The following is a 52,206-nucleotide window of genomic DNA, read 5'->3' on the forward strand; positions in this document are numbered from 1 at the left end:
CCGGCTCCGTCCCCCGGTCACGACTGTGTCCTCGCCCGCTTTCGCGGCTCCTATGCCTCGCTTAACGCGCAGCTCAGACGGACCGGATCAGGACGGCTGTGCGGGCTGAGGGCCGGTGCCCGGGTCGTCGTCCGGGTCGTGGGCCATGGCGCCTCGATAGCCGAAGAAGAACACGATCCAGCCGATCGCGACCACCAGGAAGTAGCTGACCAAGCGGTAGATGACGGTCGCGGAGATCGCTGCGCTGCCGGGCATACCCGCCCAGACCAGCGCGGGTACGAGGGCGGCCTCGACGAGCCCGACGCCGCCGGGGATCGGGCTGATGGTGTTGACGGCCTTCGATGCGGCGTACGCGACGCACAGCGCGGCCAAGCCTGGGTGACTGCCGACTGCGTAGCAGGCGAACGCGAGGCACGCGACGTCGGCGACCCAGTTGAACATGGACCAAGCGAAGGCCTCGGCGCCGTAGCGGCGGCTGAGCTTGACCGCGCCCAGCTCGTCGAGGGTGTCGCGCCAGCGCTGCAGCCCGAAGTCCTCGGGCTTGCTCCGCAGGTCGTTGGTCCAGCGGATGAGGCGCGCGCCGACCGTGTAGATGCCGTCCGGATGCGACGCCACGTACTGGAACATGACGACCACGGCGACGAAGAGGGCCACCGAGAAGAAGACCGAGTAGGGGCTGGTCTTGGCGCCCGCAGCGAGGGCGCCGGCGAGTCCGAGTACGGCGAGGCCGGCCGACATGAGCAGGCCGCCCATCACGATCTGCCACGCGGCGACGACTCGCGACGCCCCCCACATACGCGTGCGCCGGTAGACCATCGTCGGCGCGATCACCTGGCCGCCTGGTAGCGACTGCGAGACCGCGTTCGACGCGAACTGCAGCCCGAGAGCCTGCCGTTGCGTGCACTTGACGCCGGCGGAGTGCATCAGTGTGCGGATCACCTGCGCGTACGAGTCGAAGGAGAAGAAGACCGCGACGATGCACGCGACGAGCCACTCCCAGCGGACGTTGCCCAGTTGGTCCCACGCCTGGTGCAGACGAGGCCAGGCGGCCACGATCTCGACGGCGAGCACCACGACCAGCAGCGCGATACCCGCCCTGCGGGCCCACCAGAAGCGTCGGCGGGTGGCTTTGGGCGGCGCGGCGGGTGCATCCGCCGCGCCCTCCCTGCTGCCGTCGTCGCTCATCGATCCCCTCGTCCTGCGGTGCGGTATGCGCCGATGCTACCCACCGGTCGCGACGGCTCTTTCGCGTGTGCTGTTTGTCGGTGGGTACGTCTACCGTGGGGATCGACGAGGCGGGTGGCGGGGAACGCGGGCCGCAGGCAGGTGGGAGGACGACGGTGACCGGACAGGACCGTACCGCGCGGAACGCCGCGGCGGAGAGTGGCGAGCTCGCTGCGCCGGCGCGCCGTGACGATTCGCTGAGCGTCCCACCGTTGGTGCGTGCCACGGCCGAGTGGGCGTGGCGTCTCGTGGCGATCGCGGTGGCCGGGGTGATCCTGTGGAAGTTGATGACGGTGCTCGAGACGGTCGTCATCCCGCTGGCGCTCGCGGTGCTCGGCGCCGCGCTACTCGGACCGCTGGTGAACTGGCTGCACGACCACCACGTGCCGCGGTCGTTGTCGGTGCTGCTCTCGCTGCTCCTGGCGATCGGCGCGGTAGCGGGGATCCTCACGTTCGTGGTGCAGCGGGCCATCACCGGCGTGCCCGAACTGTCGGCACAGGTCACGGTCTCCATCCAGAAGACGCAGACCTGGCTCGCCGACGGGCCCATGCACATCCGGCAGGAGCAGATCACCAAGATAGGAGACTCGCTGGTCGGAGCGATCCAGCGCAACCAGGACGCGCTGACGTCGGGCGCTCTGACCACGGCGGCGACCTTCGGGGAGATCGCCACAGGCCTCCTGCTGATGCTGTTCAGCCTCATCTTCTTCCTGTCCGGCGGTGCATCCATCTGGGAGTTCGTGACCCGGGCCGTGCCGGTCGGCACGCGAACCAGGGTGCGGCGCGCCGGCGCGCGGGGCTTCCACTCGCTCGTCGGGTATGTACGCGCGACGGTGGTGGTCGCGGCCGTCGACGGCATCTTCATCGGTATCGGGCTCGCGATCCTCGGTGTGCCGCTCGCGCTGCCGTTGGGCACGCTGGTGTTCATCGGCGCGTTCATCCCCATCATCGGCGCGTTCGTCACGGGCTTCGTGGCGGTGCTGGTGGCATTGGTCGCCAAGGGGCCGATCTTCGCGCTCATCGCATTGGCGATCGTGGTCGGCGTCATGCAGATCGAGGGGCATGTGCTGCAACCGCTGCTGCTGGGCCGCGCCGTGCGGCTGCATCCGCTCGCGGTGGTGCTAGCGATCGCCGCCGGCGCCGTTCTCGGCGGCATCGTGGGCGCGTTGCTTGCTGTTCCGACGGTCGCGGTGCTCAATACGGCTGTGCGGTCGCTGCTCGATCCAGACGATCCCGAGCTACCCGAGCCCGGGCTGCCCGGCGCCCCTTACCCACCGAAGGACGACGGTGACCCGCCCGGTGACGGCACGGATCAGCCTGGCGACGGTACGGATCAGCCTGGTGACGGTACGGATCCGTCCGCTCCGGAGCGCGGCGGTGAGCCGGGTGCTGCCGCGACCTCCTGAGCCGTTCGCGAACGAGGACGAGGCGCGGGCGCCGCTGTGGCGCGGCGCGCAGATGTTCCGCGCCCTGTCGGTCCTGTACGCGGTGGGGGTCCACGTGGCGCACGCGGATCGTTTCGAGCACATCGGGTGGAGCTGGGTGCTGCTCGCCGGCGTCGTGCTGGAGAGCGCCTTCGCGGCCTTCGCATACATCCGGGGTTTCGGGCGGAACCTCGAGTTCGTGGCGGTCGAGGCGGTGGCCACCGGCGGGCTGGTGCTTGCGACGTGGCTGGTGGCGCCCTCCGGCTTCGCCCAAGGCAACCAGTCGCTGCCGACCACGCTGTGGATGACCAATGTGGTCGTGTCCGTGGCCATCCTGTGCGGCCCCGTCGGTGGCGTGGTGGCGGGAATCGCGATGGCCGCGCTCAACGCGGTGTACCGGGGCACGGCGTTCGGTGGGACGCTCACCGATGCGAACTACCCCGTCATGATCGCGCTCGGGCTGGGGCTCGGTGTGTCCGCACGGGTCGCGGTGCGCTCCGTCGAGGCGGTCAGGGAGGCGGAGCGCGTCGCTGGCGAGGCGCGGGCCCGCGAGCGGCTCGCCCGCCAGGTGCACGACGGTGTGCTACAGACCCTGGCACTGGTGGCGCGGCGCGGCGGCGAGTGGGGTGTCGACGGAGCTGCGCTCGCCCGGGCCGCTGCGGAGCAGGAGCAGGCGTTGCGCCGCCTGATCGCCGAGACGCCGAGTACCGGGCCGGTGCAGGTAGCGGCTCCGGCCGCGGGTGGATCCCCCGTCGCCGGTGGAGCGCCCGTCGATGTGCGGCTGGCGCTGCGTCCCTTGGCCGGCCCCGGCGTGACTCTGTCGGAGCCCGGCGGACCGGTGCTGCTGGGAGCGGACGCCGCGGCGGAACTGGCCGCGGCGGTACGCAACGCGCTGGACAACACGGCCCGCCATGCGGGACCCGGCGCACAGTCGTTCGTATTGGTGGAGGACCTCGGCGATGAGATCGTCGTGACGGTGCGGGACGACGGCCGCGGTATCCGGGACGGGCGCCTCGCGGCTGCCCGGGCCGAGGGAAGGCTCGGCGTGAGCGAATCCATCGTCGGGCGCATGCGTGCCCTCGGCGGCCGGGCGGATCTGGTCACCGGCCCCGGCCAGGGTGTGGAATGGGAGCTGACGGTGCCGCGCGGGACGCCAGGGGAGGACGCATGACCGACCAGATCAGCGTGATGGTGGTGGACGACCACCCGATGTGGCGCGACGGCGTGGCCCGCGACCTCGAGGGGCGCGGCTTCGCGGTGGTGGGCACCGCGGACTCGGTGGCGGCCGCGGGGCGGATCGCCGCCGCGGTGCGACCCGATGTGGTTCTCATGGACATGAACCTGCCCGATGGGGACGGTGCGGCCGGTACGGCGCTCGTGCTGGAGAAGGCTCCGCAGGCCGCGGTGCTGATCCTGTCCGCGTCCGACGAGCGGGACGACGTGGTCGAGGCCGTCAAGGCGGGGGCTCAGGGGTACCTGGTGAAGAGTGCCTCGGCAACCGAGCTGGAGGAGGCGGTGCGCGCGACGGCCGCGGGCCAGGCGGTATTCACCCCCGGGCTCGCCGGCCTGGTACTGGGGGAGTTCCGGCGGATGGCGTCGGCGCCCGAGCCCAAGGGGCCGTCCCTGACGCCGCGGGAGACGGAGGTGTTGCGGCTCGTCGCGAAGGGGTTGAGCGCCAAGCAGATCGCGAACCGGCTCACGCTGAGCCATCGCACCGTAGAGAACCACGTGCAGTCGACGCTGCGGAAGTTGCAGCTGGGCAACCGGGTCGAGCTCGCGCGGTATGCGATCGAGAACGGGCTGTAGTCGGGCGTCAGTCGCGTGGCCGATAGGCCGCCAGGCCCATGGTGATGACGAGCATCTGTCGCTCGGTGCGGTCGACGAGCTCGTCCTCCTCACGCGTGTTCCGCGGATCGACTCGGACCAACTCGGCGACGAACCGCAGCATGACTGTGACGAACAGGTCTGCGGCAAGGTCGAGATCCTCGACCCCCCAGTCCCGCAGCGCGGGGATACGCGCGAGGTCGTGCGTGAGCTCCTTGGCGAACAGGCGCAGCTCGACGTCGATCGCGCGACGGATCTCGGGGGATCCGCCGTGCTGCTCGCGTACGAGGAAGGCGAACTCCGCGTCGTTGTTGCGGACCTGACGGCTGAGGATGGCGACCGCGTCGGCGCCGCTCGGGGTGCCGCCGTCGCGGCGGGCGTCGCGGAGCATGCGCCGCAACACCCGCATCGAGTCCTCGACCAGGGTGACACCCAGGTCGTCCATCGACGCGAAATGGCGATAGAAGGCCGTCGGGACCACGCCCGCGGCCTTCGCGACCTCGCGCAGGGACAGGCTCGCGAACGAGCGCTCCTGCGCTAGGGCGAGAGCCTCGTCGAGCAGGTTCTGCCGGGTGCGCTCCTTGGCCTCCGCGCGCGAGGAGCCGCTGCGCTCGGGCGCGGACCGCTCCCGAGCCGACACCTCCCGCGACGACCTGCGCTCTCGGGGCGCCGTGCGGGTGCGCGGGGACACGCGTTCGCGCGGCTCGTCGTCGGTGCGGGTGCGGCGGGAGGTCACGCTGATCAGTGTATAGCCGTTCACCGGTGCGTCAGTGTCCGAGGTCACAAAGCGCGGGGTTGACGGGATGGTAGGTGTCTCGTGCACACTGTCAGTGTACAAGCGTGCACTTAAATGGAGGAACACACCATGAGTCGCCTTAAGACCTTCGCCGGATCGGTGATCCAGGCCGCGCTCGCGCCTCACGCCGTCGACCGCTACCTCGAGCTGGTCGACCCCATGGTCACCTGGACCGAGATCCGTGGCCGCGTCACGTCGGTCGTGCGCCGCACCGACCGCACGGTCACCTTCGTCGTCGATCCCACCCGCCAGTTCGACGGCTTCAAAGCCGGACAGTTCATCCAGCTCAGCGTGGTTATCGACGGTGTCAGGCAGTCGCGTTGCTTCTCACCTGCCACGTCCGAGCACGACCGCCGACTGGAGTTCACCGTCACCGCTCACGACGACGGTTTCGTGTCCGCGTACCTGCGGGACAACCTGAAGGCCGGTGACGTCGTCGGACTCACGCAGGCCGCCGGAACCTTCGCGCTGCCCGCGCGCCGCCCCCGCGACATCCGCCTCATCAGCGGCGGCAGCGGCATAACACCTGTGCTCTCGATGCTGCGTACGCTCGTGGACGAGGGGCACCGCGGCACCGTCGAACTGCTGCACTTCTGCCGCGACGAGGCCGATAATCCGTACCGGGCCGAACTGAGCCTGATGGCCGAACAGCGCGGCGTGAACGTGCGGTACGTGTACACCCGTGCCGGGGGCGGCTATTTCACGGCCGACCACCTGCCCGAGCTCGGCGACGCCGCGTTCGCGTGCGGTCCCGCGCCGCTCCTCGCCGCGGTCTCGCAGCACTACGCCGACCGCGGCGCAGCGGACCTGCTCGCCATCGAGGAGTTCACGCCGCCCGCGACCGTTGCCGCCGACGCGGATGCGACCGGCACGCTGACGTTCACCGAATCCTCCGCGACCGCCGAGAACGACGGCCGCTCCATTCTCGACCAGGCCGAGTCCGCGGGCCTGTTCCCCGAGAGCGGCTGCCGCATGGGCATCTGCTTCTCGTGCACCGCCGTCCGCAAGGCCGGCTGCACGAAGAATCTGCTCACCGGCGAGACCGACTCGGAACCCGACCAACATATCCAGCTCTGCGTCAGCGCCCCTGTCGGCGACGTCGCAGTCGAGATCTGATCTGACCAGCCACCGAAAGACTTTGGGAGACATCATGAGCGAAGAGATCACCCTCACCCGCGACCAGGTCGACGAGATCGGCGCCCGCCTCGAGGCCGTCCGTGCCCGCGTCGTCGCCGACCTCGGCGAGAAGGACCGCGACTACATCTACTCCATCGTCAAGGCGCAGCGCGGGCTGGAGATCGCCGGCCGGGCGCTGATGTACCTGAGCCCGTTCCCGCCGGCATGGTTCGCGGCGGTCGGGGCGCTCAGTGTGTCCAAGATCCTGGACAACATGGAGATCGGTCACAACGTCATGCACGGCCAGTACGACTGGATGCGTGAGCCGGGCCTGAACTCGCGCGAGTTCGAGTGGGACAACGTGTGCCCCGGTGACCAGTGGAAGCACAGCCACAACTACATGCACCACACGTTCACCAACATCGTCGACATGGACCGCGACATCGGCTACGGCATCCTGCGCATGGCGCCCGAGCAGAAGTGGAACCCTTACTACCTGGGCAACCTCGGCTACGCGACCGCGTTGATGGTGCTGTTCCAGTGGGGTGTCATGCTGCACGACCTCGAGGTCGAGGAGATCGTCGCGCGCCGCCGGGGTTGGAAGGACGTCAAGGGCCTCGTCCAGGGGATGTGGCGCAAGGCGGGCAAGCAGGTCCTCAAGGACTACGTCGTGTTCCCGATCCTGTCCGGCCCTCTGTTCCCGCTCACGTTCGCGGGCAATGCCGCCGCGAACCTGGTGCGTAACGTGTGGAGCTACTCGATCATCTTCTGCGGCCACTTCCCCTCCGGAGTCCAGACCTTCTCGGTCGAGGAGACGGCCAACGAGACGAAGGGCGATTGGTACATCCGGCAGATGCTGGGGTCGGCCAACATCGACGGCAACCGACTGTTCCACATCATGTCCGGCAACCTCACCTTCCAGATCGAGCACCACCTGTTTCCTGACCTGCCGGCCAACCGCTACCCGGAGGTCGCCGACGAGGTCCGCCAGATCTGCGAGGACTACGGCCTGCCCTACAACACCGGGCCGTTCCACAAGCAGCTTCTGTCCACCTGGAAGAAGATCGCGAAGCTGTCGCTTCCCAACTGGATGGTGAGTCAGGAGCCGGAGCTCAAGGTGACGATCGAGCGCCTGAGCGCCGAGCAGGCCGCGCGGGACGCCCTGGCGGTAACGAAGCGCCCTGCCGAGGTTCGTGAGACCGTTTCGGTATAACCGACAGCAGGACTCATCCACTTCAGGAGGCACCCCATGGTGGGGAAGATCGAACGGAACAAGGACGCCGCGCAGGAGGTGGTCGAGTCGACCGCTGTCCACGTGGGGCGTATCGCCACGATCATCTCGCACGCCGTCGCCGACGTGACGCGTGAGATCGGCGAGATCCTCACGGATGGTTTCGAGATGCGCGAGGCCTCCCGCCGCGCGCGCCGTGACGGCGACGGCCCCGCCGACGTCGTCGTCCCGCTCGAGCGAGACGACGACGGCGTCCCGCCCAAGCGGGATCCCGAGCCCGAGCCTGGGTCCGACGAGGCGGCCCTGCCGAAGCCGGACTCGGATCCCGACGAGCACTGACCGTTCGCTCCATTCGGTGGTTGCAGCAGTATCCCGTTGAGCCCGCCCCTGATGGGGCGGGCTCAACGGCATGAGAGGGGTAGACGTGAACGGCTCACCCCGGGGAACCGCGGCGCGCCGGCGAGCACACCCGTGCGCACCATCGCGCGGATTCCGCGAGGCCGCCGATACACGTAGTGCCCGCTCCGATCGGAGCGGGCACTACGTGATTCAGAGGACGATGCCGATCATCGCTGCGGGGGTTGCGGCGGGCGAGGCGGCTGGGGCGGTCGCCCACCCGGTCCCTGCTGCGGGCCGCGCGGCGGGTACGGCGGGCGTCCACCGGGACCCTGCTGTCCACCGGGGCGCTGCTGCCCACCCGGACCCTGCGGTCCCGGTCGTCCCGGCATCGGCGGCTGATAGCTGCGCGGATCCTGCGGTGGTCGGCGCGTCGGCATCGACGGCCGTGGTCCACCCGGATACGGCGGTCGGGGTCCGCCCGGACCCTGCTGACCGCCCGGACCCTGCTGACCACCCGGCCCCTGCGGTCCGATCGGTCCACTGGGCCGGGGGCCCTGCGGCGGGATGCCCTGTCCGGGACCACTCTGGGGGCGCCTCTGGATCGGGCCGCTGGGCCGCGGGGCCGGGCCGGATGGGCTCGACGGGGCCGGGCCCACAGGTGTGGCGCCGACCGGCGGCAGCGAACCGACGCCCGCTCCGACGAGCTGCGGCGCAGCGCGGCCGGGGGCCGCGGACGCGGCGCGCGCGCGCGTAAGCGGCTTGCCGTCCTTGGTCTCGACTGGCAGTGACACCTCGCCGAGGCCGATACGGTGCTGGACCCTGCGCATCCATTGCGGCGCCCACCAGCAGTCGTCGCCCAGCATCTTCATGACGGCGGGCACGAGCACCATGCGGACGACGGTCGCGTCGATGATGAGCGCGAAGATGAGGCCGAAGGCCACGTACTTCATCATCACGAGTTCGGATGTGGCGAAGGCCGCCGTCACCACGATGAGGATCAGTGCCGCGGCCGTGATGATGCGTCCCGTGTTCGCGGTGCCGGCGCGGATGCACTGCGGTGTGCTCGCACCGGCCTCGCGTTCCTCGATCATGCGGGATATCAGGAACACCTCGTAGTCGGTACTGAGGCCGAACACCACCGCGATGATCAGCACCAGGACCGGCGCCATGAGTGGTCCGCCCGTGAAGTTGAATATGTCGCCGCCGTGGCCCTCCACGAACATCCACGTGAGGAAGCCGAGTGTCGACGCCAGCGACAGCACGGACATCAACACGGCCTTGATCGGCAGCACCAGCGATCCGAACGCCAGGAACATCAGCACCGTCGTGACCACGACGAGCATGAGCATCAGCCACGGCAGGATGTCGAGCATCGACTGGATGGAGTCGTACTGCAGCGTCGGGGTACCGCCCACCAGGAAGTACCGCTCACCCGGCTTGGCATCCGGCACCTTGATACCGCGCAGCCACTTGACGGCCTGCCCGACGGCCGCGGAGTCGTTCGGATCCTGCAGCGTCGCGCTGTACTGCGTGATCGTGACGTCGACTCCCTTGTACGAGAGCTTGTCCTTAGAGTCGAGCACGGTCGAGGCGGGCTTCTGGCCGGCGCTGAACTTCCCGGTGAAGCCGGGGATCTTGTTCGCCTCGTCGATGACCGCGTCGATCTGCTTCTGCGTCGCGTTGGTGAACACGATCTTGATCGGCTGGCCGGTCAGCGTCGGGAACAGGTCTTGGAACTTGTCCTGCGCCTGTCGTGTCGTGTTGGTGGGCGGCAGGTAGGCCTGCGAGATGCCGCCGAACGCGAGTTTGGTGATCGGGGTGACCAGCGCCAGGAGCAGGACGACGACTATCGCCGCGGCCGCGACGGGCTTCTTCATCACGATGTCCGTGACCCGACCCCAGAAGCCGCGTTCGACCTCCTCCTTGGTCTTGGTCTTGGTGGCCGAGTGGGCCCAGCGCTGCACGCGGGCGCCGCCGATACCCCGCTTGGAGAGCTCGCCGAGGAACCAGCCCAGCGACAGCGCGTCGACACGGGGCCCGAGGACCGCGAGCATCGCGGGCAGCATCGTGAGCGACAACAGCGCGGACATCAGGACGCCCAGCAGCGCGCCCGTCGCCATCGACGTGAGCAGCCCGAGCGGCGCGATGTACAGGCAGAGCAGCGCCCCCACGATGAGCATCGACGACATGATGACGGTGCGCCCGGCCGTCATCACCGTGCGTCTGACCGCCGTTGGTGTGTCGTACCCCTCCGCGAGTTCCTCTCGGAATCTGGACACGATGAACAGGCCGTAGTCGATCGCGATGCCGAGGCCGATCAGGGAGATGATCGGCCCGACGAAGAAGTTGACGTCGGTGAAGAAGGTCAGCGCGTACACGATCGCCGATGACGCGCCGATAGACATCACGCCGATGATCACCGGCAGCGCGGCCGCGATCACGCCACCGAACACGAAGAACAGCACGATCGCGACCAGCGGCAGCGCGATGAGCTCCGCTCGGTGCGAGTCGCGGTCGACGCCCTCTGTCACGGCGCTCGTGACCGGTGTGAGGCCGGCGAACTCGGCAGTGAAGTCGGGTGACTTGAACCCGTCCGCGAGGCCGTCGCGGATCTCCTGCCAGTCCTTGCCGCGCTGCGTATCGTCGGTCGACGTCATCGGCAGGGAGGCGAAGCCCCACGACGTCCCGTCGGCCTCCGTCTTCGTCAGGCCCTCGCCGACGCTGACGTAGGAGAGCATCGACGACTCGTCGAGTTTCTTCGTCCCTTTCGAGCCGTACTTCTCCCCGATCTTCTCGAGGTCGGCCTTGACCGCGTCACTGATGTCCGGATCCGTGACCTTCTTGCCCTTGTCGGCCTTGATCAGCACCAGGATGTCGGAGGCCGACTCGCGGCCGTACGCCTTGTCGGTCAGGTTCGATGCCGCCACAGACTGGCTGGCGTCGTCGTAGAGGCCGGTCATCTTGGTGGCGCTGCCGAGGCTGAAGTAGCCCCAGATCCCCGACACCGCGACGATCGCGACCAGCACCCCGATCAACGTGAACCGGAACGCGTAGGTGAACCGCCCTATCGCTGCGAACAAACGAACATTCCTTTCGACGAGCCGACGGGCCCTATTGTGTCCGACCCGTGAGGAGCGAGGAGAGTGGCCGGAACGGCTGCAGCCACGCACCCTCGTCGGGCAGGGAGTCCAGGGAGACCCGCGGGAGGGGTTCCCGGAACACGCCCGGGATGTCCTCCAGATCGGTGAATTCGAGCAGGGTGGACGACACGGCCCACGCGGCGTGCTCGCGGAAGCCGATGACGTGCACCGGCACGCCCTCGGTGGCGATCTCCTCGAGCGGTTCGCGGAAGGCCTGGCCGTCGGCCGACGCCACGTAGACGCCGGCGAGGCCGGGGGAGAAGCGCCGGACCTGGATATGGTCCAGCATGTCCTGATCGACGTCGCTGTCCTCGTCGATCTTGGGCTTGGCGAAGACGGCGTAACCGACGTTGCGCAGGGCCTCCACCCACGGGCGGACGACCTCGGCGCTGCCGGGCGCGATGTTGGTGAACACGGTGGCCTCGGGCTCGACCTCGTGCCCGGTGGTGGATGCGAGGTGCGCGGACTCGCCGAGCAGCCACCGGCCGAGCGCGTCGAACCGCGGACGGTACGCCGCCGTCGGGCGTCCGCCGAGGATGGCTCCGAGCCCCATGTCGAGGTTCGGGGCGTCCCAGACGAGCAGGACGGTCCGACGCTCGTCGGCGTCGACGTCCAGAACGTCCGGCTGATGCCCCGGGCTCTCCGTCACAGCCACTATCGCAACCTCTCCCATACGAACTCGTGGATCTCGCGGCCCACCTGCTCGGCCTTGCCCTGGAACTTCGTGACCGGCCTGTCGACGCTGATCGGCAGGCGCGCGTTCGCGAGGTCCGGCGGCAGTGGCACACGGCGCAGGGACGGCTCACCGTCGCCCACCTGGCCGATCCACTCCGCATAGTCTGCATGATCCGTCGCCACATGCACTATCCCGCCAGGTCGGACGCGGCTCGCAAGCAGTGAGAACGTGCGCGGCTGCAGCAGCCGACGCTTGTGGTGGCGGGCCTTGGGCCAGGGGTCCGGGAAGAAGACGCGGGCGCCCTCGAGCACCCCTGGCGCGATCATGTCTTCGAGTACGGCCACCCCGTCGCCGCGCACCACCCGGACGTTCTCGAGTCTCCTATCCTGCAGTCCGCGCAGCAGCTGGGCGATGCCCGGCACGTAGACCTCGACGGCGAGCACGTTCACATCGGGCTCGGCGGCGGCCATGGCGACGGTCGAGGTCCCGGTTCCGCACCCGATCTCCACCACCAGTGGAGCGACACGCCCGAACCAGCCCGGGGCGTCGAGCGGCTCGGGCGGCGCGGGAAAGCGGTCCGCAGGTGCGTACTCTTCGGGACCGACCGCCGCCGGGGCGTTCGGATCGAGGGGTGCGGCGGGCGGGATGTCGCGGGCGTAGCCAGGCCACATCTCCTCGCAGACCCGCTGCTGGGCGGGGGTCAGCGCGCCGCGCCGGGACCGGAAGCTGGTGACGCGCGGATAGAGGCGACGGTGCTCCGCGCCGGGATCGAGAGGCTGTGACACGCCGACCATCGTTCCCTATCGATTCACGATGTGACAATTGTGACTGATGTTGTTACCGCAAAGTGATGGAGGGCACGCTCCCTCGCTAGCATGGCGGCCATGAAGCGAACTTCACGGGCGGCCGCGGTCGTCGTCGCCCTCGCCGCTCTGTTGGCCCTCGTCGCCGGCTGCGGAGGCCAGGGCGGCTCCGGCCCGGCGGGGGAGGCCGCGCCGACGGGTCCGCTGCCGGACGCCGCGACCTTGCAGAAGGCCGTGACCACTGCGACCAAGAACCTGCACGACGTGCAGCTCAACCTCGCGGTCGACGGCGACATCCCCAACCTGCCGGTCAAGGCGGTCAACGGGTACCTCACCAACGCGCCCGCGGTCGCCGCACAGGGCGATGCCGATGTGATCGCGTTCGGCAGCGAGGTACAGGCGAAGTTCGTGGTCCTGGACGGGATCCTGTGGGCGCAGCTCTCGGGCGACAAGTACACGAGCATGGGTAAGGCTGCGGACACCTACGACCCGTCCGTGATCCTCGACCCGAACAGGGGGCTCGGGAAGATCGTCGAGTCGGTACGCGACCTCGAGGTCGAGGGTCGGGAGGACCTCAACGACCAGCACACCATCCGGGTGTCCGGGATCGTGCCCGGTTCGGTCATCGGTGTCCTCGCCCCGAAGTCGCACCTCGGTGACCTGCCCTGCACCTTCTGGGTGCAGGAGAAGGCGCCGAACAACCTGGTCCAGGCGCACGTCCAGGTGGGCTCCGCGCTGATCAGTATGAAGCTCTCGCACTGGGGCGAGAAGCTCCCCGTCACCAAGCCGAATGGCTGAGGTTCGAGGGGCGCGCCGGTCCGTGGCACTCGGGGCCGGCGGGCTCGCGGTGCTGCTGGGTGCGCTCGACACATACGTCGTGGTGTCGGTGATGAACGACATCATGACCAGCGTCGACATCCCCATCAACCAACTCCAGCGCGCGACCCCCATCGTCACCTGCTACCTGCTCGGCTATATCGCCGCGATGCCGTTGCTGGGCCGTCTATCGGATCGACTCGGCCGCCGCCTCGTGCTGCAGGGCAGCCTCCTGCTGTTCGCCGCCGGATCGGTGGTGACGGCTCTGTCGAACGACGTCCCCACCATCGTCGCCGGCCGCATCGTGCAGGGCGTCGCGAGCGGCGCTCTACTGCCGGTGACGCTCGCGCTCGCCGCCGACCTGTGGTCCCAGCGCCGCCGCGCCGCCGTGCTGGGCTGGGTGGGCGCTGCGCAGGAGCTCGGTAGCGTGCTCGGGCCCGTCGTCGGCGTCGGGATCGTGGCGCTCGTGCAGCACCATATGTCGTCGGTCCCGCCCGAGGACGCATGGCGCGCGGTCTTCTGGATGAACGTGCCGTTCGCCGTCATAGCGATGCTGCTGATCCAGTTCTCGGTGCCCCGGCGGGCGGACCTCGAGCCGCAGCGGGTCGACATCGTCGGGGGTGTGCTCCTCGCCGGCGCGCTCGCGCTGTCCGTCGTCGGTCTCTACAACCCGGAACCCGACGGTAAGAAGATCCTCCCCGAGCACGGCGGCTGGATCCTGCTGGGCGCGGCCGCCGCGTTCCTGGCCTTCGTCGCCTGGGAGCGCAGGGCGCGGACGCGCCTACTGGACCCCGACGGCGTGCGGATGGTTCCGTTCCTCGCGTCCTGCGCCGCCTCCGTGGCCGCCGGCGCCGCGCTCATGGTGACGCTCGTCGACGTCGAGCTGCTCGCGCAGGGCGTGCTCGGCAAGGACCCCCGCGAGGCGGTCTTCCTGTTGGTGCGGTTCCTCATCGCGCTGCCGATCGGCGCGGTGATCGGCGGCGCGATCGCGGCGCGCACGGGCGACCGGCCGGTCGCGGTGGTCGGTCTGCTGATCGCGGCGGCCGGTTACGTGCTGATCTCGGACTGGCCGACCGATGTGCTGGCGGCCCGCCACACGATCGGTCCGCTGCACCTGCCGGTGCTCGACACCGATCTCGCGATCGCGGGGTTCGGCCTGGGCTTGGTCATCGGCCCGCTGTCCGCGGCGGCGCTGCGCGCCGTCCCCGCCGCCCAGGCGGGCATCGCATCGGCGCTGCTGGTGGTGGCGCGCATGACCGGGATGCTCGTGGGGGTCGCCTCGCTCACCGCGTTCGGGCTGTACCGGTTCGACAAGATCATGAACGGGATGCCGTCCGCGCCCGACGGTTCGTCGTTCTCCGAGCGCATCGAGCTGGTCGCCAAGCAGACGAAGCAGGCGTTCACCATGATGTACAGCGACATCTTCCTGATCACCGCCGTCGTGTGCCTCGCGGGCGCGGTGTTCGCGCTCTTCGTGGGCGGCAGGAAGCAGCATTCGCCGGACAGTGACCCGGAGGAACTCCTACCGTCTGAGGACGGGACCGGCGTCTCGCGGTAGGTCGGGGGACCTACCCGCCGGTCCGACGGGGGTTCGTCATGGGGGATCTGCCTGCTCTGCGCCGGGGTTCGCCGCGCGTGCGTGTGTCGGGACGCGACGGTGTGGGGCGCGCGACGCTCGCCCGCGCCCTGGCCGCGTCCGGGGTCGACATCGCAGGGGCCGAGGGCCCTGCGGACGTCGACCTCTACGCCTTCTCGGGCGCGCCGCGTGCGGCGGACCGCGCAGCGGCGGCGCCGGGTCGTGTCGTGGTGTGGACCAAGGCGGACGCTGCGGGCTCGTGGCAGGCCGCCGATGCGCGCGCGGCCGAGTACGCCGCACTGCTCGGGACGCCCGTGGTCCCCGTGATCGCGCTGCTGGCCACCATCGAACTCGGTGCGCGCGAGTACGCCGCGCTCGCCGCCGTGGCCGCCGCGCCACGTGCCCTGCCCGCGCCCGTTTCCGACATGCGCGCCGTCCTCGCTCCACTCGGCACGGATCACCTGCTCGACCGGCTCGGCGGATACGGGTTGGCGTGCGCGGTCGGAGCCCTGCGCGAGCGGCCCGATCTCACCGCCGCCGCCCTGTCCCGCAGGTTGCGCGGCCTCAGTGGCCTGGACGGTCTGCGCGAGCCGGTTCGTCTGGCCGTCCGTGGCATGGGCGTGCGGCGCGCGGCCGAACGCCTCGATGCCCTGCGCGAACTCGCCGTCGCCGACCCCGCCTGCCGAGATGCGTGTGAGCGGGAGCTGTTGGACGCGGCGGCCGTGCGGTGACGACCGTGCTGCTGTGCGGTCAGGACCCCGAGGCGGTGACCGCATGCCGGGACCTGCTGGGCGGGATCGAGGATGTCGAGCTGCGCACCGCCGAGGTCGCCCTGGGCGGCGACGTACCGGTACCGCCCGGCACCCGCGCCGCGGTGTACGTGCTGGACTCCGCGGCGCCGGCCGACGGCGTCGACGCGATCGCGGTCGCGCGGCTGAGGGCTGCGACCGGGCCGGTGGTGGTCGTCGCGACCGGCGCGGACCGCTACCAGGACGCCGCCGTCGCGCGCGCGAGGTCGCGGGCACTGCTGGACGCCGACGTGCACCGCCTCGACCTCGGGCACGGCGCCGAGCGTTTGCGTGCCGCGCTGCGGGATCTGCCGCCCGCGTCCTCGCACGGCCTCCAGGTCGGCGCGGAGCCCGTAGGCGACGCGGCGTCGCCGGTCCGCGCGGCGGCACTGGAGAAGGCGGACCGAGCGGCCTACCTGCGCTCGTCGGTGGCTCGGAGCCGCGCGGCCCTGCTCGTGGAGTCGGCCGAGGCCTTCCGGACGCGTGCGGACGAGGCGCGGCAGGCGCCGTGCGGGCCGGAGCCGGACGAACTGGCCGAGTTGATCGCGGCGACGGTGTCCACGCTCTCGGCGCGTCTGGCCGGGCACCTGCGTGCGCTGTATCGCGGCACGTTCGCGGGCTGGGACGCGCAACCGGCCGCACCCGTCCCCGATGTCCGTGTGCCCGCGCCCGCGCCACCCCGGCAGGATAGGCGCCGCGCGGAGGATGCCGCGCTGCTCCTGGTGGGCGCGTCCGCCGGGCTAGGCCTGGGCCGGGCTCTGACGGTGCCTCTGGACCTCGTCGGGTCGCTCCGGGTCGCCGCGCTGCCGGTGAGTCTCGTGCTGGGGTTGGTATGTGCGGTGTGGCTGCTGCGAGTGCGCCGACGGGCCGCGGCTCGGTCGGCGCGGAGAGCGTGGGCCGTCGACGCGGTGGCCGCCGCCCGGCAGCGGACGGAACACGAGATCGTGGCGGCGCTGGTGGCCGCCGAATCGGCTGCCTCGCTTGCGCTCGCCCGCGGGATGGTGGGAACCGGGCGGCGCGCTCATGCGTCCAATTGATGTGGACGACCTCTTCTCGGATCCCTTCGCGCCCGATCTGTTCGACGCTGCGGCCGCGGGTGACGGCCCCACGCAGGAGGGGTTGTGGGTCAGCGTGGGGGACGGGTGGTTCGACGTGTCGATGGACGGCGCGGTCGATACCGACGGGGACGGTCGCGACGACACGGCGACGGTGCACGCCGCGGACCGTCTCGCGGTGTTCGCAGACCTGGACGCGGACGGGGTCGCCGACGTGTATCACAGCGTCGCGGCGGACGGCACGTTCCAGACGTGGACCTACTCGGCGGAACGTGGGTGGGCTCTGCTCGATCGAGGCGACCTGGAGTGAGGACTGGGTGACGTGGGATTTCCCACCCTAGGTGCCCCCACGTGCGGCGATGTGCCAGACTGGGGGCCACCGAGATCGGCATGAAGACACGTATCCGGGCTCACCGTGGAGACCGGGCGGCGGGAGTTCGGCTCCCGCCGACGGCCACACGGTGAGCCGGGACCGGCAGGGAGACATTTCTATGACCTCAGCGACCATTCCCGGGCTGGATGGGGACTCGATCCCCACGAAGCACGCGAAGCTCATCGAGTGGGTGCGGGAGGTGGCTGAGCTGACGCAGCCCGATCGAGTCGTCTGGGCCGACGGGTCCGACGCCGAGTGGGACCGGCTCTCCGAGGAGCTCGTCGAGGCCGGCACCTTCACGCGTCTCAACCCCAAGAAGAAGCCGAACTCGTTCCTCGCGCTGTCGGATCCGGCCGATGTCGCACGCGTCGAGTCCCGGACCTTCATCTGTTCGGAGACGAAGGAGGCGGCGGGCCCGACCAACAACTGGATGCGCCCCGCCGAGATGCGCGCCACGATGACCGACCTCTACCGCGGATCGATGCGCGGGCGCACCCTCTACGTCGTCCCGTTCTGTATGGGTCCGCTCGGCGCCGACGACCCGAAGCTGGGGGTCGAGCTCACCGACAGCGCCTACGTCGTGCTGTCCATGAAGATCATGACCCGCATGGGTTCCGCCGTGCTGGACAAGCTCGGCGAGGACGGCTTCTTCGTGAAGGGCCTGCACTCCGTGGGCGCCCCGCTCGAGCCCGGGCAAGAGGACGTCCCGTGGCCGTGCAGCGAGACGAAGTACATCACGCACTTTCCCGAAACGCGCGAGATCTGGTCGTACGGCAGCGGTTACGGCGGCAACGCCCTGCTCGGCAAGAAGTGCTACGCGCTCCGGATCGCGTCCGCGATGGCGCACGACGAGGGCTGGCTCGCCGAGCACATGCTGATCCTCAAGCTCATCAGCCCGGAGGACAAGGTCTACTACGTCGCCGCAGCGTTCCCGTCGGCGTGCGGTAAGACCAACCTCGCGATGATCCAGCCGACCCTGCCGGGCTGGCGTGCCGAGACCGTGGGCGACGACATCGCGTGGATGCGATTCGGTAAGGACGGCCGCCTGTACGCCGTCAACCCGGAGTTCGGGTTCTTCGGCGTCGCGCCGGGAACGTCGGACGATTCGAACCCGAACGCGATGAAGACCATCGAGGCGGGCAACGCGATCTTCACCAACGTCGCCAAGACCGACGACGGAGACGTCTGGTGGGAGGGCATGTCCGCCGCGCCGCAGCACCTGACCGACTGGCGCGGCAACGACTGGGAGTCCTCCGCCGCCGAGGGGGAGGACGGCGTGATCACCGTTGCGGCGCACCCGAACTCGCGTTACACGGTCCCGATGTCGCAATGCCCGTCGATCGCACCCGAGTGGGACGATCCGCAGGGCGTGCCGATCTCCGCGATCCTCTTCGGCGGGCGCCGTAAGACGACCGTTCCGCTGGTCACCGAGGCTCGCGACTGGAAGCACGGCGTCTTCATGGGCGCCACCGTCGGCTCCGAGCAGACCGCGGCTGCCGAGGGCAAGGTGGGCACCGTCCGCCGCGACCCGATGGCGATGCTCCCGTTCCTCGGCTACAACGTGGGCGACTACTTCGAGCACTGGCTCGAGCTCGGTAAGCACTCGGACGAGTCGAAGCTGCCGAAGGTGTTCTATGTCAACTGGTTCCGGCGCGGTACCGATAAGCGCTTCCTGTGGCCCGGATTCGGCGAGAACAGCCGCGTGCTGAAGTGGATCGTCGACCGCGTCGAGGGCAAGGCCGGCGGTGTCGAGACCCCCGTCGGCATCGTCGCCACCCCGGAGGCGCTGGACCTCGACGGCCTGGACACCCCGGCGGAAGACGTCGCGGAGGCCCTCTCCGTGAACGCCGACGAGTGGCGCGACGAGCTCCCGTCGATCCAGGAGTGGTTCGATTTCGTGGGCGACAAGCTGCCCACCGGCCTGAAAGACGAGTTCGAGGCGCTGAAGCAGCGCCTGGGCTGACCTCCGGTCGACCGTGGCCCCGTCCCGAGGAAGGGGCGGGGCAACAGTCGTCTGTGTGGCGAGCGGTAACCGATGCGTGCGGTTCATCCCCGCGTCACCTCGTCCGGCTACATTTCGCCGCATGCGGATCCGGGTGGTGGTGGCGACGGTGACGGTGCTCGCATGGGTGGGTGTGGCACCCGTGGCGCAGGCGGCGCCGTTGAAGATGGAGTACGTGAAGACGACGCAGCTGGCTCCGGGCACGACGGTGTCGGGCCACCGGGTGGGTGGGCTCTCCGGCATCGATTATGACGCTCGGTCGGGCGAGCTGTGGGCCGAGACGGACGACAAGGGCGACTACGGGCCCGCCCGCGTCTATCACTTCCCGGCTTCGGAGGTGCTGTCCGGCACTGGGATCCACCCGGTCGAGGTCCGGCTGCAGGGTCTGGCGCAGGGCACCTACGACATCGAGTCGCTGCGCCTGCTGCCCGACGGGAACCTGTTGGTCAGCTCGGAGGGTTTGGCGTCCTCGAAGTCGCAGCCCTTCGTCCGCGAGTACACGAGGGCGGGCGCGCCGGTGCGCGACGTGCCGGTACCGCCCGAGTTCGCTCCCGACTTCGCGCACCACGGCATCCGCAGCAACCTCGGGTTCGAGGGCGCGTCGGTGAGCGGCGGTACCACCAGCCTGCTGGCGGAGAGCGCTCTCGCCCAGGACGGCCCGATCGCCGCGCCCGGCGTCCCGTCTCGCGCACGGCTCGTGCAGATCCACCCGCGCGGGGGCCTCGACGAATACGTCTACCGATCGGACCCCGTGCCCGCCGGCGCGTCCGGTGACAGCGGGAATTCGGAGTTGCTGGCGCTGAACAGCACCGACTACCTGGTACTCGAGCGCGGCTTCGATCCGAAGACCAAGCGCAACCATGTCCGCGTCTACTGGACCACGACGCGTGGGGCCCAGCGGGTGGCGGCGGGCACCGAGAAGCTCAGCGGTACCGAGCGTGCGATGGACAAGCAGTTGGTCTTCGACTTCGCGAAACTGCCGGATAATCCCGACAATGTCGAGGGCATGGCCTTCGGCCCGCGTCTGCCCGATGGCCGCCGTTCCCTGATCCTCGTGTCCGACGACAATTTCTCCGCCTCTCAGAAGACCCTCTTCCACGTGCTGGCCATCGGCTGACGGATGCCCTCGGGTCGCCGTTCTGTTGCCCGAATGTGACCCTCATCGGGAATCCCGCTCCCTGCTTTGTTGTTCTAATGGCTGCATGTGGGTCGATCTGGGGTGCGCCTCGGGTCGGCTTCGCGAGTAGAGGGGACGACATATGAGCGACGAGAACAGGGAGCGGGTCCGGGAACTGGTCGCGGGGACCGAACAGGATCCTCTGGCGCCGTTCGCGCTGCGTCCGGAGCGTGAATACGCACTGTCGCCCGATCACGCTGCCGCGATCGGATTCGTACGACGCCTGGGTGTCGTGGTCGTGGGCGGTGACCCGGTCGGCGACACCGATTCGTGGCCGGCGGCGATCGACGAACTCGAACGTCTCGCTGGCCGTCATCCCGTCGCGGTGCTCGGCGCCGGCGAGCGCGCCGTACCGTTATGGCAGCGCCGCGGCCTGAAGGGCATTCCGATCGGCCGGGACGTGGTGATCGCGACGGGCGGCTTCGACCTCGTCGGCCGCAAGTACCGCAACGTCCGCCAGGGGATCCAGCGCTCCCGCAACGCCGGGGTCACCGTCGATGTGTATCGCGAGGGCGAGTTGCCCGACGACGTCGTCGGCGCTCTCCGAGCGATGGAGCGACGGCTCGGGCGCGACCCGTCCCGCGGCTTCTCGATGATTCTGGGACGGATGTTCGACGGTTCCGCGCCCAACGCCGTAGTGGCCGTCGCCGGCGACGCGGGAGGACGCGTCATCGCCGCCCATCGCTACCTGCCCGCCGGCCCGGACCTTTCGCTGGACCTGCCGCTGCGCGAACCGGGAGCCGGCAACGGTGTCGATGAGCGTCTGGTCGCCGAGGTGGTCGAGTGGGGGCGGCAGAACGGCGTCAAGCGTGTCTCGCTAGCCTTCGCCCCGTTCCCCGATCTGTTCGCGGTCAAGGACGGCTCGCTGCCCGTGCGGGCGGCGCAGCGAGCGGTACACGTCTTCGACCCCGTGATCCATGTGGAGCGGCTCTATCGATACCTGCGCAAGTTCCACGCCTTCGGGCAGCAGCGCTACGTCATGCTGAAGCCTGCCCAGATCCTCTGGGCCGCTACCGCATTCATCCTGCTGGAGCTGGGCAGCTACAGTCGCCGCAGCCGCGCGATCGCGCGCACCCGGGGGATTCGCGCGTAATGTGCGGTGCCGGGCGTTTGCCCGGCGCGCGTGTGGCGGGTCCCCGCGGATGCGGCGTACTTTCGCACACATGGATCCCCAGACCGTGGACACCGCATATGCCTCGCTGCAGCAGCAGTCGCAGAACACCGCCGCGCTGATCTCCAGGCTCGGCGACAAGCTGGGGCAGGCCGCCGCAGCGGGCGACGTCGACGCCCGCGAATGGCAACTCGACCTCCGCGAGCTGGCGCTGGCTGTGCAGTCGGAGGAGATGGCGGCGCAGTCCCTCCTGAACTCCATCCACTCGCTGGTGGACAACCACGTGCAGCAGACGTACCAGCAGCCTGCTCAGCCCGCCTATCAGCAGCCCGCGCAGTACCAACAGCCGATGCAGTATGCGCAGCCGCAGGGTGGGATGCTGCATCGCTTCCTCGGCGGTGGCTTCGGAAGTGCCATCGCGTCCGGAGCGGGCTTCGCGATCGGTGACGATCTCATCCGAGACATCTTCTGACCGACATCCTCTGGCCGTCGGCGGCGCCGCCGGCGGAACGTTCTCGAGCGTATGGCGCTCACACCCGGGCGAGTTGCTCCAATGCGCGAGCGATGTCGGCGGCTTCGATGCGCATCAGTGCAGCCTCGTCGACGGCGTCCAGATCCCGGGCGGCCAAGCGCATCTCGCGCTCCTCCTCCGCGGATTCCACGAGGTTGCGGATGAAACGGCCGTTGCCGAGGCCGTCGATCCGGTCGCCGAGACGAGCACACGCGTCCTCCACCAGGATCGCAGCTTGGCCCGAGAGCATCGAATCACGGGAACGTGCAATAGATTCCGCGATCTCCGCGAGCTCGGCGGCGGAGTACGACGGGAAACGGATACGGCGCGCGAAGCGCGATCTCAGGCCCTCGTTGGCCGCGAACAGGCGCTCGATCTCGCCGTCGTAGCCGGCGATGATGACGACCAGACGATCGCGCTCGTTCTCCATCCGGGCGAGCAGCGTGTCGACAGCCTCCCGGCCGAATGCGTCCCCACCCGAGAGTCCCTCCTGCACAAGAGTGTATGCCTCGTCGATGAAGAGAACACCGTCCAGGGCCGAGTCGATGAGCGCCCCGGTCTTGATCGCGGTCTCGCCGAGGTGCCGTCCGACGAAGTCCTTGCGCGAGGCCTCGACGACGGTGTCGGTGGCCAATAGGCCCACTGCGCAGTATATGCGTGCCACGATGCGCGCGACCGTCGTCTTGCCGGTGCCGGGCGGTCCGGTGAAGGCGAGGTGCAACGAACGCGGGGCACTGGCGAGGCCACGCCCGGTGCGAACCTGTGCGAGGCGCACGGCCGATTCGAGTCGCGCCACTTGGGCTTTCACCTCTGTGAGTCCGGTCTGGCGAGCCAGTTCGGCGTGTGCGGATGCCAGAAGGTCGTCGCCGGGTTCCTCGGCCGAGGGGACCGACGACGGATCCCACGGATCCGCCCGGGTAGCGACCTCGTCCGCCGGTGCGATCCGCAACCGATACGAGGTGTCGTCGAGTGCGGCCGCTGCAGCGTCGAATCCGTCGGCGCGGCAGCGTTCCAACAGGTCTCGGGCACCGGACTCGTCACCTTGTTCACGTAGTACGAGGGCCCGGCAGAAGCGTGCGGAGGCCGCCGCGCTGGGGAGTGGACCGCTCTCCGCGGCAGTCAGCAGACGCGTCGCCTGCGGAAACCGTCCCAGCTGCGCGGCGGCCGAGCCTGCCAGCGCGGCGGCGGCCGCTCGTAGGTACACGTCGTCCCACGCGGTCGCGCCGTCGAGCTGGTTCAGAACGTCCGCCCACCGCCGGGCGCCGGTGTACATGACGGCACGGACATACTGTGCGACAGGCGAATACGGGACATCGGCAAGCACCGTGTCGGCGTCGGCGGGTGCGCCGTCGGCGGCCAGGCGAGCGGCGTATGCGACGTGTGCCGTGGCCGCATCCCGTATCGGGTAGTCGACGTGCATGCCCGTCGGGAAGGAGGCCGTGAGCGGTGGCGTGAGCCCGACACGGCGTTGCAGACGCCCCACGCTGTCTGCTGAGAGGTGCAGCGCGCCCAGCACTTCCGCCGTGAGTTCACCCGCGGCCGCGCGCCCGAGCCACGCGTCACCGCATCCGGCGTCGAGTGCGCAGGCGGCGGCGAAGGCTCTGCGCGCCGCCGCCTCGTCGGGAACCCCCGCATCGAACCCGGCAACCGGGAAGCCCAGCGCCGCAACGCCGGCACAGAACGCGCGTTCCACCGTCATGGATCCCCCAACCCCGCGGCCGCTCCCCCGAGCGACCGAGGCCAGGCTACCGCGCGAGGCGCGAGATCCGGTCCAATTCGGTCAGATCCGGCCCGAACTGATCGGAATGCCACAGACGCAGGCGCCACCGCTCGGAACCGTCGACGGTGATCGAACACCCCTCGAGTTCGTAGTATCCGCGCGCGACGGGGAACTCGAAGGCGACCTCCCCGCCGGAGAAGAACTCGAGCTCGCCCGATGTGTCGAGGCAGACCTGCGTGCGCAGCGTCCGGTCCCAGTCGCCGGCGGGCCGGGGTACGGCGTCCCAGTGCTCGACGGTCACCGGCATCGAGCGGACCGAACGAGACGGTGACGCGAAGCCCGCCGTTGCCTGATTGGTGGCCGCCCCGTGCACGGTCACGGCGGCGACCAGGTCCTCGGGGACCCGGGTACCGAAGCAGCTTGCGAAGAACATGCCGTCCTCCAGGTCCAGCGTCGCGTCCAGGGACGTGAGGACGTGCGGCTCGAGTTCCATTCCTTGATCTTCCCGGACCGCTTACGTCCGCGCGAACTCCGGGGTTGTCCCTGATCCGGCCGTCCGTGATCCATGGCACCCTGGAATACATGGCGATCGCGGCGAGCGCGCTGGATGTGCGCAAGGTGTACGGGTCGGGGGAGAACGAAGTGCACGCCCTCGCGGGGGTCACGGTCGACTTCTCGGCGGGGGAGTTCACGGCGATCATGGGTCCTTCGGGATCCGGCAAGTCGACGCTGATGCACTGCCTGGCGGGGCTGGATACCGCCACGTCGGGGTCGGTGCGCATCGGCGACACCGAGCTGACGTCGCTGTCCGACAAGCACATGACGGCGCTGCGCCGGGACCGTATAGGCTTCGTGTTCCAGGCGTTCAATCTGGTCCCGACGCTCACGGCGCAGGAGAACATCACCCTCCCCCTCGACGTGGCGGGCCGCCGCCCGGATCCGGAGTGGTTCGACGCCGTGGTCGACCGTCTGGGCCTGCGCGAGCGCCTCCAGCACCGCCCGACCGAGCTGTCCGGCGGCCAGGTGCAGCGCGTCGCCTGCGCTCGTGCCCTGGTCGGACGGCCCGAGATCGTGTTCGGCGACGAGCCGACGGGCAACCTCGACTCCCGTTCCAGCGCCGAGGTGCTGAACATCCTGCGTGCCGCCGTCGATGAGTTCCGCCAGACCGTCGTGATCGTTACGCACGATCCGCGCGCCGCCTCGTACGCCGACCGCGTCGTCTTCCTGGCCGACGGACTGATCGTCACCGAGATGCGGCAGCCCACCGCCGAGCGCGTGCTGGAGACGATGGTGCACCTCGACGACCCCGCTTCGCGAGGCGCGGCCCCGTCCGGCACGACGCCGCGGGGCGCCTGATGGGCGTGATGCGCAAGGTCGCTCTGCGGAACCTGCTGGCGCACAAGGGAAGGCTCTTCCTCACCGCGCTGTCGGTGCTGCTGGGCACATCGTTCATCGCGGGATCGCTGGTGTTCACGGGGACGCTGTCGCGTGCATTCGACACCATCTCGTCGATGGTCGCGATCGGTGTCGACGTGCGTGTCTCCCCACAGCAGGAGTCGGGGCTCGGCGACCCCGGCGGCGGGGCCTCGTCGCCGGGCGTGCCGCTCACCGTTGCAAAGACCGTCGAGGCCGACCCGAACGTGCGCGTCGTCGTCCCCGCCCTGACCGGATCCGTCGCGCTGCGCGACGGGCACGGCAAGGTTGTGACGTCGCAGGGGCCGCCGCTCATCGGCGGTGAGTACCTCCCGCCCGGACGGAACCTCGACCCAGACGCCCTCGCGCTCACGTCGGGACGCGCACCTGCCGGCCCGGGCGAGGTCGCGATCAATGCCGGCGCCGCCGACCGGCTCGACCTGCACGACGGTGCGAGGACGCAGGTCGTGACGGCGCGCTCGCCCGCGCCGCTGACCGTCACCGTCGTGGGCGTGTACCAGACCAACAGCGACGTGGGTGGGTTCGTCGGGCTCCTGTTCGCCCACGACGAGGCCGAGCGCCAGTTCGGAAACGGGACGACGGTGCCCTACGTCGACATCGGCGTGAAAGGTGAGTCCGCCGAGCAGGCGAAGAACCGATTGGCGGCACAGTTCCCGCAGTACCGCGTGCAGACGGGCGACGAGGTGCGGTCGGAGTTCAGCGCCACCGTCGACCAGACGCTCAGCTTCGTCAACTACTTCCTGGTGGCGTTCGGCATGATCGGCCTGCTGGTCGGCGTCTTCATCATCTACAACACCTTCTCGATGCTGGTCGCGCAGCGCCTGGCAGAGCTGGCGCTGCTGCGGGCCGTCGGCGCGAGCCGCGGGCAGGTACGGCGGTCCGTAGTACTCGAGGCGGTCATCGTCGGGCTGCTGGGCAGCGCAGCCGGGCTCGGGGTGGGGGTGGCGCTCGCCGTGGGGATGCGCGCGCTCATCGCCGCGCTCGGCGGGGGCTTCCCCGATTCGAGCCTGTCGGTGAGCCCCGCGACGATCGTGGTGGTGCTGGTGGTCGGGACGGCGGTGACCGTCGTCGCCGCCCTGGTGCCGGCCGCCCGGGCGGCCCGCGTCCCGCCTGTCGCGGCGATGCGCGCACAGGACGGCGGGTCGCCGGCATCGATCGCGGTGCGTGGCGCGATCGGCGGCGCCCTGGCTCTCAACGCACTCGCACTGCTGTTCGTCGCCACCACCGAGTCCGGCAAGACGGCTGCCATCATGGCCGGGATCGCGGGTGTGGCGATGGTGGCCGCGGTGCCGATCGGCGGGCCGGCGCTCGCGGGCCCCGTGCTCGGCGGGCTCGGCCGCGTCCTGGCTGCGCCGTTCGGGCCTTCGGGCCGGCTCGCGCGGACCAACGTCATCCGCAACCCGCAGCGTACGTCCGCTACAGCTTTCGCCCTGGTCATCGGTGTGGCGCTGGTCGCCGTGATCGGAACGCTCGGCTCGTCCATGCAGAAGACCGTCGACCAGACCGTCGACACCGGCCTCCGTTCCGACCTCGTCCTGATGTCCCCCGGGCTGGGCATGCCGCTCGGTGCGATCGACGCGGCCGCGGGCACGGCGGGTGTGGGCGACCGCGTCGTCACCTACCGCATGCCCGTCACGATCGGTAAGGACCGAACCGTCGGCGGGGCCGTCGAGGGCGATCTCTCCCGCGCCATAGCCCTCGACGTCACCGCGGGCTCCGCGCATCCGGACGCCGAGGGGATGCTCGTCGATTCCAAGACCGCGGAGGAGAAGGGGTGGCAGGTCGGCACATCGGTCGAGCTCGGATCCCTGCTGGACGCTCCGCCGCAGCGGGTAACCGTCGCCGGGATCTACACCGCGCGGCCGGGGCTGGCGCAGGGTTGGCTGGTATCCGCGGCCGTGATGGACCGGCTCTATCCCGCGGCCGCGGGAGCGAAGGCCGGACTGCTGTCGCCGCAGGCGATCTTCGTCCACGTGACGCCCGGGGCATCGACGGCGGACGTCCAGGCGCGGCTGCGCGCCGCCGTCGACCGCTTCATGACGGTGCAGGTCGACGATGCGAACGATATGAAAGATCAGCAGGGAAGGCAGATCTCACAGCTGATGGGTGTGCTGTACGGGCTGCTCGGGCTGGCCGTGGTGATCGCGGTGCTGGGCATCATAAACACGCTTGCGCTGTCCGTGGTCGAGCGGCGGCGTGAGATCGGGATGCTGCGCGCAGTGGGCATGCTGCGCGCGCAGGTGCGTCGATCGATCTACCTGGAGTCGATGCTCATCGCCATCTTCGGTGCCCTGCTCGGGCTGGTGTTGGGCGTACTGCTCGGCGCGTCACTCGTGCACGCGCTGCGCGACCAGGGCCTCTCCGCCGTGCGGGTGCCCTGGACGACCCTGCTGGTGATGTTGGTCGGATCCGGGTTCGTAGGGATTCTCGCCGCGATCCTGCCGGGCATCCGCGCCTCGCGGATCCCGCCGCTCGCCGCGATCGCGGGGGACTGACGCGCGCTCGGACGCGACCGATGAGCGTGTCACGCGCCGGGATGGCGGACGCATAGGCGTTCACGAAACCGCCTGTGCGCCGAACAGACCCGGTGTCGATCACCGCTCCGGGGCGGCGATCGGTGGCGACTTGACGAACACCAGCACCAGGTTCGACGCCAGAAGCTCGCGAAGCCCCGGGACGCGGAGGATCCACCACGCCCATGCAGGGTGATAGCGCGGGAACGCCGCGACGAGGCGTGCGCCGCTCACCGTTCGGGACCACCGCAGCCCCTCGGCGGCCGTGACCTTGAAAAGGGATGTGCCGTAGAGGTTCTTCGGTGGGTGCCCGTGGCGGCGCGTGTACCAGCGCGCTGCGCGGGCGCCGCCCGCGTAGTGGGTCAGCCCCATCTCATGCCCCCCGAACGGTCCGTACCAGAGCGTGTACGACAGCACGACGAGCCCTCCGGGCCGTGTCACGCGCAGCATCTCGTCACCCATCGCCCACGGATCCCGCACGTGCTCGGCCACATTGGAGGACACGCAGATGTCCACGGCGCCGTCGGCGACGGGCAGTGCGAGGCCCGACCCGCGCACCCCGCGCGACGCGGTGATTCCAGCGGCGTGCGTCTCCGACGGGTCGGGCTCGACGGGCACGTATACGGCACCGCGCGCCGCGAACGCGTCCTCGAAGTATCCGGGCCCGCCCCCGACGTCGAGTACGAGGGCCCCGTCGAGTCCGGTGCCGGTCGTGCCCGCCAGGTCGCCCACCAGCTCGACGGTGTCCCGCGCGACCGCGCCGTAGAACCGCGCGGGATCCGTCTGCTCGAACCGGAACTCCGACAGCAACCGGGTCGACCGCGAGAGCGTTGCGCGGGCCGCGAACGCGGCGAGCGCAGGACTGCGCCCGGGGCGTGCGCGGGGCCATGGAGCTGCGGATATGGGCTCGTTCACGCCGGGGACGGTACCCTAGTCGGCGACCCGACCGAAGCCGACGGAGACCGATCCACCGTGCGTGAAGTGCTGCTGCTGTGCTGGCGTGACACCGGCCACCCCCAGGGTGGCGGCAGCGAGCGCTACCTCGAGCGCGTCGGCGCCGAGTTGGCGCGGCGCGGCGTCTCGGTGACCCTGCGCACCGCGGCCTATCCGGGCGCGCCCCGCGAGGAGTTCCGTGACGGCCTGCGCATCTCGCGCGGCGGCGGCAGGTTCACCGTCTACCCGCGGGCACTTGCCGCGATGGCGTTGGGGCGCGCCGGTGTGGGCCCGCTCCGGGGCGTGCGCCCCGACGCCGTGATCGACACCCAGAACGGCATCCCCTTCTTCGCGCGGCTCGCGACGCCGTCGCCCGTCGCCGTGCTCGTGCACCACTGCCACCGAGAGCAGTGGCCGGTTGCGGGGCGGCTCACCGCGAAGGTCGGCTGGTTCATCGAGTCGCGCCTGTCACCGGCCGTACACCGGCGCGATCAGTACCTGACGGTGTCCCTCCCGTCCGCGGAGGATCTCGAGGCCCTGGGCGTCGATGCCGACCGGGTCGCCGTGGTGCGCAACGGAACCGATCCGCTGCCTGCGTCCATCACGGCGGGATCTCAGCAGACCCGAAGTGCCGCACCGCGACTCGTCGTCCTGTCGCGGCTGGTGCCGCACAAGCAGATCGAGGACGCGCTGGATGTGGTCGCCCGCCTGCGTGGTGCACATCCGGGGCTGCACCTGGATATCGTCGGCGGCGGCTGGTGGGAGCCGCGGCTGCGCGAGCGTGCCGCGGAGCTCGGCGTGGGCTCCGACGTCACCTTCCACGGTCACGTCTCCGAGCAGCGTAAACACGAGATCCTCGCGCGCGCCTGGGTCCACGTGATGCCCTCTCGTAAGGAGGGGTGGGGTATCACCGTAGTGGAGGCCGGGCAGCACGGCGTCCCGACCGTCGGATACACGTCGTCCCGGGGGCTGACGGACTCCATCGTCGATGGTGCCACAGGCCTGCTCGTGGATGCCGGAGGTCTGGCGGACGCCGTCCACGGCCTCCTCGCCGACCCCGCGCGCCGCACCCAACTGGGCGAGAAGGCGCGCATCCGCGCGGCCGAGTTCTCCTGGGCAGAAACAGGTTCCGGTGTGGAACGAGTGCTCCGCGCGGCCGTGGCGGGCCGCCGTGTCGGCGGTCTGGTCCCGCCCGCCCGCTGAGCTTCACGGGCCGGGGCCTGAGCGTGCCCATCCCGCTATATAACGGGATGGGCAGCCTCAGGAGCCGTTTCGTGACGGCGCACGGCGGCGGCCCCGGCGCCGCCCAGCAGTGTGGCCAGCCACAGCAGGTGGGCCGCCCAGGCGCCCGCGCGCTCGGGGCCGGTGGCCGCGGCGGGTCTGGACACGGTGCCGGGGACCTGCCACAGCTGTAGCGCATCGGAATGGTAGACACGTTGTAGCCCAGCCAGATCCACGTTCGGCATAGCCGGCGAGGCCTCCACCAGTACCCACCGGACGCCGAGCCCGGCTAGCCGATCGCGCAGCCCAGGGCCGCCCGTGATCAACGCCTCCTCCGCGTCGGCGGCCGGCCCGGGTACGCGGTCTATGACCTGGTCGCCGACCTTCAGCTCACCCGTCTGCAGGACCGGCGCGGCGAGCATCCGTGGGGCCGGGTCGAGAACCGGTGCGGCGGGGCCGTAGGCGAACCGCCGGAACATGCCGGTGGGCAGGACCGCGACGGCGCCGTCGCCGGCGGGCACGCGGGACGCCACCTCGCGCCATGCGGCGGGGTAATGCGTGGGGGCGATGTTCCTGGAGACGCCCCATGCCAGGCCGGGCAGCGCGACCACCGCCAGGGCCCCGACGAGCACCGCGATCGGTCCGCGCGCCTGGGGCGCCCATCGGACCGCCGCGCATACGGCCGCCGCGGCCGCCGAGCAGTACAGCGGCGCAGCCAGCGCCACCCACTTCTGGGTGTCCCGCAGGATCCCGCCGCCCGGCACGTGAGTGACGACCGCGGCCAGCGCGTCCGAGCCCAGCGGGGTGGCGGCCGATGCCGGGAGGAGCACGGCGACCACGGCCAGCCCTACCAGCCCGCGCAGGCGCTTCAGGCGCAGCACGACCAGCCCCGATACCACGACGAGTAGCAGCAGCGCGGTGCCGAGCAGCGCGCCCACGCCATCGCGCCCGGGCGGCACGGCCTGTGCATTCCAGATCCCGCCGAGGCCCGCAAGCGAACCCAGGGTGCCCAGCCCGGTCTCGGCGCGGGCCGCGAACACGCCCACCGATGCCCGGTCCACCGTGAGTCCCACCGACGCGACGAGCGACGGATACAGCCACGGAGCCGCGGCCACCACGAACAGGATCAGAGTCAGCACCCGCCTACGTACCAGGATCAGCGCAGTCACCAGTACGTACATCGCGCCGGTCGGCGTCAGACCGCCGGCGGCGAGGCAGCAGGCCAGCGCGCCGGCCTGCGCGACGCCACGCATCCGTAATGCGACGACCACGGTCCATCCCACCGCGGCGTACCCGGCCAGCAGACTCCAGTGTCCCTGCAGCAGACGTTCGGCGACGAACGGATTCCACACCGCCACCGTCGCCGCGGCGAGCGCCCCCGGCAGGCCGACGTCGAGACCGGCACGTTCGCACACGGCGACCGCGCACCGCCCGTACCCCCATGCGGCGGCGGCGAGCGAGACGAACAGGATGGCGGTCACTGCCACGCCGCCGTCGACCACGTGCGATGCCACCGCGATGAGCCAGTCCTGTGGTGTGGCGCGCGCCGCGTTCCCGCCCAGGCCGAGTGCGGCGTCCGTGAGGTACGAGCGTGGGGTCGACACGGCATCGCGCAGGAGGAGGTAACCGCCGCCCAACAGCGGCCCCAGCGCGAGTGCGGCAAGCGCGGCGCCGTACACGGCGAGCACGAGATCGGCGCGGCGGGTCACTGCCCACACGGTACTGACACAATGGCGGCCGTGAACGGGCTGGTAGTGGTGACGGTCGGGTCGATGATCGCGAACCTCTGCTCCTACCTGGTGCACCTTCCCGCCAGCCGGTGGCTGGGTCCCGGGCCGTACGGCGAGTTCGCGACCCTGCTGCAGCTGAGCCTGGTGTTCGCTGTGCCGTCGCTGGCGCTGCAGACGGTCGTCGCGCGCCAGGTCGTGCGCGGGGCGGGAGCCCGGCAGCTGCGGCGGCTGGCCGCTCAGGTCGCCGCGGGTGCGCTCGTGCTCGCGGCCCTCGCCGTCCCGATCGCTGCGGTCGCGCTGCACACCTCGATTGCGGCGACGGCCGCGGCCCTCGCGCAGGCGCCGGTACTCGTGCTGCTCGCGGCCGAACAGGGACTGTTACAGGGCGCCCGGAGGTTCCGACGCCTGGCCGTGGTGCTCGCTGTGGCGGGCGTCGCGAAGGTGGCGCCGACGGTGCCCGTCCTCGCCGTCGGCGGCGGTGCCGGGGGTGGCCTCGCGGCGATGACCTGTGGCGCTGCGGTCGCCGCGATCCTGGCACGTACGGCGGTCGGCGCCGCCGGCGAGGGCCACGGCGCGGGCACCACGGTGATCGCCGTCCTATCCGCGAGCGGTGTGCAGCTGGTCCTCATCGCTTTCACGTCGATCGACCTGCTGCTGTCCCGTCCCGTTCTCGGGCCGACCGCCGCAGGCACCTACGCCCTGGGCGCCGTCGCCACCAAAGTAGCGTTCTGGCTGCCGCAGGCCGTCGGCGTCGTCTTCTACCCGCATCTCGCGTCACCTGAGCGGTCTCGCGGCGCCCTACGCACCGTGCTCACGGTTCTCGTATCCCTGACGGTGCTGTGCGCGGCGGGCGCGGCGGTGTGCGCGCCGGTCGCGACGATGCTCGCCGGCAACGGCTACGCGCCCGTACAGCCGTGGCTGTGGCTGTTCGCCGTCGACGGCGGCCTGCTCGCCGTCATGCAGGGCGTCCTGCTGTACGCGATCGCGGCCGAGCGGACCCGCATCGCCCTGTTCGCATGGGCCGGCTTCGCGGTCGAGGCGGCGCTACTCCTCACCGTCCCGCACACCGTCGGCGCGATGATCGCGGTGTCCGCGTCGTGCGTGGGTGTCACGGCCGCCGCCTGCGCCGTGGCGGCGGCGCTGCACACGGAAACGGCGGCGGCCCAGCATCGCTGAGCCGCCGCCGATGTCCGAGGTGGGCTGGGGAGGCTACTCGTCCTCGCCCTGATCCGTGGTGTCCTTGCGGCCACGGCCGAAGAGCTTCTTCACGCGGCTCTTCGCCGTGCCGAGCACCTCGGTGCGCGACTCGTCGGCCTCGCCGTCGCCGGTATCCCCGGCGTCGCGGCGCTCGGCGATCTTCGACGTATCGAGGGCCTCTGTCTGCGACTCGTCGGCCTCGGGCTCGGTCGCCCGCTTCTGCGTGAACGCCTCGGTGTCCGCGTCGCCACCGTCCGGTCCCGGAGGCCCGCCGAAGCCCACGCGGCTGCTGCCCGCCAGACTGCCGGTGCCGGTGAGGCCGCTGCTGGGCGTACCGCTCGGAGAGCTGGTGCTCGAGGGCGCGCCGAAGCCCGCGGGAGCGGACTCGGTGGGTGCGTACGCGTCGGCGTCGGACGGGGACACGCCGTACGAGACGGCGCGGCGGCCGCGAAGCGCGACGAGCAGCGCGAGTATGCCCGCGATGAGGGCCAGGATGCCCAGCACGCCGCCGACGATCGGTACGACCCGCTTGGCGAGCATGTTCTCGTTGTGTGAGGACTTCGCGGCGGAGGCCTGTGACTCGATGGTGTCGCGGTTCCACGACTGCTGCGTGTCGAGCACCTCGAGCGAGAAGTTCTTCACCGCGGAGGGGGTGTCCGGCGCCGTCTTGGCGGGTGGCGCGAACCACTGGCGCAGGTGCTGAACCTGGTTCACCAGGGTGCCGGTGTCCGGGTCGATGTACAGGTCCGTGGTGGTCTGTGCGTGCCGGTCGAGCGACACGATCTCGCCCGAGTCGACGCGGGGGATCCCCCACCAGCCGGCGGTCATGGTCAGTGTCGTGCCAAGCGGGGCGGCATCACCGTCGGCCTTCGTGGCGGCCAGATCCGTCTCCGGGCCGGTCGCGACGAAGTGCAGCGCATCCACACCTGAGACGTCCTTTGTGTCGACGAACTTCATCGGCACCGACGAGCGCGTAGTCAGGTCGTAGTACGAGTACTGCCCGTCCTTGGCCGTGTTCGCCGGGAAGCGGTACTGGTAGCCCTTGCGGTCCGGGATCTTGACGGTGGGGGCGTCTGTCCCCGGCTGGAAGGTCGTCTCCGACGTCTGGCCGTCGGGTGCGGCGGTCTTGCGGTCGACGCTCACCCGGTCGACCCATGCCTGCAGCAGGCCGTCGCCGCAGTCCTTGATGAGCGTGCCCGTGTCCGACAGCGGAGGGTGGGTGACCTGGTCGCCCTTGCCCTGGATCGAGTTGACCACGGTCGACATACCCGACTGGAACGTCATCGAGTTCTTGTCGGACGGATCCGTGACCAGCGTCCGTGTCTGGGTGGTCAGGTAGACGTCGTTGACCACGGCCCGCTTGGCGCCGTTGCTGATCGAGCACTGATCCAGAAGGCGGGACGGGAACTGCGCGTTGGCCTTGCTGTCCTGCTGCACCGTGGACGTCGCCACGGACGTGACGTCGACGTTCAGGGGGATCGACTTGAGCCGGCCCGTCACGTACAGCGGGGTCGCGACGGCGGCCGTGAGGAGCAGCGCCCCGAGGAAGATCAGGATCGGCCCGATGACACCCGCCAATCGGCTGCGGCCTACCGCCATCGATTTGTCTCCTCACCACGTGGGGTCCGCGCCGGTAAGCGGCGCGCGGTCTCCGGGGCGCAACGAAGTAAGCCCCGATGGGTTCAGTCGCCAAAGAGTAACAGGATCCGACGGTTCGGCCGTCTCTCCGCACGGTGTGCGGCAACGCGGTCCGCCGCTCGACGGTCCCGCTGCCGGGTAGATTGCGACTCGACATGAGTGAACAGGACCGCGGGGTACCCGCTGGACGCGCGGGCTTCGTCCCCGCGCTCGAAGGCATGCGAGCATTCGCGGCGCTGGCGGTCGTGCTGACCCACGTAGCGTTCCAGACGGCGCAGGTGAACGACACTCCCGCGGGGCGTATGTGGGGCCGCTTCGACATGGCGGTGGCCCTGTTCTTCGGGCTGTCCGGGTTCCTGTTGTGGCGCTCGCATGCGCGCGCCGCGTGGGACGGCACGGCCCGGCCACATCCGGGGCACTACTACCGCTCGCGGCTCGTCCGCATCCTCCCGGCCTACCTGGTCGTCGTGGTGGTCGCGCTGCTACTGCTGCCCGAGGCGCGAGGCGCTTCGGTGTCGACGTGGTTCGCCAATCTGACGCTCACACAGGTCTTCGTGCCCTACGCGCTGAGCGAGGGGCTCACACAGATGTGGTCGCTGTCCGTGGAGATGCTCTTCTACCTGCTGCTACCGCTGGGCGCGTTCGCGCTCGCGGGTCTGCGCGGTCGGTGGGTGCGGCTGCGCGTACCCGTCCTGGTCGCCGTCGCCGTCGCCGCGTTGGCCTGGGCGTGGCTCGGTTCCGCACTGCCGCTGCCACGAGGCGTCAATCCGCTCAACTGGATCCCCGGTTACCTGCCCTGGTTCGTCGCGGGGCTGGTGCTCGCGGAGCTGTCGGTCGCACCCGTCGCGCTCTACCGCCGTGTCCGGCGCCTGGGCTCGTCCCGGCGGATCTGCTGGACCGGAGCCGTCGTCGTCTTCGCCGTGGTCGCTACGCCGCTAGGTGGTCCGGTGTCACTCGACACTCCGGAGAACTGGCAGTTCGCGACCCGCATGGGGCTCGGCGGCGTGCTCGCGGCGCTGCTGCTTGCACCATTGGTGCTCGCGCCGCGGGAGAAACGCTTCCGCGTCCTGCAGTCCGGCACGCTGCAGGCGCTCGGTCGCTGGTCCTACGGGGTGTTCATCTGGCATCTGATCGTGCTGAGCAGCGTCTTCCCGCTGTTCGGCGTGGCCCCGTTCCATGGCCGCATGGGTTACGTCGCGGTGCTGACCGCGGTCTTCTCCGTCGCCGTGAGCGCCGTCAGCTACTCCTTCGTGGAGGAGCCCGCCCGCTTGGCGCTGGCGCGTTGGGAGGAGCGCCGGGCGAAGCGGCGCGAGGTACGGCCGACCGCGCGTGCCGCCGGCACCGCGGAGCAGGCCAGCACGCAGATCCCGGCCAGCGCCAACGCCTGAGGCAGGGCCGAGTGCCCCAGGTAACCGTGCGAGTCGTGCCACGGCCCCCGCGCCAGAACCACCGTCGAAGCGGCCGTCAGGCCCGCTGCCCCAACGACCACGGGGGCCTGCCCGCTCGCCCTGCGCCCGGCGCGTAGCGCCCACACACCCACCCCGCACAATCCCGCGACGGCCAGGCCCAGCCACCCGGAGAGCAGGAAGGCCGCCGCGGCGATCCCCGCCGATGCGAGGTAGGGGGACGAAGCCGCGGTGATCGCTGGGCCGCCCGGTCGACGCGCGCCCGGCGCGATAACGAGTGCGGCGAGCACCACGAGCAGCGTGAGTCCGCCGAACAGACCGATCCGGTACGGCACGTTGAGCGCGAAGCGCAGCGTGACCGTCCCGGCTGTGCCCGCGGGCACGACCCAGCCCTGCTGCCAGCCGTTGACGGTGACCGAGCGCAGCGGGGTGCCGTCGGGCCCCGTCGCCGCCCAACCGGGGTTCACGCTCTCCGGAACCACCAGAACGCGGTCGGCGGGGCTCGGGCCCACGGCGACGCGACGCCGGTCCGCCGTCCACGACTCGACCGTCACGGGGGTCGTCATGGAGTTCGTCTCCGCGGCGTCGGAAGCAGGCGGCGCGGCGTCGTCGAGGGTGAGAGTCTGCACGCTGAAGGCGGCGCCCGGGTGCACGGCGACCTGCGCCGCCCCCTCGGGCAGCGCCACGGGCGCCGGACTGCACGCCGTGGCATGCACGGGATCCCCGTAGCGCAGGGCGCGTGCCGTGGTGTCGATCCGGAACCGGGTCGGTTTGCCGCCGACGTCGAGTACGGGCCCGTCGTCGCACGCGACGGTGACGGGCCGGTCGGGATCCGCGGGCGTGGCGACCGGCTTGCCGTCCTTGCCTACGACGGTGACCTCGGCTATGCCGGGCGGCATCTTCTCCGGAAACCCGAGCGCATTGATGTTGAGCGCGTCGTCCCAATCCAGCACGGTGATCGTGATCTCGGACGTGTAGCCGGGGTCGAGCTCTATCACCCCGTCGTGCACTTTGCGCACCTGGCGGCCGGTTCCCAGGTCGATCCCCACCTTGGTGGGGTGCGCGGGCGCGAGCCCGGCGGGCAGTTTCAGCTGGAGGCCGCCCACCAGGGCAGGAGACGGAAGGCGTACGTGTAGAACAGGTTTCGCCGATGCCGCGTCGGTGGAGGACTGGGGAGCCGTCCAGCTGGTGGACGGATCGCCGTCGGTTGCCGCGTAGCCGGCGCCGCGGGTGTCCGAAGAGGCCGAGTCGCCCGTCGACGACAGGTGACCGCCGTCCGCGAGCAACGCCGAGAGGGCCTTGCCCGGTCGGGCGCGCAGGGTGAGCGAGGGGATGAGCGACTGCGCGGCGGGCGCGACGATGTCCCGCGCGAACGTCCCGGGCTCCTGTGGCGTGAGCGAGATGTCGGCGCACTGCACGGAGGTCGCGCCGCGCCGCGCCGGCACCGGGACGCAGCCAGTGCGGCCCATATCGTCCTGCCCGAAGACCCATCGTCCCACGGGACCCGTCGGGCGCGGCACCGCGACTTCGTGCCGGACCTCGACCGGCCTCCCGGTCTCGGTGTCGGTGAGCGCCACCTCCGCGAGCGCGAACTGGTCACCCCATCGGTGGGTCGAGGTGTCCGCCGCCGTGATCCGCACCCAGCCCGTCGCGGCGGACGGTAGCGTGACGGTGATCGGCTGGCCCGCGCGTACCGGATCCGAGTACACGGATCCGGCCTGCGTGGAGACGAGTACCCGGGTCACGGCCGGACCCAGCGCACGCCCGAGGGTGATCTTCGCGGCCAGGTTCGGGTGCGGATGGTCGAGGTCGATCTGGAGCCACTGGCCGACCGCGCGGTCCAGGCCGGCGGACACCCAGCTGGTATCGGGATCACCGTCGACGGCGGCCGCGGGAGACGCACCCGGCATGACCGACCCGAGTTGGGTGGCGTCCGACGCCGACGAGGACGTCTCGACCCGCCCGCCGATCCACCTGCCCTCGGTCGGCGGCACGCCTGTCACGGGATAGTCGAGCGCGCGGTTCAGCGTGCGCCGCGGGTCACCGTCCGCTCGGATCGCGGATGTGTGGTCGTCGACGCGGCCGAAGTCCGTCTCGGCGTCCTTCGGGGTGTCCGTGACGGTGACCGGTGCCGGCGGCAGGCCCCTCGCGTCACCGGTGAGCACGGCCGGACCGAGCGGACGCCGGCCGGCGCGAGCGGTCTCGTTCTGCAGCGTCAGCAGCGACTCCGGCCCCCCGGCGACGCGCGGCATAGAGCTCAGGTCCGCGAGGTACGGACCCGCCGGTGGTTCGCCTGCGGCGGCGACCTTGTAGATCGTGATCGCGGGCATGGGCGGACGCAGCCCGGAGTCGATGACCACGCCCTTGACCGTGTCCGGCGCGGTGGCCGGGCCGAACGTCGCAACAGGGCTGAGCCCGGGCGAGTGGTCGAGCGCGTACTTCGCGAGCGCGGGCCGAGCGGAACGGGACGTGTCGGGGTCGAGGTCCGCTCGCAGCACCACGTAGTGGACACCCTGCTGGAGCAGCGTCGGCGCAAGCCCGGGCGCGGGCGTGCCGTCCGCGAACAGGCGCTGCACAGAGTCGAGTGCGCGGATGGCGCCGGGCGGGTTCAGCGGAATCGCGTCGCGCACGGCCCACGGTGTGGTCGCCAGGGGCTGCAGCGGCTCGTCGCGCGTGAGTCCCCAGATCTGGGCCCCGAAGGGCGCCCCCGGCACCACCAGCGCCCGCTCGGCCCGCGCCTGGCCCGGCGCCGTGCCCTCGGCGTGGCCGGACAGCCAGCCCGCGGCCTGGGACCAGTAGTCCGGGATCTTGTCGTACGAGCCGCGTGGCGCGAGCCGTCCGGTCCAGGCCAGCCCGCCGGACAGCGCGATCACCGCGATCACCGCGATGGCGGCGGCAGCGAGCCGGTTCCGCTCGGGATGCGCGAACGCGGCCCGTGCCCGACCCGGTGAGACGGTGCCGGGCAGCGGCGCCCGCGCCAGGAGATGCGCGATGCCCAGGGCCAACGGCAACCGCACCAGCGGCTCGAGCTTGTACACGTTGCGCAGCGGTGCCCCGCCCGCGTCGAGGAACACGCGGACGGGTTCCGCGAACGGCGAGCCCATGCCGCCCGCGTAGCCCGCCCCCATACCGACCAGTCCGACGATGAGGATCGTGATCCACACCCCGCGGTGCGGCATGCGGCGCATCGCGAGCCCGGCGACGCCCGCGCCCGCGACGAGGCCCGTGGTGATGACGGCAGCGGGGGTGGTCGCCAGCATCGCCCCGGCGAAGCGCTCGGAGGAGATGAACGGCGACCACGAGTCGGTGCCGCGCAGCACCTCGGGCAGCGATGTCCACTCCGTGGTGGCGCGCGACGACTCGATGAAGTCGAGGAACGGCGGCGACACCCGGCCCAGCACCAGCAGCGGCACGATCCACCACAGCGTCGCGAGTAGCAGGCAGGCCAGCCACCACGCGGTGAATACGAGGTATCGGCGACGATCCGCCTGCAGCGCGGAGCGGGAATGCACCGCCCACCAGATCGCCGTGACCAGGCATGCGAGCCCGGTGGCGACCGCGTTCACCGCGCCCATCAGCGCGACCGCGGCGGCGGACTGCGCCGCGAGGACGCGCAGGGACCGGCCGTTCTCGCCGGAGAGCATGCGTATGACGGGGATGAGCACCCACGGCGCGAGCATGACGGGCGTGGTCTCCGACGAGATCGCGCCCAGCGTCGTGAGGACGTACGGGGAGAGGGCGAAGGCCCCCGCGGCGACGACGCGGGACCCGCGCGAGCCGGTGCGCAGCGCTTCGGCGAGGCGGATGACGCCCCAGAATCCGGCGAACAGCAGGAGCGACCACCACAGCCGCTGCGTCAACCATGCGGGTATGTGCGCGAGGTGCGCGGCGGCGAAGAATGCGCCGTGCGGGAAGAAGTAGCCGTAGGCCTGGTTCTGCACCTGGCCGAGCGGGCTCTGGCTGGACCAGACGTTCGCCGCACGCGATAGGAAGCCGAGGGGGTTGGCCGTGAGATCGACCTTGGTATCGGCCGTGACGCGGCCGGGCGCGGTAAGCAGCACCAGCGCCGCGATTATCAGGTACGCGTAGGCGGCGAAGCGTCGGGAGAGGGGGGCAGCGGGTGCGGCGGTGCTACTTGTCGGCACCAGTGTTGTCGCGCGAGCCGTAGTCCTGCGTGCCCTGCAGGAAGCCGTCCTTGGCGTCGAACGACGACAGGTTCGTGGTCGGGTGGGTCTGCGACAACGCATTGCCGCCGACCAGCGTCAGGGCGATCGCGACGACGATGCCGGCGACGGCGGCGATACCGCTCGCGATGATCGGGGTGCGGTCCATGCGGGTCGCTCACTCCTGCTGCTCGTCGGACAAGGCCGCACCCACGATACAGGCCCGCGTCTACTCCACGATGTCGGCGCAGCCGGACGGCACGATCAGTACGGGTCGGCGACAGTGCTTGAGCACGCCCTCGGACGTCGACGAGTGCAGCAGCGCCTTGAGGCCGGTCGCGCCGCGGCTGCCCGTCACGATGACGTCGGCGTTCTCGGTATCCGCGGCGGCGACGATGGCGGCCCACACGGTCGAGGTGATCTCGACGAGCTGGCCGCGAGTCGTCATGCCGACCTCCCGCGCGAGGTCGACGCCCGTCCGGTTGGTCTGCGCGGCCTCCGCGTGCAGCGCGTCCTCGACGCCCAGGTAGGTGGGCTCGTTGGAGCCCGGGCCGAGTACACCCGACATGGCGGACACGCGCGCAGCCTGGTGCACCGTCGACTCCCAGGCGGTGACGACGACCGCGTCCACACCACGGTCCGCCCGGTTGAGGAATCGGCCCGCGTACTTCACCGCGCGGCGCGAATCCTCGGACCCGTCGTACGCGATCATTACCTTCATCGATCCGTCGGTGCCCATCGCGATCCCCTTTGTGAATCGGTGTTCTCTTGACCGAATCCTACGCCGGGAGACGCACTTCCGCGTGGACGTCGGCCTTGTCGCGATAGGCTGCTGCGGCGTCGCCGGACCGCTCGGACCGGCCCTGGAAACGATCGGTGGGTTAGATGGCCTCCCTCCAGAACCCGGCCCGGCTGCTGCCGGTCGCCGCCGCGCTCGGCGCGGCGTCGCTCCTGCTCGCGGCGTGCGGTTCGGACGAGGCGTCCTCGCCCGTGGAGAGTGCCGCCCCCGCGGCGTCCTTCTCGGTGCAGAAGGGCGCGCCCGCCACCGATGTGGTGCTCACGTCGGACGAGTTGCCCGTCGGAGTGAAGTCGGTCCCGCTCACCGCACAGCAGACGAAACAGGTCACCGACGGTCTGTCCGGCGTCGCCGCGGACACCACCATCACGCCGTCGAAGTGCAAGAACCCGAATCCGTTCGGCGCGAAGTTCGACGCGACCGGGGCCGGGATGGTGACCGGGCAGGCAGGGACAGGCGCGGTCAGCGAGGTGGTGCTGAAGAAGAAGGGCGATCTGTCGGCGGTCCGCAAGAACATCTCGGGTGACTGCGCGAAGATCACCGCGACGGCCCGGCAGGGCACGATTGTCGTTACCAGCAGGGTCGGTTACAGCGTCGTCCCCGTCCCGAGAACGGCGGCGGACTCCGTCGTCGCGTTCCGCCAGGACAGGGTGTCCGCGGCGGGAGGCCGCTCGAGTACCTCCCACTTCCTGACGGCGTGGGCCGTCGTCGGGGACTACACCCTGACCGTGTCGCAGAACGGATCGACGGGCGAGCCGGACAAGCGGCTGTTCGACGTGGTCCTCGCCTCCGCGATCGCGAAGGCGGCGCAGGCGAAGTAGTTCACCGGTAGCGGTCCGTCATCCTCGGGTCGGTCTCCCACCACAGCCCGGTCGTGGGCTCGTCGCCCGGACGCTCCTCGGAGGCCGCGTCGATCGCCGCGTCTGCGCGAGCCTGCCGCCGCGAGTCCTCCCGACGCAGCGCGGTCATCAGCAGCATGAGGAAGGGCAGACCGAAGACATCGGCGAGCAGCCACAGCATGCCCGCGCCGACGGTCTGTGAGAGGCGGAGCTGTGCGGTGTCGGTCAGGCCGAGGCCGGCGTAATAGATGGTGTCCATGGTCGGCCCGAGCCAGACGACGATGCCGAGCACGCCGTCGGCCAGCGACTCCACGAGCGTGATGAGCAGCGACAGGCTCTGCGGATAGCGCCTGGGCACGGGGTCGGCCTGGGTGCGCGAGTAGTAGTAGCCGACGCCGACGGCGAGCAGCCACCCTCGCGTGAGGACGTCGAGCGCGGGGTGCGCGAGAGCCGTGGTGTTCCACGAGGTGAACAGCAGCACCCACGGGGTCACGAGGAGCAGCCCCGACGCGACGGCCGGGTGCGTGACCGCCTTGGCGGGCGCCGAACGCAGGAACCGCTCGCCGCGTCGCCGCAGGTGTGTGGGCAGGTTCCCCCCGATGACGGTGACCGGCATCCCCGACGCGAGCAGGAGCGGAACGCAGTACAGCAGCACCGTGATCTCGAGGGCCCGGGCCCAGAACAGGTGCGGGGCGTAGGCGTGGATCGGCCCGCATGCGAGGATGGCAAGCATTGCACAACCAGTTGTGCAAGCAATCCGACGGGCACCAGGCACCGCGAAGCGGCTACGGCGGGCGGAGGCCAGGTAGACGACGGCGAGTGCGATAGACGCCAGGCCTACAGGGTCCGGATGCCATGTCGTCCACGCTGCGGACGGGATAGCGATGCTCACGCGCGCACGGTAGGAGCGTGCCGCTGAGGCCGCGCTTAGCCCGCGCTGTGCAGGCCCGCCGAATCAGCTGCCAGACTGGTCGGGTGCGTACCACCCGGATACCGGCCCTGACCGCGGCACTGGCCGCCTGCGTCGCGATCACCTCGTGCGGCAGCGACAGCGGCGTGGCGAGCACGTCGACACCCGCGCCCGTGACGTCTCGGGCGACGGGCGCTGCGGCGCCGACGTCTGCGACCTCGCCGAGCGCCGCCTCCAGTGCCCCCGCGCCGTCGGGTGCCGCGACCTGCGCCGCGCAGCAGCACTACCTCGATTCGCTGACGCTGCGGCAGAAGCTGGGGCAGCTGCTGGTGGTGGGCGTGACGGGTGCCGCGGACGCACGCTCGGCGGTGGCGCGTGGCGTCGGTGGCGTGTTCATCGGCAGCTGGACCGATCAGTCGGTGTTCAGCGGCGGTGTGCTGCAATCGATCTCATCCGCCGCGAAGGTCCCACCGATGGTCACCATCGACGAGGAGGGTGGCCGGGTCTCGCGCCTGCCCGGGGCCGACCTGCCCTCGGCGCGTCGGCTGGCGGCGACGATGAGCCCGGCTCAGACGCGTGCCGAGGGCAAGCGGGTCGGCGCCCTGCTGGCGAAAGCCGGGATCACGGTCGACTTCGCTCCTGACGCCGATGTGAGCGACGAGGCCGCCGACGACGTCATCGGGGACCGGTCGTTCTCGAACGACCCGCAGAAGGTCGCGCAGTACGCCGCGGCGTTCGCGGCGGGACTGCGTGACGCCGGGATCTACCCCGTCTATAAGCATTTCCCCGGTCACGGGCACGGCTCGGGCGACTCCCACAAGGGCTCGGTCACGACGCCTCCGCTGTCGGCGATGAAGACCGACGACCTGGTGCCCTTCCGTGCGGTCGCGGGTGAGGACGCGGGCGTGATGGTGGGGCACCTCGAGGTCCCGGGCCTCACCGGCGGGCTGCCCGCCAGCCTGAGCCCGGCGGCGATGTCGCTGCTGCGCGAGGGCGCCGGATACGGGGCGAAGGCGCACACCGGGCCGATCTTCACCGACGACCTATCCGGTATGGCTGCGATCAGTGGCAGCTACTCGATCGCGCAGGCCGTCACCAAGGCGATCACCGCGGGCGCCGATGTGGCGCTGTGGATCACGACCGACGACCTGTCCGGGGTGCTGGACACGTTGACCGCGGCGGTGCGGTCCGGAAAGCTCCCGCGCAGGGCGGTGGACGCCTCGGTGCTGCGGGTCGCGGCCGTGAAGCACCTGGCACGCTGCTGATCCGCTCCTCCGGCTACGAACTTACCCATCAGTAAGGTAGAGTCTCGGCGAAGACTCGAGGAGGGTTGACGTGGCCGGTGGCACCAAACGTCTGCCGCGCGCGGTGCGTGAGCAGCAGATGCTCGATGCGGCCGTTAAGGTGTTCTCCAGCAACGGGTTCTATGAGACCTCGATGGACGCGGTCGCGCGCGAGGCCAACATCAGCAAGCCGATGCTGTACCTGTACTACGGCTCCAAGGACGAGCTCTTCGCCGCGTGCGTCAGCCGTGAGGCCGCCCGGTTCATGCAGTCCATGGAACTCGACGCCGACGCCTCCCAACCCGCTGCGCAGTTGCTGCGCTCGGTCATCGCCGGCTTCCTCAAGTACGTCGATGCCCACCGCGACGCGTGGCGGGTGATGTATCGCGAAGCCACCGGCCAGGCGGCGTTCGCGGAGATCGCGCACGCGAATCGCGAACGCGTTGTCGAGGTCACGGCGATGCTGCTCCGCGAGGCATCCAAGTACGCGCCCGAGGACACCGACTTCACCCTGTACGCCGTCGCACTCGTGGGGTCCGGCGAAGCCATAGCGGACCGTCTCGCCGCCGGATACACCGAGCTCGACCGCGCGGTGGAGATCATGTACTCGTTCATCTGGGGCGGCATCCGCGGCGACAGTCGCTCGGTCTGACGCGGGGCTGAAAGCACTGTCGGCCGCACCCGGAATCCGGATGCGGCCGACGGTGGCTCCGGCTACAGCGGCGTCACTACTCCCGTGACGTGCGGGAAGCCCTTCTTCCGGTCACGGGCCACGATCTCCCAGCCGTTGTCGTCTGTCTGCTTGCTGTACAGCGCGATTCGTGCAGGAAGGACGACGGGCTTGCCGAAGCGCACCGTATACGTCGCGGCGTCCGGGATGCGTCCCTCGACGAGCCGCAGGATCGCCGCCGCCGTCCATGCACCGTGCGCGATCGACGACGGGAACCCGAATGCCTTGCCGCCCAACGGCGACATGTGGATGGGGTTGCGGTCACCGCTCACGGAGGCGTAGCGCCGGATGAGGCCACCGTCGACCGACAGGTATGCGTCCGGCGGGCCGGGCTTCGCCTGCTTGGGCGGCTCGGGCGCAGGCTCGTCGGACGGCGACGTGCGCTGTTGGATGAGCATCGTCGACACCTCGGAGGCCACGGACTCTCCTGCCTCATCCAAGAATTCGGTGACGAAGTCGAGAAGCATGCCCTTGCGGTGCTCCCGGAGGTTACCGACCGACGTCCGCAGGGACAGTCGTTCGCCGATCGCGATCGCCCGGCGCCGCGTGATCGTGTTCTCGACGTGTACGGAACCCACCGCCGCGGCGGGGAAGTCATCGGCGAGGAACAGGTCCATGATGAGCGGGAAGCTCAGCACGTAGAGGTACATGATCGGCACCTCGCCGGTGTTGTTCAGCCCCACCACATCGCAGTAGTCGGTGACCCGGTCCGCGTCCACCGTGACGTCGAGACCCACACTGCGCGTAGGCAATCGGGTCTCGGCCTTCAGCTTTCCCTGCTTGCCCACGACAGGCAGGATGCCGCGCAGACCGCGCGCCATGATGCCGAGGGAGGAGGGCGGCCCCGACAGGATGGTCACGTTCTCGCCCACGTCACGCCCCCAGCAGGCTCTGGCCGCAGACGCGAACGACGTTGCCCGTCACGGCGGCCGACGACGGTGCCGCGAAGTACGCGACGGTCTCCGCGACATCGACGGTCTGGCCGCCCTGCTGCAGCGAGTTCATCAGGCGGCCGGCCTGGCGGGTCGCCAGCGGGATCGCGGCGGTCATCGCGGTCTCGATGAAGCCCGGCGCCACCGCGTTGATGGTGATGCCCTTCTTCGCGAGGACAGGTGTGTAGGCGTCGACGATGCCGATCACGCCCGCCTTGGTGGTGCCGTAGTTCGTCTGGCCCCGGTTGCCCGCGATGCCGGCGATCGACGATACGTCGACGACGGAGCCGCCCTCCTTGAGGGCGTCCTCGGCCAGCAGCGAGTCGACGAGCTGCTTGGGCGCCTTGAGGTTCACGGCCACCACGGCGTTCCACCGGCTCTCGTCCATGTTGGCGAGCAGCTTGTCGCGGGTGATACCGGCGTTGTTGACGACGATGTCGAGGCCGTTGTGGCGAGCCTTGACGTGCTCGGCGATCTTCTGCCCGGCATCGTCGGCGGTGACGTCGAGAGGGAGCGCGGTCCCGGACACCTTGTTGGCGACCTCGGACAGGGCCTCGCCCGCGGCCGGGATGTCGGCGACGATCACGTGCGCGCCGTCGCGCGAGAGCACCTCGGCGATGGTCGCGCCGATGCCGCGCGCGGCACCGGTGACCAGGGCGACCTTGCCGGCGAGTGGCTTGTCCCAGTCGGCGGGCGCCTCGGCGTCCTTGTCGGTCACGCGGATGACCTGCGCGTCCACGTAGGCCGACTTGCCGGACAGCAGGAAGCGCAGCGTCGATGCGAGCCCCGAGACGCCGGTGGGGGCGTCCGGATGCACGTACACGAGCTGTGCGGTCGCGCCGTTGCGGAGCTCCTTGGCCACGGAGCGGGTGAAGCCCTCCAGTGCACGCTGGACGATGTGCTCGTCGGCGTCCTCGATCAGCTCGGGGGTCGTGCCGAGCACGACGAGGCGCGCGCTGTTGGCGAGAGCGCGCATCTGCGGTCCGAAGAACTCGAAGAGTCCCACGAGCTGCTCGATGCTGGTGACGCCCGTGGCGTCGAAGACCGCGCCACCGAGCTTCTCGGCGTTCTTGCCCCCGGCGTTGTTGACGACCAGGTCGTAGTCCGAGAGGAGCTCGCGTACGGGCTCGACGAGGCGGCCCGTGCCGCCGAGCAGGACGGGTCCGGCCAGGGCCGGCTTGCCCGCCTGGTAGCGGCGCAGCGTCGGCGGCTGGGGAAGGCCGAGGCGGCTCGCGAGGAAGGAACCGGGCCCGGACTTCACGAAGTCGGCGTAGAAGTCTTTGCTGGGTGCGTCTGCCATGTGGGTGTACCTCATCCGTGTGGCGTTTCCGATAGGCTATCGACAAGCAACTTACTCCAGAGTAAGAATACGCGTCATCAGACGTGATCGACACACATGGGAGATGTTCTGTGGTCAACTCCACCAACCGGCCGGTCGCCATTCTGGGCGGCAACCGGATTCCATTCGCCCGGTCGGACAAGGCCTATGCCAAGGCCTCCAACCAGGACATGTTCACCGCAGCTCTGAACGGGCTGGTCAGCCGCTTCAATCTGCAGGGTGAGCAGCTGGGCGCGGTCGTCGGCGGCGCAGTCCTCAAGCACAGCCGCGACTTCAACCTGATCCGCGAGAGCGTGCTCGGCAGCCCGCTGTCGCCGTACACCCCGGCATTCGACGTGCAGCAGGCGTGCGCGACCGGCCTGCAGGCGATCAACACCGTCGCCCAGGGGATCGCGGCCGGTCGCTTCGACGTGGGCGTCGGTGGCGGCACGGACACCACGTCCGATGCCCCTATCGGCGTATCCGAGGGCATGCGCAAGGTGCTACTCGAGGTCAACCGCGCGAAGACACCGCTCGACCGCGTGAAGCTACTCGGCAAGCTGCCGGCGAACCTGGGGATCGACATCCCCCGCAACGGCGAGCCGCGCACCGGCATGTCCATGGGCGAGCACGCCGCTATCACGGCCAAGGAGTTCGGGATCGCGCGCGGCGACCAGGACGAGCTCGCATACCTGTCGCATGTCAACATGGCCAAGGCGTACGACCGCGGCTTCTTCGATGACCTGATCACGCCGTACCTGGGCCTCACACGTGACGACAACCTGCGTCCCGGGTCGACCGTCGAGAAGCTCGCGACGCTCAAGCCGGTCTTCGGGGTGTCGCTCGGCGACGCGACGATGACCGCCGGCAACTCGACGCCGCTCACCGACGGCGCGTCGGCGGTGCTGCTGTCGTCCGACGAGTGGGCCGCCGAGAAGGGGCTGCCCGTGCTCGCGCACCTCGTCGACGTCGAGTACGCCGCGGTCGACTATGTGAACGGCAAGGACGGCCTGTTGATGGCGCCGACCTACGCGGTGCCGAAGCTGCTCGCCCGCAACGGTCTGACGCTGCAGGACTTCGACTTCTACGAGATCCACGAGGCGTTCGCGTCCGTGGTGCTGGCGACCTTGCAGGCGTGGGAGTCCGAGGAGTACTGCCGCGAGCGTCTGGGGCTCGAGGTGCCGTTGGGCTCGATCGACCGCAGCAAGCTCAACGTGAACGGCTCCTCGCTCGCCGCAGGCCACCCGTTCGCCGCGACCGGCGGGCGCATCGTCGCCTCGGCGGCGAAGCAGATCGCCGAGAACGGCGGCGGCCGCGCTCTTGTCTCCATCTGCGCTGCCGGCGGCCAGGGCATCACAGCGATCATCGAGGCCTGACCCTCGCTCCCCGCAGCTGTCTCGCTCCCGCAATCGCTGGCGCGAGACAGCTGCGGGCCCCGGTTCCACCCCGCTACGACCGCGGGACGAGCGGGTCAGACGGCCGCGGGACGACGCGCACGCGTGGCGCGGTGGAGGCGGTCTACGCCGGTGCGCAGGGCCCAGGCGAGGGGAACGGTGACGGCGGTCGTCACGGCGACGATCGGCCACACCTGTCCCCGGAACAGAGACCACCCGAACACGTCGAGGACCACGACGTCCATCACCATCACGTGGATCAGGAAGTACTCGTAGCTGATATCGCCCAGCCACACCATGATCCGACTTCCCAGAACCCGCGTGGCCACCGAATTCCCCGAGCCGAAGGCGAGTGGGGTGACCATCGCCGCTCCGAACGCGGCGTAGAGCGCGAGCTTCACGGCACCCTGCCACGCGGAGGGCCGGGACAGGTCGATCGGCCCGGCGAGCCCGCTCATCAACAGGGCATATGCGGCGACCGCCGAAGCGGCGCAGCCCCAGGATCCCCACGCGGGCAATCGGACCGGGCCGGCGACGGCGAGCGCCGCACCCGCCGCGAAGCACACTCCGAAGGTCGGGGGCCATGTCCGCGACGTATCGTCGAGCACCGTCGTTCCGCAGGTGAACGCGACCCACCCCAACGACAGTGCGGCGATCGCCGCCAGCCCGACGAGGGGCCTCCAGAGCCGAAAGCCACTGCGGGACGCCATGACGAGCCATGAACCGAGTATCGGGAGTACGAGGTAGAAGGCGACCTCGACGCACATGCTCCAGGTCTGGGTGAGTCCCGTCTTCACATGCCCCGGGCCGTACATCTGCACGAACAGCATGTGCCGCAGGTAGCCGCCCACCCCATGACCGGAGTGGGTGCCGTCCGCTCGCACCGTGTAGATCAGGTACACCACGCTGACCACGAGCCAGTAACCCGGCACGACGCGCCAGAAGCGGTGAGCGCCGTACCGGCGCACCGACGGAGCCGCAGAACCCGCCCGCGCGGCGGAGATCCAAGGCCGCGCGAGCAGGAATCCGGAGAGCGTGAAGAACACCGGGACCGCGGCGTCGAGCCTAGCGAATGCCGCGCCGTGCCAGTCCGGCGTGAAGTCGCCGGCCCAGAACGCCGCATGCGTGACGCATACCGCGAACGCCGCGACGGCACGGAGCCCCGTGAGCGAGTCGATCCGGTCTCTCACGTCGACATGCTCACGCCGGTCATATCTTGATCGCCGGCATCAGTCGGACCAGGTTCCAGGTCCTGTTCCGTCTGGCCGCGAGTGAACTGACGAGGAGCGACACGGCGCCTATCCCGACCAGCACCGTGATCGCCTGCCATAGTCTGTGATCGATGCCGCCGAGGATCAGCTGCCGAAGGCCGTTGACCCCGAACGTCATCGGATCGAAGTTGTGCAGTATCTGGAACGGTTTGGCGGTGGTCTCCACCGGATACATGCCGCCGGACGAGACGAGCTGCAGCATCAGGAGCGCCATGATGAGCACGCGGCCCACAGCCGGCCCCACCACGGCGTTGATCGCCTGAGTGGCGGCGAGGAAGACGATCGAGACCAGCACCATGAAACCGAGCATGGCTATGGGATGTTTCGCGGGTAGCCCCAGACCGAACCGCACCACGCCGTACAGGATCACGGCCTGTACGACCGCGATCGCCGCTGCCGGGAGGTAGCTGGCCAGCACGACGCGGATCGCGAGGACCTCTGCCGCGATGGGGCGGTTCTGCAACGGGCGCAAGATCATCCACAGCACCATCGCGCCGAAGAACAGTGCGAGCGTGAGGAAGAAGGGCGCCATACCCGTGCCGAAGTTCCCGGCCGCGTTCTCGTGGGAGGCGTTGAGCGATACGGGCGCGCCGACGGTGTCGGCGATCGACTTCCGTTGCTGCTGGTTCCAGTTCGGGACCTGCTTGGCGCCGTCGGCGAGACCGTCGGCGAGCTTCACGCTTCCGGCCGCGAGTTGCGAGGAGCCGGACTTGAGCGCTACCGCACCGCTCTGTAGCTGCTGTGCGCCGCCGCCGAGCCGGACCATGCCGGAGGCCAACTGCTCGTTACCCGTTGCCAACTGGTGCGCCCCGTCGCGCAGCTGATTGATCTTGGAGGTCAGTTCCGAACCGGTGGACCCTGCCTTGTCCAGAGCGTTCTGCAGCGGGCTGCCCGGCGTGCGGAGTGCGGACGTCAGCGCTATGGCCCCGTTCTGTGCGGCCGTGATCTGCTGCTTCATCGCAGGTGTGAAGGAGTGGGCACCGAGCTGGGACTGCAGCTGCCGCAGTGTCGACGCGGTCGCGCGTGCATTCGGATCGGGGCTCGCGGCGAGCTGCTTGACGGCGGCGGACAGCACCGTCGCCGCAGAGTCCTGCGCCGTTGCGAATGCGCCCATCTGGTCGGCAGCCGTGGTGAGCGCGGCTGCACCCTGCTGCAGCTGTTGTGTGTTCCCGCCCAGCAGCGAGATCGCATTGGTCACGGCGAGAAGCGGATCCGTCGCCTGGTCGATGCCGTCCGACAGCCGGCGCGCACCACTCGCGAGCTGGGCCGAGCCGGAGCGCGCGGTCCCGATCCCGTCGGCCAGCTGCCCGATGCCGTTCTGGGCGGTCCCGATGCCGCTATCCAGTTGTCCCGCACCGGTGGCGAGCCGCCGGGCTCCGTCGGCGGCCTGGGTGATCCCACCCCCTGCGTCGACCACCATGGAGAGCACCTGGTCGACCGCCTGACCGGATATCCGTGTAGAGACGGCGTTCAGTACCTGCGACATCGCGGTCTGCCCGATGGTGGAGGAGATGTAGTTGTTCGCGTCGTTGTACACGGCCACGAGCTGGGCCTTCTTGGGCGTACCCGTGAGGGGCGATGCGATCGCGGAGCTGAAGTCCGGCGGCAATTCGAGCATGAAGTAGTACTTGCCGTCCGAAACCCCTTGGCGTGCATCGCTTGGGGAAACCACGTGCCAGTCGAGACTCTTGTCCGATTTCAGGGCCTCGGATACCTGGGCACCTGCGTCGAGCTTCTTCCCCTTGACCGTTGTGCCCTGGTCCGTGTTGACGAGCGCGACCGGCATCTTGTTCACGTTGCCGAACGGGTTCCAGAAAGCCCACAGGTACAGCGCCCCGTACACGAGCGGCAACAACATGAGTACGACGATCGCGGCGCGCGTCATACGGCTGCGGCCGAAACGCTTGATCTCCGAACCGAATGCGAGTCCAGCGAGCATCTTCTCAGTCCTTCCCGGTGAGGATGCGGCGGTCGTGCAGGGTGTGGCCTGGTGCCTCGTCTCCGAGCGGGTTCGTCACTCCGACGACGACGGTGTAGAACTCCGCCACCGCGCCGAGGCGGCGGGCCGCGATCGCACGCCCGGGGTCGTCCCGGACCTGCTCGAGGTCGCCGACGACGAGGATCGGCCGCGCGGACAGCAGCGCAAGCGTGATGCGCAGCAGGAAGAGATCCAGATCGGACAGCTCGACGATGTGCGTGCGAGGCGCGGGAACGTGCGCCTCGCCGAATACCTGGATCAGCTCGTCGCGCCCCGCTTGGATGGGCACAGGGGAGTACCAGGGGGCGAGCCAACGCCGCTGCTCGGCGAGCACGGTCTCGACGGTGACCGATTCATCCAGATCGTCGATCCCCTCGAATGCCGCTATGGCGCAGTGCTTCCGGATGCGTGCGGGCGATGTGGCACCCATGACGGTGACACGACCGCGGCTGGGGCGCAAGCGGCCGGAGAGCGTGAGCAGGAGCGCGTTCTGCTCGGGACCGGCCGGCATCTGCACGGCATGGAACCCGGGGCCCAGGAGCAGATCGATACCGGAGAACAACGGTCCGTGCTCGCCGTCCACGCCGAGGTTCTCGGCGACGATCACGGGCTGCGGCCGTACGGCCTCGTCCGGCTCGTCCTGCGGTTCCATGTAGGCCTCCCTAGCGTCGCTTGGGATCCTACGGCCCGGCGGAACCCGGCGAGTGACGACGCGGGCCGACGGTCGCGCCCCACTCCGCCCGACTGCGGTGAACCGGTCCGTCAGGGCACCGACTCAGACGAAAGCGGCCCCCGGGGGGCCCCCCCGGGGGGGGCGC

The 52,206-nt window shown here is 70.2% G+C and carries 42 protein-coding genes and 1 pseudogene; 24 read left to right on the forward strand and 19 right to left on the reverse strand.

Features of this window, described 5'->3' with window-relative positions; all coding sequences use genetic code 11:
• Positions 1–87: 87 nt before the first annotated feature.
• Positions 88–1,185: a YbhN family protein gene (locus P0W64_RS17775; protein WP_275481501.1), complete on the reverse strand. Its 1,098-nt coding sequence runs from the start codon at positions 1,183–1,185 to the stop codon at positions 88–90.
• Positions 1,186–1,421: 236 nt separating this feature from the next.
• Between P0W64_RS17775 and P0W64_RS17780 the strand changes: the two genes are divergently transcribed.
• Genes P0W64_RS17780 through P0W64_RS17790 form a run of 3 tightly spaced genes read left to right on the forward strand, consistent with a single transcriptional unit; the run spans position 1,422 to position 4,454 of the window.
• Positions 1,422–2,630, forward strand: a complete 1,209-nt coding sequence (locus P0W64_RS17780; protein ID WP_275481538.1) for an AI-2E family transporter — start codon at positions 1,422–1,424, stop codon at positions 2,628–2,630.
• Positions 2,566–3,819: an ATP-binding protein gene (locus tag P0W64_RS17785; protein ID WP_275481502.1), complete on the forward strand. Its 1,254-nt coding sequence runs from the start codon at positions 2,566–2,568 to the stop codon at positions 3,817–3,819. The genes P0W64_RS17780 and P0W64_RS17785 overlap by 65 nt, the downstream gene beginning before the upstream one ends.
• Complete coding sequence (locus P0W64_RS17790; RefSeq protein ID WP_275481503.1) at positions 3,816–4,454, forward strand: response regulator transcription factor; 639 nt, start codon at positions 3,816–3,818, stop codon at positions 4,452–4,454. The genes P0W64_RS17785 and P0W64_RS17790 overlap by 4 nt, the downstream gene beginning before the upstream one ends.
• 7 nt (positions 4,455–4,461) lie before the next feature.
• Here the strand turns inward: P0W64_RS17790 and P0W64_RS17795 are convergent, their stop codons facing one another.
• Positions 4,462–5,208, reverse strand: a complete 747-nt coding sequence (locus P0W64_RS17795) for a TetR family transcriptional regulator (RefSeq protein ID WP_343232878.1) — start codon at positions 5,206–5,208, stop codon at positions 4,462–4,464.
• Between the two features lie 129 nt (positions 5,209–5,337).
• On the opposite strand from P0W64_RS17795, the gene P0W64_RS17800 reads away from it, so the two are divergent.
• From P0W64_RS17800 to P0W64_RS17810, 3 genes are read left to right on the forward strand one after another with little or no spacing between them, the layout of a single operon-like run.
• Positions 5,338–6,384, forward strand: a complete 1,047-nt coding sequence (locus P0W64_RS17800) for an FAD-binding oxidoreductase (protein WP_275481504.1) — start codon at positions 5,338–5,340, stop codon at positions 6,382–6,384.
• A gap of 31 nt (positions 6,385–6,415) precedes the next feature.
• Positions 6,416–7,597, forward strand: coding sequence for an acyl-CoA desaturase (locus tag P0W64_RS17805; protein ID WP_275481540.1), 1,182 nt, complete (start codon positions 6,416–6,418; stop codon positions 7,595–7,597).
• A 36-nt stretch (positions 7,598–7,633) separates the two neighbouring features.
• Positions 7,634–7,954, forward strand: coding sequence for a hypothetical protein (locus tag P0W64_RS17810; RefSeq protein ID WP_275481505.1), 321 nt, complete (start codon positions 7,634–7,636; stop codon positions 7,952–7,954).
• A 227-nt stretch (positions 7,955–8,181) separates the two neighbouring features.
• Here the strand turns inward: P0W64_RS17810 and P0W64_RS17815 are convergent, their stop codons facing one another.
• From P0W64_RS17815 to trmB, 3 genes are read right to left on the reverse strand one after another with little or no spacing between them, the layout of a single operon-like run.
• Positions 8,182–11,034: an MMPL family transporter gene (locus tag P0W64_RS17815; protein WP_275481506.1), complete on the reverse strand. Its 2,853-nt coding sequence runs from the start codon at positions 11,032–11,034 to the stop codon at positions 8,182–8,184.
• 31 nt (positions 11,035–11,065) lie between these two features.
• Positions 11,066–11,743: an NYN domain-containing protein gene (locus P0W64_RS17820; RefSeq protein ID WP_275481541.1), complete on the reverse strand. Its 678-nt coding sequence runs from the start codon at positions 11,741–11,743 to the stop codon at positions 11,066–11,068.
• 5 nt (positions 11,744–11,748) lie between these two features.
• Positions 11,749–12,555, reverse strand: coding sequence for a tRNA (guanosine(46)-N7)-methyltransferase TrmB (trmB, locus tag P0W64_RS17825; protein ID WP_275481507.1), 807 nt, complete (start codon positions 12,553–12,555; stop codon positions 11,749–11,751).
• A 99-nt stretch (positions 12,556–12,654) separates the two neighbouring features.
• Here trmB and P0W64_RS17830 point away from each other — a divergent pair, with 99 nt between their 5' ends.
• The 9 genes from P0W64_RS17830 to P0W64_RS17870 all read left to right on the forward strand — a co-directional run bounded on the left by P0W64_RS17830 (position 12,655) and on the right by P0W64_RS17870 (position 21,943).
• Entirely contained in the window at positions 12,655–13,371 is a 717-nt protein-coding gene (locus P0W64_RS17830) for an LppX_LprAFG lipoprotein (protein WP_275481508.1), read from the forward strand.
• Positions 13,364–14,947, forward strand: a complete 1,584-nt coding sequence (locus P0W64_RS17835) for an MFS transporter (protein WP_275481509.1) — start codon at positions 13,364–13,366, stop codon at positions 14,945–14,947. Before P0W64_RS17830 ends, P0W64_RS17835 begins: the two co-directional genes overlap by 8 nt.
• Before the next feature lie 38 nt (positions 14,948–14,985).
• The gene (locus tag P0W64_RS17840) at positions 14,986–15,696 is read left to right on the forward strand and encodes a hypothetical protein (protein ID WP_275481510.1); all 711 of its coding nucleotides are present in this window, start codon (positions 14,986–14,988) and stop codon (positions 15,694–15,696) included.
• Positions 15,693–16,790: a hypothetical protein gene (locus P0W64_RS17845; protein WP_275481511.1), complete on the forward strand. Its 1,098-nt coding sequence runs from the start codon at positions 15,693–15,695 to the stop codon at positions 16,788–16,790. The genes P0W64_RS17840 and P0W64_RS17845 overlap by 4 nt, the downstream gene beginning before the upstream one ends.
• Entirely contained in the window at positions 16,777–17,118 is a 342-nt protein-coding gene (locus tag P0W64_RS17850) for a DUF6802 family protein (protein WP_275481512.1), read from the forward strand. The genes P0W64_RS17845 and P0W64_RS17850 overlap by 14 nt, the downstream gene beginning before the upstream one ends.
• A gap of 181 nt (positions 17,119–17,299) precedes the next feature.
• Positions 17,300–19,144 carry a phosphoenolpyruvate carboxykinase (GTP) gene (locus P0W64_RS17855; RefSeq protein WP_275481513.1) on the forward strand — a complete coding sequence of 615 codons (1,845 nt, stop codon included), beginning with the start codon at positions 17,300–17,302 and terminating at the stop codon, positions 19,142–19,144.
• A 121-nt stretch (positions 19,145–19,265) separates the two neighbouring features.
• Positions 19,266–20,300: an esterase-like activity of phytase family protein gene (locus P0W64_RS17860; protein ID WP_275481514.1), complete on the forward strand. Its 1,035-nt coding sequence runs from the start codon at positions 19,266–19,268 to the stop codon at positions 20,298–20,300.
• A gap of 142 nt (positions 20,301–20,442) precedes the next feature.
• Complete coding sequence (locus tag P0W64_RS17865; RefSeq protein ID WP_275481515.1) at positions 20,443–21,453, forward strand: phosphatidylglycerol lysyltransferase domain-containing protein; 1,011 nt, start codon at positions 20,443–20,445, stop codon at positions 21,451–21,453.
• A 70-nt stretch (positions 21,454–21,523) separates the two neighbouring features.
• Entirely contained in the window at positions 21,524–21,943 is a 420-nt protein-coding gene (locus P0W64_RS17870) for a hypothetical protein (RefSeq protein ID WP_275481516.1), read from the forward strand.
• A gap of 58 nt (positions 21,944–22,001) precedes the next feature.
• On the opposite strand, the gene eccA is transcribed toward P0W64_RS17870, so the two are convergent.
• The gene (gene eccA / locus P0W64_RS17875) at positions 22,002–23,681 is read right to left on the reverse strand and encodes a type VII secretion AAA-ATPase EccA (protein ID WP_275481517.1); all 1,680 of its coding nucleotides are present in this window, start codon (positions 23,679–23,681) and stop codon (positions 22,002–22,004) included.
• Positions 23,682–23,727: 46 nt separating this feature from the next.
• Positions 23,728–24,195 carry a hypothetical protein gene (locus P0W64_RS17880; RefSeq protein WP_275481518.1) on the reverse strand — a complete coding sequence of 156 codons (468 nt, stop codon included), beginning with the start codon at positions 24,193–24,195 and terminating at the stop codon, positions 23,728–23,730.
• Between the two features lie 89 nt (positions 24,196–24,284).
• Between P0W64_RS17880 and P0W64_RS17885 the strand changes: the two genes are divergently transcribed.
• Entirely contained in the window at positions 24,285–25,058 is a 774-nt protein-coding gene (locus tag P0W64_RS17885; RefSeq protein ID WP_275481519.1) for an ABC transporter ATP-binding protein, read from the forward strand.
• Positions 25,058–27,631, forward strand: coding sequence for an ABC transporter permease (locus P0W64_RS17890; protein WP_275481520.1), 2,574 nt, complete (start codon positions 25,058–25,060; stop codon positions 27,629–27,631). Before P0W64_RS17885 ends, P0W64_RS17890 begins: the two co-directional genes overlap by 1 nt.
• Before the next feature lie 99 nt (positions 27,632–27,730).
• On the opposite strand, the gene P0W64_RS17895 is transcribed toward P0W64_RS17890, so the two are convergent.
• Positions 27,731–28,459 (reverse strand): class I SAM-dependent methyltransferase, encoded by a 729-nt coding sequence (locus tag P0W64_RS17895; protein WP_275481542.1) that lies wholly within the window; start codon positions 28,457–28,459, stop codon positions 27,731–27,733.
• Between the two features lie 162 nt (positions 28,460–28,621).
• Here P0W64_RS17895 and P0W64_RS17900 point away from each other — a divergent pair, with 162 nt between their 5' ends.
• On the forward strand, positions 28,622–29,785 hold the full coding sequence (locus P0W64_RS17900) for a glycosyltransferase family 4 protein (RefSeq protein WP_275481521.1): 1,164 nt from the start codon (positions 28,622–28,624) through the stop codon (positions 29,783–29,785).
• A 35-nt stretch (positions 29,786–29,820) separates the two neighbouring features.
• Here the strand turns inward: P0W64_RS17900 and P0W64_RS17905 are convergent, their stop codons facing one another.
• The gene (locus P0W64_RS17905; RefSeq protein ID WP_275481522.1) at positions 29,821–31,512 is read right to left on the reverse strand and encodes a hypothetical protein; all 1,692 of its coding nucleotides are present in this window, start codon (positions 31,510–31,512) and stop codon (positions 29,821–29,823) included.
• A gap of 21 nt (positions 31,513–31,533) precedes the next feature.
• Between P0W64_RS17905 and P0W64_RS17910 the strand changes: the two genes are divergently transcribed.
• Positions 31,534–32,709, forward strand: a complete 1,176-nt coding sequence (locus P0W64_RS17910; RefSeq protein ID WP_275481523.1) for a polysaccharide biosynthesis protein — start codon at positions 31,534–31,536, stop codon at positions 32,707–32,709.
• A gap of 33 nt (positions 32,710–32,742) precedes the next feature.
• Here P0W64_RS17910 and P0W64_RS17915 read toward each other — a convergent pair whose 3' ends face one another.
• Complete coding sequence (locus P0W64_RS17915; RefSeq protein ID WP_275481524.1) at positions 32,743–34,329, reverse strand: DUF3068 domain-containing protein; 1,587 nt, start codon at positions 34,327–34,329, stop codon at positions 32,743–32,745.
• A 194-nt stretch (positions 34,330–34,523) separates the two neighbouring features.
• Between P0W64_RS17915 and P0W64_RS17920 the strand changes: the two are divergent.
• Positions 34,524–35,585 (forward strand): annotated as a pseudogene (locus P0W64_RS17920) (acyltransferase); the annotation flags it as partial.
• A gap of 23 nt (positions 35,586–35,608) precedes the next feature.
• Here the strand turns inward: P0W64_RS17920 and P0W64_RS17925 are convergent.
• From P0W64_RS17925 to P0W64_RS17935, 3 genes are read right to left on the reverse strand one after another with little or no spacing between them, the layout of a single operon-like run.
• Positions 35,609–39,919 (reverse strand): alpha-(1->3)-arabinofuranosyltransferase, encoded by a 4,311-nt coding sequence (locus P0W64_RS17925; protein WP_275481525.1) that lies wholly within the window; start codon positions 39,917–39,919, stop codon positions 35,609–35,611.
• The gene (locus P0W64_RS17930) at positions 39,906–40,106 is read right to left on the reverse strand and encodes a DUF2613 family protein (protein ID WP_275481526.1); all 201 of its coding nucleotides are present in this window, start codon (positions 40,104–40,106) and stop codon (positions 39,906–39,908) included. The genes P0W64_RS17925 and P0W64_RS17930 overlap by 14 nt, the downstream gene beginning before the upstream one ends.
• A gap of 60 nt (positions 40,107–40,166) precedes the next feature.
• Positions 40,167–40,676, reverse strand: a complete 510-nt coding sequence (locus P0W64_RS17935; RefSeq protein WP_275481527.1) for a universal stress protein — start codon at positions 40,674–40,676, stop codon at positions 40,167–40,169.
• Positions 40,677–40,822: 146 nt separating this feature from the next.
• Here P0W64_RS17935 and P0W64_RS17940 point away from each other — a divergent pair, with 146 nt between their 5' ends.
• Positions 40,823–41,554 (forward strand): hypothetical protein, encoded by a 732-nt coding sequence (locus tag P0W64_RS17940; protein WP_275481528.1) that lies wholly within the window; start codon positions 40,823–40,825, stop codon positions 41,552–41,554.
• Position 41,555: 1 nt separating this feature from the next.
• Here the strand turns inward: P0W64_RS17940 and P0W64_RS17945 are convergent, their stop codons facing one another.
• Positions 41,556–42,464, reverse strand: a complete 909-nt coding sequence (locus P0W64_RS17945) for a cytochrome c oxidase assembly protein (protein ID WP_275481529.1) — start codon at positions 42,462–42,464, stop codon at positions 41,556–41,558.
• A gap of 83 nt (positions 42,465–42,547) precedes the next feature.
• Here P0W64_RS17945 and P0W64_RS17950 point away from each other — a divergent pair, with 83 nt between their 5' ends.
• Together P0W64_RS17950 and P0W64_RS17955 are read left to right on the forward strand one after the other, a co-directional pair.
• Positions 42,548–43,747 carry a glycoside hydrolase family 3 N-terminal domain-containing protein gene (locus P0W64_RS17950; RefSeq protein WP_275481530.1) on the forward strand — a complete coding sequence of 400 codons (1,200 nt, stop codon included), beginning with the start codon at positions 42,548–42,550 and terminating at the stop codon, positions 43,745–43,747.
• Positions 43,748–43,817: 70 nt separating this feature from the next.
• Complete coding sequence (locus tag P0W64_RS17955) at positions 43,818–44,417, forward strand: TetR/AcrR family transcriptional regulator (RefSeq protein ID WP_275481531.1); 600 nt, start codon at positions 43,818–43,820, stop codon at positions 44,415–44,417.
• 62 nt (positions 44,418–44,479) lie between these two features.
• Here P0W64_RS17955 and P0W64_RS17960 read toward each other — a convergent pair whose 3' ends face one another.
• Both P0W64_RS17960 and P0W64_RS17965 read right to left on the reverse strand, forming a co-directional pair.
• Positions 44,480–45,367: a MaoC/PaaZ C-terminal domain-containing protein gene (locus tag P0W64_RS17960; RefSeq protein WP_275481532.1), complete on the reverse strand. Its 888-nt coding sequence runs from the start codon at positions 45,365–45,367 to the stop codon at positions 44,480–44,482.
• 1 nt (position 45,368) lies between these two features.
• The gene (locus P0W64_RS17965; RefSeq protein WP_275481533.1) at positions 45,369–46,727 is read right to left on the reverse strand and encodes a 3-oxoacyl-ACP reductase; all 1,359 of its coding nucleotides are present in this window, start codon (positions 46,725–46,727) and stop codon (positions 45,369–45,371) included.
• A 110-nt stretch (positions 46,728–46,837) separates the two neighbouring features.
• Between P0W64_RS17965 and P0W64_RS17970 the strand changes: the two genes are divergently transcribed.
• A complete protein-coding gene (locus P0W64_RS17970) occupies positions 46,838–48,121 on the forward strand; it encodes an acetyl-CoA C-acetyltransferase (RefSeq protein ID WP_275481534.1) in 1,284 nt (427 codons plus the stop codon).
• 95 nt (positions 48,122–48,216) lie between these two features.
• On the opposite strand, the gene P0W64_RS17975 is transcribed toward P0W64_RS17970, so the two are convergent.
• From P0W64_RS17975 to P0W64_RS17985, 3 genes are read right to left on the reverse strand one after another with little or no spacing between them, the layout of a single operon-like run.
• Positions 48,217–49,329, reverse strand: a complete 1,113-nt coding sequence (locus P0W64_RS17975) for an acyltransferase (RefSeq protein WP_275481535.1) — start codon at positions 49,327–49,329, stop codon at positions 48,217–48,219.
• A 19-nt stretch (positions 49,330–49,348) separates the two neighbouring features.
• Entirely contained in the window at positions 49,349–51,349 is a 2,001-nt protein-coding gene (locus P0W64_RS17980) for a YhgE/Pip domain-containing protein (protein WP_275481536.1), read from the reverse strand.
• Positions 51,350–51,353: 4 nt separating this feature from the next.
• A complete protein-coding gene (locus P0W64_RS17985) occupies positions 51,354–52,040 on the reverse strand; it encodes a hypothetical protein (RefSeq protein WP_275481537.1) in 687 nt (228 codons plus the stop codon).
• Positions 52,041–52,206: the final 166 nt, after the last annotated feature.

The sequence above is a fragment of the Tsukamurella sp. 8F genome (assembly GCF_029167375.1).
Taxonomy (GTDB): domain Bacteria; phylum Actinomycetota; class Actinomycetes; order Mycobacteriales; family Mycobacteriaceae; genus Tsukamurella.

Bases quoted from the DNA above. Each gene is read 5' to 3' on its own strand.
- P0W64_RS17775 (WP_275481501.1), bottom strand. From the start codon at position 1,185: ATGAGCGACGACGGCAGCAGGGAGGGCGCGGCGGATGCACCCGCCGCG.
- P0W64_RS17790 (WP_275481503.1), top strand. From the start codon at position 3,816: ATGACCGACCAGATCAGCGTGATGGTGGTGGACGACCACCCGATGTGG.
- P0W64_RS17800 (WP_275481504.1), top strand. From the start codon at position 5,338: ATGAGTCGCCTTAAGACCTTCGCCGGATCGGTGATCCAGGCCGCGCTC.
- P0W64_RS17810 (WP_275481505.1), top strand. From the start codon at position 7,634: ATGGTGGGGAAGATCGAACGGAACAAGGACGCCGCGCAGGAGGTGGTC.
- P0W64_RS17830 (WP_275481508.1), top strand. From the start codon at position 12,655: ATGAAGCGAACTTCACGGGCGGCCGCGGTCGTCGTCGCCCTCGCCGCT.
- P0W64_RS17835 (WP_275481509.1), top strand. From the start codon at position 13,364: ATGGCTGAGGTTCGAGGGGCGCGCCGGTCCGTGGCACTCGGGGCCGGC.
- P0W64_RS17840 (WP_275481510.1), top strand. From the start codon at position 14,986: ATGGGGGATCTGCCTGCTCTGCGCCGGGGTTCGCCGCGCGTGCGTGTG.
- P0W64_RS17850 (WP_275481512.1), top strand. From the start codon at position 16,777: ATGCGTCCAATTGATGTGGACGACCTCTTCTCGGATCCCTTCGCGCCC.
- P0W64_RS17855 (WP_275481513.1), top strand. From the start codon at position 17,300: ATGACCTCAGCGACCATTCCCGGGCTGGATGGGGACTCGATCCCCACG.
- P0W64_RS17860 (WP_275481514.1), top strand. From the start codon at position 19,266: ATGCGGATCCGGGTGGTGGTGGCGACGGTGACGGTGCTCGCATGGGTG.
- P0W64_RS17865 (WP_275481515.1), top strand. From the start codon at position 20,443: ATGAGCGACGAGAACAGGGAGCGGGTCCGGGAACTGGTCGCGGGGACC.
- P0W64_RS17870 (WP_275481516.1), top strand. From the start codon at position 21,524: ATGGATCCCCAGACCGTGGACACCGCATATGCCTCGCTGCAGCAGCAG.
- eccA (WP_275481517.1), bottom strand. From the start codon at position 23,681: ATGACGGTGGAACGCGCGTTCTGTGCCGGCGTTGCGGCGCTGGGCTTC.
- P0W64_RS17880 (WP_275481518.1), bottom strand. From the start codon at position 24,195: ATGGAACTCGAGCCGCACGTCCTCACGTCCCTGGACGCGACGCTGGAC.
- P0W64_RS17885 (WP_275481519.1), top strand. From the start codon at position 24,285: ATGGCGATCGCGGCGAGCGCGCTGGATGTGCGCAAGGTGTACGGGTCG.
- P0W64_RS17890 (WP_275481520.1), top strand. From the start codon at position 25,058: ATGGGCGTGATGCGCAAGGTCGCTCTGCGGAACCTGCTGGCGCACAAG.
- P0W64_RS17910 (WP_275481523.1), top strand. From the start codon at position 31,534: ATGGCGGCCGTGAACGGGCTGGTAGTGGTGACGGTCGGGTCGATGATC.
- P0W64_RS17915 (WP_275481524.1), bottom strand. From the start codon at position 34,329: ATGGCGGTAGGCCGCAGCCGATTGGCGGGTGTCATCGGGCCGATCCTG.
- P0W64_RS17930 (WP_275481526.1), bottom strand. From the start codon at position 40,106: ATGGACCGCACCCCGATCATCGCGAGCGGTATCGCCGCCGTCGCCGGC.
- P0W64_RS17935 (WP_275481527.1), bottom strand. From the start codon at position 40,676: ATGGGCACCGACGGATCGATGAAGGTAATGATCGCGTACGACGGGTCC.
- P0W64_RS17940 (WP_275481528.1), top strand. From the start codon at position 40,823: ATGGCCTCCCTCCAGAACCCGGCCCGGCTGCTGCCGGTCGCCGCCGCG.
- P0W64_RS17965 (WP_275481533.1), bottom strand. From the start codon at position 46,727: ATGGCAGACGCACCCAGCAAAGACTTCTACGCCGACTTCGTGAAGTCC.
- P0W64_RS17980 (WP_275481536.1), bottom strand. From the start codon at position 51,349: ATGCTCGCTGGACTCGCATTCGGTTCGGAGATCAAGCGTTTCGGCCGC.
- P0W64_RS17985 (WP_275481537.1), bottom strand. From the start codon at position 52,040: ATGGAACCGCAGGACGAGCCGGACGAGGCCGTACGGCCGCAGCCCGTG.